This is a genomic window from Novosphingobium mathurense (assembly GCF_900168325.1).
GTDB classification, from domain to species: Bacteria; Pseudomonadota; Alphaproteobacteria; order Sphingomonadales; family Sphingomonadaceae; genus Novosphingobium; species Novosphingobium mathurense.
On record NZ_FVZE01000001.1, the window covers coordinates 1,359,134 to 1,416,353 of the forward strand.

General features: G+C 66.4%; 52 protein-coding genes (2 of these 52 cut by a window edge). 18 read left to right on the forward strand and 34 right to left on the reverse strand.

Annotation, left to right across the window (positions count from 1 at the left end):
- From B5483_RS06460 to B5483_RS06475, 4 genes are all read left to right on the forward strand, one after another.
- Positions 1–1,916: the 3' portion of a lytic transglycosylase domain-containing protein gene (locus B5483_RS06460; RefSeq protein WP_176167956.1), read on the forward strand. Its footprint begins 61 nt before the window's first position; 1,916 of the gene's 1,977 nt are visible here — the last part of the coding sequence; the start codon falls outside the window, past its left edge; its stop codon occupies positions 1,914–1,916.
- Positions 1,917–2,004: 88 nt separating this feature from the next.
- Positions 2,005–2,484: a transcription elongation factor GreB gene (gene greB, locus B5483_RS06465; RefSeq protein ID WP_079729766.1), complete on the forward strand. Its 480-nt coding sequence runs from the start codon at positions 2,005–2,007 to the stop codon at positions 2,482–2,484.
- A gap of 31 nt (positions 2,485–2,515) precedes the next feature.
- A complete protein-coding gene (locus B5483_RS06470; protein ID WP_079729767.1) occupies positions 2,516–2,977 on the forward strand; it encodes an NUDIX domain-containing protein in 462 nt (153 codons plus the stop codon).
- A 103-nt stretch (positions 2,978–3,080) separates the two neighbouring features.
- On the forward strand, positions 3,081–3,590 hold the full coding sequence (locus tag B5483_RS06475) for a hypothetical protein (protein ID WP_054947174.1): 510 nt from the start codon (positions 3,081–3,083) through the stop codon (positions 3,588–3,590).
- Between the two features lie 65 nt (positions 3,591–3,655).
- Here the strand turns inward: B5483_RS06475 and B5483_RS06480 are convergent, their stop codons facing one another.
- Positions 3,656–4,324: an outer membrane protein gene (locus tag B5483_RS06480; RefSeq protein WP_054947173.1), complete on the reverse strand. Its 669-nt coding sequence runs from the start codon at positions 4,322–4,324 to the stop codon at positions 3,656–3,658.
- Positions 4,325–4,596: 272 nt separating this feature from the next.
- Here B5483_RS06480 and rlmN point away from each other — a divergent pair, with 272 nt between their 5' ends.
- Positions 4,597–5,865: a dual-specificity RNA methyltransferase RlmN gene (gene rlmN / locus B5483_RS06485; RefSeq protein ID WP_054947172.1), complete on the forward strand. Its 1,269-nt coding sequence runs from the start codon at positions 4,597–4,599 to the stop codon at positions 5,863–5,865.
- 204 nt (positions 5,866–6,069) lie between these two features.
- On the opposite strand, the gene B5483_RS06490 is transcribed toward rlmN, so the two are convergent.
- The gene (locus tag B5483_RS06490) at positions 6,070–6,948 is read right to left on the reverse strand and encodes an OmpA family protein (RefSeq protein ID WP_054947171.1); all 879 of its coding nucleotides are present in this window, start codon (positions 6,946–6,948) and stop codon (positions 6,070–6,072) included.
- Positions 6,949–7,522: 574 nt separating this feature from the next.
- Between B5483_RS06490 and B5483_RS23125 the strand changes: the two genes are divergently transcribed.
- The 3 genes from B5483_RS23125 to B5483_RS06500 all read left to right on the forward strand — a co-directional run bounded on the left by B5483_RS23125 (position 7,523) and on the right by B5483_RS06500 (position 10,175).
- Entirely contained in the window at positions 7,523–7,738 is a 216-nt protein-coding gene (locus B5483_RS23125) for a hypothetical protein (protein ID WP_079729768.1), read from the forward strand.
- A 282-nt stretch (positions 7,739–8,020) separates the two neighbouring features.
- On the forward strand, positions 8,021–8,194 hold the full coding sequence (locus tag B5483_RS23130; protein ID WP_156367372.1) for a hypothetical protein: 174 nt from the start codon (positions 8,021–8,023) through the stop codon (positions 8,192–8,194).
- A 376-nt stretch (positions 8,195–8,570) separates the two neighbouring features.
- A complete protein-coding gene (locus tag B5483_RS06500) occupies positions 8,571–10,175 on the forward strand; it encodes a cation diffusion facilitator family transporter (RefSeq protein WP_079729769.1) in 1,605 nt (534 codons plus the stop codon).
- Positions 10,176–10,301: 126 nt separating this feature from the next.
- Here B5483_RS06500 and B5483_RS23735 read toward each other — a convergent pair whose 3' ends face one another.
- The 15 genes from B5483_RS23735 to B5483_RS06575 all read right to left on the reverse strand — a co-directional run bounded on the left by B5483_RS23735 (position 10,302) and on the right by B5483_RS06575 (position 23,383).
- Positions 10,302–10,634, reverse strand: a complete 333-nt coding sequence (locus tag B5483_RS23735) for a helix-turn-helix domain-containing protein (RefSeq protein WP_079729770.1) — start codon at positions 10,632–10,634, stop codon at positions 10,302–10,304.
- A complete protein-coding gene (locus B5483_RS06510) occupies positions 10,540–10,752 on the reverse strand; it encodes a DUF2274 domain-containing protein (RefSeq protein ID WP_079729906.1) in 213 nt (70 codons plus the stop codon). Before B5483_RS06510 ends, B5483_RS23735 begins: the two co-directional genes overlap by 95 nt.
- Before the next feature lie 2 nt (positions 10,753–10,754).
- On the reverse strand, positions 10,755–11,984 hold the full coding sequence (locus B5483_RS06515) for a TraB/TrbI/VirB10 family type IV secretion system protein (RefSeq protein ID WP_079729771.1): 1,230 nt from the start codon (positions 11,982–11,984) through the stop codon (positions 10,755–10,757).
- The gene (gene trbG / locus B5483_RS06520; RefSeq protein WP_079729772.1) at positions 11,981–12,943 is read right to left on the reverse strand and encodes a P-type conjugative transfer protein TrbG; all 963 of its coding nucleotides are present in this window, start codon (positions 12,941–12,943) and stop codon (positions 11,981–11,983) included. The genes B5483_RS06515 and trbG overlap by 4 nt, the downstream gene beginning before the upstream one ends.
- Entirely contained in the window at positions 12,940–13,779 is an 840-nt protein-coding gene (gene trbF, locus B5483_RS06525; RefSeq protein ID WP_079729773.1) for a conjugal transfer protein TrbF, read from the reverse strand. The genes trbG and trbF overlap by 4 nt, the downstream gene beginning before the upstream one ends.
- 3 nt (positions 13,780–13,782) lie before the next feature.
- The gene (gene trbL / locus B5483_RS06530) at positions 13,783–15,087 is read right to left on the reverse strand and encodes a P-type conjugative transfer protein TrbL (RefSeq protein ID WP_079729774.1); all 1,305 of its coding nucleotides are present in this window, start codon (positions 15,085–15,087) and stop codon (positions 13,783–13,785) included.
- A gap of 142 nt (positions 15,088–15,229) precedes the next feature.
- Positions 15,230–15,964, reverse strand: coding sequence for a P-type conjugative transfer protein TrbJ (gene trbJ, locus B5483_RS06535; protein ID WP_079729775.1), 735 nt, complete (start codon positions 15,962–15,964; stop codon positions 15,230–15,232).
- Positions 15,961–18,414: a conjugal transfer protein TrbE gene (gene trbE, locus B5483_RS06540; protein ID WP_079729776.1), complete on the reverse strand. Its 2,454-nt coding sequence runs from the start codon at positions 18,412–18,414 to the stop codon at positions 15,961–15,963. The genes trbJ and trbE overlap by 4 nt, the downstream gene beginning before the upstream one ends.
- Positions 18,408–18,692 (reverse strand): VirB3 family type IV secretion system protein, encoded by a 285-nt coding sequence (locus B5483_RS06545; RefSeq protein ID WP_079729777.1) that lies wholly within the window; start codon positions 18,690–18,692, stop codon positions 18,408–18,410. Before B5483_RS06545 ends, trbE begins: the two co-directional genes overlap by 7 nt.
- Entirely contained in the window at positions 18,689–19,024 is a 336-nt protein-coding gene (locus tag B5483_RS06550; RefSeq protein ID WP_079729778.1) for a TrbC/VirB2 family type IV secretion system protein, read from the reverse strand. The genes B5483_RS06545 and B5483_RS06550 overlap by 4 nt, the downstream gene beginning before the upstream one ends.
- Positions 19,021–20,031 (reverse strand): P-type conjugative transfer ATPase TrbB, encoded by a 1,011-nt coding sequence (trbB, locus tag B5483_RS06555; RefSeq protein ID WP_079729779.1) that lies wholly within the window; start codon positions 20,029–20,031, stop codon positions 19,021–19,023. The genes B5483_RS06550 and trbB overlap by 4 nt, the downstream gene beginning before the upstream one ends.
- Complete coding sequence (locus tag B5483_RS06560) at positions 20,028–20,444, reverse strand: CopG family transcriptional regulator (RefSeq protein ID WP_079729907.1); 417 nt, start codon at positions 20,442–20,444, stop codon at positions 20,028–20,030. Before B5483_RS06560 ends, trbB begins: the two co-directional genes overlap by 4 nt.
- Before the next feature lie 11 nt (positions 20,445–20,455).
- Positions 20,456–22,486 carry a conjugal transfer protein TraG gene (locus B5483_RS06565; protein ID WP_079729780.1) on the reverse strand — a complete coding sequence of 677 codons (2,031 nt, stop codon included), beginning with the start codon at positions 22,484–22,486 and terminating at the stop codon, positions 20,456–20,458.
- A gap of 66 nt (positions 22,487–22,552) precedes the next feature.
- On the reverse strand, positions 22,553–22,894 hold the full coding sequence (locus B5483_RS06570) for a hypothetical protein (RefSeq protein WP_079729781.1): 342 nt from the start codon (positions 22,892–22,894) through the stop codon (positions 22,553–22,555).
- A gap of 21 nt (positions 22,895–22,915) precedes the next feature.
- Positions 22,916–23,383, reverse strand: coding sequence for an antitoxin Xre/MbcA/ParS toxin-binding domain-containing protein (locus B5483_RS06575; protein WP_139383915.1), 468 nt, complete (start codon positions 23,381–23,383; stop codon positions 22,916–22,918).
- 194 nt (positions 23,384–23,577) lie between these two features.
- On the opposite strand from B5483_RS06575, the gene B5483_RS06580 reads away from it, so the two are divergent.
- From B5483_RS06580 to B5483_RS06600, 5 genes are all read left to right on the forward strand, one after another.
- Entirely contained in the window at positions 23,578–24,351 is a 774-nt protein-coding gene (locus B5483_RS06580; RefSeq protein WP_245828841.1) for a Hachiman antiphage defense system protein HamA, read from the forward strand.
- Complete coding sequence (locus tag B5483_RS06585; RefSeq protein ID WP_079729783.1) at positions 24,335–27,835, forward strand: DEAD/DEAH box helicase; 3,501 nt, start codon at positions 24,335–24,337, stop codon at positions 27,833–27,835. The genes B5483_RS06580 and B5483_RS06585 overlap by 17 nt, the downstream gene beginning before the upstream one ends.
- A 170-nt stretch (positions 27,836–28,005) precedes the next feature.
- Positions 28,006–29,547, forward strand: a complete 1,542-nt coding sequence (locus tag B5483_RS06590; RefSeq protein WP_079729784.1) for a Fic family protein — start codon at positions 28,006–28,008, stop codon at positions 29,545–29,547.
- Positions 29,544–30,473, forward strand: coding sequence for a restriction endonuclease (locus B5483_RS06595; RefSeq protein ID WP_079729785.1), 930 nt, complete (start codon positions 29,544–29,546; stop codon positions 30,471–30,473). Before B5483_RS06590 ends, B5483_RS06595 begins: the two co-directional genes overlap by 4 nt.
- A gap of 8 nt (positions 30,474–30,481) precedes the next feature.
- On the forward strand, positions 30,482–30,931 hold the full coding sequence (locus B5483_RS06600) for a hypothetical protein (protein ID WP_079729786.1): 450 nt from the start codon (positions 30,482–30,484) through the stop codon (positions 30,929–30,931).
- Between the two features lie 243 nt (positions 30,932–31,174).
- Here the strand turns inward: B5483_RS06600 and B5483_RS06605 are convergent, their stop codons facing one another.
- The 10 genes from B5483_RS06605 to B5483_RS06650 form a co-directional block, all read right to left on the reverse strand.
- Positions 31,175–31,378, reverse strand: a complete 204-nt coding sequence (locus B5483_RS06605) for a hypothetical protein (RefSeq protein WP_079729787.1) — start codon at positions 31,376–31,378, stop codon at positions 31,175–31,177.
- Between the two features lie 130 nt (positions 31,379–31,508).
- Positions 31,509–33,473 carry a relaxase/mobilization nuclease RlxS gene (gene rlxS, locus B5483_RS06610; protein ID WP_079729788.1) on the reverse strand — a complete coding sequence of 655 codons (1,965 nt, stop codon included), beginning with the start codon at positions 33,471–33,473 and terminating at the stop codon, positions 31,509–31,511.
- A 350-nt stretch (positions 33,474–33,823) separates the two neighbouring features.
- The gene (locus B5483_RS23135) at positions 33,824–33,970 is read right to left on the reverse strand and encodes a hypothetical protein (protein WP_176167957.1); all 147 of its coding nucleotides are present in this window, start codon (positions 33,968–33,970) and stop codon (positions 33,824–33,826) included.
- A 244-nt stretch (positions 33,971–34,214) separates the two neighbouring features.
- Positions 34,215–34,403, reverse strand: coding sequence for a hypothetical protein (locus B5483_RS06620; protein ID WP_079729790.1), 189 nt, complete (start codon positions 34,401–34,403; stop codon positions 34,215–34,217).
- A 60-nt stretch (positions 34,404–34,463) separates the two neighbouring features.
- Positions 34,464–34,784 (reverse strand): DUF736 domain-containing protein, encoded by a 321-nt coding sequence (locus B5483_RS06625; RefSeq protein ID WP_079729791.1) that lies wholly within the window; start codon positions 34,782–34,784, stop codon positions 34,464–34,466.
- A gap of 549 nt (positions 34,785–35,333) precedes the next feature.
- Positions 35,334–36,638, reverse strand: a complete 1,305-nt coding sequence (locus B5483_RS06630; RefSeq protein WP_139383916.1) for an MFS transporter — start codon at positions 36,636–36,638, stop codon at positions 35,334–35,336.
- A gap of 16 nt (positions 36,639–36,654) precedes the next feature.
- Positions 36,655–38,238, reverse strand: a complete 1,584-nt coding sequence (locus tag B5483_RS06635; RefSeq protein WP_079729793.1) for a tannase/feruloyl esterase family alpha/beta hydrolase — start codon at positions 38,236–38,238, stop codon at positions 36,655–36,657.
- Positions 38,239–38,262: 24 nt separating this feature from the next.
- Entirely contained in the window at positions 38,263–39,459 is a 1,197-nt protein-coding gene (locus tag B5483_RS06640) for a CaiB/BaiF CoA transferase family protein (protein ID WP_217698191.1), read from the reverse strand.
- Between the two features lie 35 nt (positions 39,460–39,494).
- Entirely contained in the window at positions 39,495–42,281 is a 2,787-nt protein-coding gene (locus tag B5483_RS06645) for a TonB-dependent receptor plug domain-containing protein (protein WP_079729795.1), read from the reverse strand.
- A 120-nt stretch (positions 42,282–42,401) separates the two neighbouring features.
- Entirely contained in the window at positions 42,402–43,145 is a 744-nt protein-coding gene (locus B5483_RS06650) for a GntR family transcriptional regulator (RefSeq protein WP_079729796.1), read from the reverse strand.
- 193 nt (positions 43,146–43,338) lie between these two features.
- Here B5483_RS06650 and B5483_RS06655 point away from each other — a divergent pair, with 193 nt between their 5' ends.
- The 4 genes from B5483_RS06655 (at position 43,339) to B5483_RS06670 (ending at position 47,466) form a co-directional block, all read left to right on the forward strand.
- Complete coding sequence (locus B5483_RS06655; RefSeq protein ID WP_079729797.1) at positions 43,339–44,172, forward strand: HpcH/HpaI aldolase/citrate lyase family protein; 834 nt, start codon at positions 43,339–43,341, stop codon at positions 44,170–44,172.
- Positions 44,169–45,842, forward strand: coding sequence for an alpha,alpha-trehalase TreF (gene treF, locus B5483_RS06660; protein ID WP_079729798.1), 1,674 nt, complete (start codon positions 44,169–44,171; stop codon positions 45,840–45,842). The genes B5483_RS06655 and treF overlap by 4 nt, the downstream gene beginning before the upstream one ends.
- Positions 45,833–47,155 (forward strand): sugar MFS transporter, encoded by a 1,323-nt coding sequence (locus B5483_RS06665; protein ID WP_079729799.1) that lies wholly within the window; start codon positions 45,833–45,835, stop codon positions 47,153–47,155. Before treF ends, B5483_RS06665 begins: the two co-directional genes overlap by 10 nt.
- Positions 47,156–47,250: 95 nt before the next feature.
- Positions 47,251–47,466, forward strand: a complete 216-nt coding sequence (locus tag B5483_RS06670; protein WP_079729909.1) for a hypothetical protein — start codon at positions 47,251–47,253, stop codon at positions 47,464–47,466.
- A gap of 473 nt (positions 47,467–47,939) precedes the next feature.
- Here the strand turns inward: B5483_RS06670 and B5483_RS06675 are convergent, their stop codons facing one another.
- The 3 genes from B5483_RS06675 to B5483_RS06685 are packed head-to-tail and all read right to left on the reverse strand — an operon-like array spanning position 47,940 to position 53,190.
- Positions 47,940–49,610: a YmdB family metallophosphoesterase gene (locus tag B5483_RS06675; protein ID WP_079729800.1), complete on the reverse strand. Its 1,671-nt coding sequence runs from the start codon at positions 49,608–49,610 to the stop codon at positions 47,940–47,942.
- Positions 49,607–50,833 (reverse strand): MFS transporter, encoded by a 1,227-nt coding sequence (locus tag B5483_RS06680; RefSeq protein WP_079729801.1) that lies wholly within the window; start codon positions 50,831–50,833, stop codon positions 49,607–49,609. The genes B5483_RS06675 and B5483_RS06680 overlap by 4 nt, the downstream gene beginning before the upstream one ends.
- A 35-nt stretch (positions 50,834–50,868) precedes the next feature.
- Positions 50,869–53,190 carry a TonB-dependent receptor gene (locus tag B5483_RS06685; protein WP_079729802.1) on the reverse strand — a complete coding sequence of 774 codons (2,322 nt, stop codon included), beginning with the start codon at positions 53,188–53,190 and terminating at the stop codon, positions 50,869–50,871.
- Positions 53,191–53,463: 273 nt separating this feature from the next.
- On the opposite strand from B5483_RS06685, the gene B5483_RS06690 reads away from it, so the two are divergent.
- The gene (locus tag B5483_RS06690) at positions 53,464–54,333 is read left to right on the forward strand and encodes an HAD-IIA family hydrolase (protein ID WP_079729803.1); all 870 of its coding nucleotides are present in this window, start codon (positions 53,464–53,466) and stop codon (positions 54,331–54,333) included.
- Here the strand turns inward: B5483_RS06690 and B5483_RS06695 are convergent.
- The 4 genes from B5483_RS06695 to B5483_RS06710 form a co-directional block, all read right to left on the reverse strand.
- The gene (locus tag B5483_RS06695; protein WP_079729804.1) at positions 54,245–55,123 is read right to left on the reverse strand and encodes a MurR/RpiR family transcriptional regulator; all 879 of its coding nucleotides are present in this window, start codon (positions 55,121–55,123) and stop codon (positions 54,245–54,247) included. The two genes, B5483_RS06690 and B5483_RS06695, sit on opposite strands and share 89 nt — an antisense overlap.
- Before the next feature lie 209 nt (positions 55,124–55,332).
- Positions 55,333–55,782 carry a hypothetical protein gene (locus B5483_RS06700; RefSeq protein ID WP_079729805.1) on the reverse strand — a complete coding sequence of 150 codons (450 nt, stop codon included), beginning with the start codon at positions 55,780–55,782 and terminating at the stop codon, positions 55,333–55,335.
- A gap of 295 nt (positions 55,783–56,077) precedes the next feature.
- A complete protein-coding gene (locus B5483_RS06705) occupies positions 56,078–56,545 on the reverse strand; it encodes a hypothetical protein (RefSeq protein ID WP_079729806.1) in 468 nt (155 codons plus the stop codon).
- Between the two features lie 69 nt (positions 56,546–56,614).
- Positions 56,615–57,220 carry the end of a ParB/RepB/Spo0J family partition protein gene (locus B5483_RS06710; protein ID WP_079729807.1) on the reverse strand. It continues 1,188 nt past the right edge of the window, so only the last 606 of its 1,794 coding nucleotides appear in the window; its start codon lies beyond the right edge, outside the window; the stop codon is at positions 56,615–56,617.

The window sequence follows — 57,220 nt, forward strand, 5'->3', positions numbered from 1 at the left end:
CTCCCGCGATGGCTCAGGAAAAGGGTGTCGATGGCCGCGAATGGGACCTGGCGCGGGCGCGATCGATGCAGAATCACGACATGCGCGTGCATCAGTCGATCGACAACTGGAAGGTCCTTGTCGCCAACGGCAACATGAGCTTCTCGGCTTATTCGAGCTTTCTCCTGACGTACCCCGGCTACCCTCAGGAAGAGAAGATTCGTCGCTTCGCCGAGCAGGCAGTGCTGCGCGATTCGCCCGAGCCACGCTCGGTCGCAGCCTATTTCGATCGCTTCCCCCCGCTCACCAGCAAGGGTGCGGGACGCTATGCCACCGCCCTTGCCGGGCTGCGCCGCGCGGACGCCAAGGAGAAGGCCGTCGCCGCGTGGCGCGCTGGCTCCCTCGATCCGATGGACGAGACCAGCCTGCTCACGCTCTACCGCAACGTCCTGACCCCCGCCGACCACGACGCACGGATGAACGAACTGCTCTGGCAGGGGGAAACGTCTCAGGCGGAGCGCCAGATCTCGTTTGTTTCCTCGGCCAACCGCAACGCCTTCATGGAACGGCTGGCCCTGCTCCAGGGTTCGGCCCCGGGCAGCATGGGCCTGACCCTGCCCGCAAACATCGGCCGCGACCCCGGCTATGTCTACAACCGCGCAGTCCAGGCGCGAAAATCGGGCAGCATGTCTTCGGAAATCAACCTGCTGGCCAACCGCCCGCCGTTGGCCGAACCCGTTCCCGAACCGGAAAAGTGGGTAAAGGAACTTCTGGTCGCTGCGCGCGGGGCCGGTACCGAAAGCGCGGTGAAAATCGCCGAATCGATCGACGACGCCTTTGCCCCGGGCACCGACATCAGCCAGCTGTCCTACCGCCTGCGCGACGATTACACCTCGCTCGTGTGGTTGGGCGGCACCAAGGCGCTGTGGGATCTGGGCGCTCCGCGCCGCGCGGCGCCGCTGTTCTATCGCTACGGCGCTGCGGCGCAGACCCCGGGAACCCGCTCCAAGGGCTTTTACTGGGCCGGGCGCGCGATGGCCAAGGCAGGCGATAGCGCCGGAGCCAACCGCTACTTCGAGATGGCCGCCGCCTATCCGCAGTATTTCTATGGCCAGCTCTCGCTCGAGCGGCTGGGCCGCCCCCTGCCCGACCTCGACACGATGCCGCATATCGTCCCGACCAAGGCGGAGCGCGAAGCCTTCATGGCCAAGCCGATCACTGATGCCGTGCGCGATGTCGCGCGCGACGGAGACTGGCGCACCACGGTCCAGTTCTTCCGCGAGATATCGGATGCCGCCAGGACTGCCTCAGACCACATTCTCGTGGCCGATCTCGCCAAGGAAATCGGGCGGCGCGACCTTGCCGTCATTCTGGGCCAGAGCGCCCATGCCGACGGCTTCGGCGAATTCGGCGAGATCGCCTTCCCGCTCATCCCCAATCCGCCGGGCACCGACTGGACCATGGTCCATGCGCTTTCCCGGCAGGAAAGCCAGTTCGCGCAGAATGCGGTAAGCCATGCCGGCGCGCGCGGGCTCATGCAGCTCATGCCCGGTACTGCGCGCGAACAGGCGGGCAAGATGGGCCTGAGCTACGATCCGACTTCGCTCACCAGCGATCCCGGCTACAACATCCGCTTGGGCGACGGCTATTTCGCGCGGATGATGGACTACTATGGCGGCTCGACCCCGCTGGCCGTGGGGGCCTACAACGCCGGGCCGGGCAACGTGAACAAGTGGCTGCGCGCCAATGGCGATCCGCGCACCGGCTCGATCGACTGGATCGACTGGATCGAGCAGATCCCGATCTACGAGACCAAGAACTACATCCAGCGCGTGCTGGAGAATGCGGTAGTCTACGAGACGATCTATCCGGAGAAATCGCCCTACAAGGGCCAGACCCCGCTCAGCCACCTGATGGGCAAGCGCAAACCGGGCTGACGCCAAGGCTCCGGCAGGCGCCCGGCGGTTCACAAGTGTGGCAGCAGGCTTGGCCTCGGCCCGGTACCTCGCCTAAGGATATCGGGCTATGCAACCTGCCGGACCACCGATCACCCCTGCCGGAATGGCCGCGCTGCGCGCGCGCTACGACCACCTGCTCGGCACCGAGCGACCCGAGATCGTCGAGATCGTCTCGTGGGCGGCAGGCAACGGGGATCGCTCGGAAAACGGCGACTACCTCTACGGTCGCAAGCGCATGCGCGAGATCGACCGCGAACTGGGCCACCTTGCCCGCCGCATGAAGAAGCTGCGCGTCGTCGACCCTTCGCGCCAGACGGAGCGTGACCGGGTCTTCTTCGGCGCCACCGTGACGATCGCGGACGAGGACGACAACCACAGGACCATCACCATCGTCGGTGACGACGAGCAGGATGCAGGTTCCGGCCATATCGGCTGGAGCGCCCCGCTCTCGCGCGCCCTGCGCGGTGCGGCGGTCGGCGACCTCAAGACCGTGCGCCTTCCGTCCGGGGAAAAGGAATGGGAAGTGATCTCCATCGCGTATCCGTAGTATCGCATTCTGCGACAGGCCGGAGGTCGGCATGGCATTGCGTCACAGGATTATCGGCAAGGCGGCGCGGGTGTACTGGCGCCTTTTCAGGCCGCGAACCCTGACCGTGCGGGCGATCGTGTGGAACGGGTCCGGCCAGGTCCTCCTCGTCCGCCACACCTACGGCAATCTCTGGCACTTACCGGGTGGCAGCGCGAAAAAAGGCGAGAGTTTCGAAGTCGCACTGCGCCGGGAACTCGAAGAGGAAATCGACCTTTGCGAACTCACGGTCGAACGCGTGGTCGGCATCTATCACAGCACCGGCGAGTACAAGGATGACCACATCGTCATCTTCGCCGTGCGCACCCGGCAGGCCGTTCGCATCGCCGATCCCAACGAAGTGCGGGAAATAGGATGGTTTTCGCCCGATGCCCTGCCACCGGACATTTCGCCAGCGACCAACCGACGTCTCGGGAATTACCGGCGCGGCGAATTCGCACTCGAGCCCTGGTAGTTTTTGCGGCCTGGAAACGCACCGACAGGTTCAGGGCCGCGATCGCGCGCCTGAACGTGCGAAGACTTTCCCTCGCCCCATCCGTCAGCCTATAGCGCCGCCAATGCATCGTTCGCTTCGCCCGGTCCTGTCGCTCTTGCTTGCCGCCACGTTCATCGTCTGCGGCGGGACAGCCCTGGCGCGCGAAAGTCTCGGACTTTACGGCACCTGGGGCGCCTTTCGCGATCCGGTGGTGCCGCGCTGCTATGCCATCGCCATGGCAGAGCCCAGCACCTTGCGCCGCGACTATCAGCCTTATGTCGCCGTCGGCACCTGGCCGCGTCGCGGTGCCCGCAATCAGCTGCACTTTCGGTTGTCGCGCAAGATGGCGGCAAATCCACGCATTTCGCTGAGCATCGGCGGCAAGCGCTACGCCCTGACCGGCGGCGGCGGCGACGCCTGGCCGATCGACGAAAAGGACAACGCCGCGATCATCGCCGCCATGCGATCCGCCACGAAGATGTCCGTCAGTGCCCAAGGCGCACAAGGCGGGCGCTTCGGCAATACCTGGCCGCTCGCCGGAGCCGCGTCCGCCATGGACGCGGCGCTGATCGGATGCGCCCAGCTACGCTGACCCGGGCATGAAAAAGGGCGGGAGCATGACGCCCCCGCCCTCCTCTCTCCAAACTGTTGTCGGGATCAGAAGCGGACGCCGACGCCTGCAACGACCTGGTGACGGTCAAGGTCGAGGTCGAAACGCTGACCGTCGGCAATGTCGCCGGTGTAGTCGAGTTCACCCTTCTCGTAGTTCGAGTAGCGGTACTCGAGTTTGGCGAAGACGTTGTTGCTCACCGCCTGCTCGATACCCGCACCGATGCGCCAGCCGTCCGCGTCGATGTCGCGGTTGGTCACGACCGAGCCGTCGCCGTTGCGCACGTCGAACTTGGCATTGGTGTAGCCGCCCTTGGCGTAGACCATGGTCGAGGGCGAAACCACGTAACCAAGGCGCGCACCGAGGTAGAGGTCGCGGTTGGTCTTCACATTGCCGATGCCGAAGCCTTCGAAATCGCCGTTGTCGAACTCGGTCTTGGCGGTCGACCAGGTCACTTCGGCTTCGGGACCGACGACCACGTTGCCCATCCTGAAGTCGTACCCGGCACCGACACCAAAAAGGGCTCCGTCGATCGACTGGTCGTTATCTATGGAGGAATCGTCATCGACGCTGCTGCCGGCCTTGGTCACGTCATAGCCAGCGAGCCCTTCGACGTGGAAACCCTCGAAGGGCTCGGCCGGACCGACATCCTGCGCCATGGCCGGAACCGATGCGATGGCACTGCCGGCAGCGAGACAAACAAGGATCTTCTTCATGTGTAACTCCAATTCTTTTCCATCGGCAGGTCGTGCCCGCCTGGACCGATGAAATGCTCAAGGGCGGAAGAGAGTTTCATGAACGTAAGACAACGAAATCATTGATGTTTTTTGGCAACACTGCATCGACGAGACGCCTTTTCGCAGCGTCGGACGGCGGGAACCGAACGCGAACTTTCGGCGTTCGCATGCGCCCGCTCGCGCTTCATGAATGTCTCGGAATCCCTGCACTCTTCCGAAATGGCGCGGCTTGCACTATATGGCCGCCAATCATGTCAGACACGAAACTCATGCCGATCCCGGGGCACATCGACCCCGTGCCCGTCCCGCGTGACGTCACCCCGCGCGAAGATGGTCGCGTCGATCTCATCGGCCTGCCCAAGAAGCGCATCGCCGAACTGTTCGAGCAGGCAGGTCTGGACGCCAAGGCCGCAAAGCTGCGCGCCAAGCAGGTGTTCCACTGGCTCTACCATCGCGGCGTGACCGAATTCGAGGCGATGACCGACATCGCCAAGACCATGCGCCCCTGGCTGGCCGAGCGTTTCGTCATCGGCCGCCCGGACATCGTCGAGGCCCAGCATTCCAGCGACGGAACGCGCAAGTGGCTGCTGCGTACCGCGGACGGGCACGACTTCGAAATGGTCTTCATCCCCGATGCGGACCGCGGCACGCTGTGCGTTTCCTCACAGGTCGGCTGCACGCTGAACTGCCGCTTCTGCCACACCGGCACGATGCGGCTCGTGCGCAACCTCACGGTCGGCGAGATCGTCGGCCAGGTGATGCTGGCGCGCGATTCACTGGGTGAATGGCCCAAGAACGCGAACGACACCCGCCTCGCCACGATGGCCGGCCTCGACGAGGAAGAGGACGAAGGCTCCTACTCCGCCGACGGGCGCCTGCTCACCAACATCGTGATGATGGGCATGGGCGAGCCGCTCTACAATTTCGACAACGTGCGCGACGCGCTCAAACTGGTCATGGACGGCGACGGCCTCGCACTCTCCAAGCGCCGCATCACACTGTCGACCTCGGGCGTGGTGCCGAAGATGGCACTGTGCGGTGAGGAAATTGGCGTGAATCTCGCGGTCTCGCTCCATGCCGTGACCAAGGAAGTGCGCGACGAGATTGTGCCGATCAACAAGAAGTTCGGCATCGAGGAACTGCTCCAGGCCTGCGCCGACTATCCCGGCGCGTCCAATGCGCGGCGCATCACCTTCGAGTATGTCATGCTCAAGGACAAGAACGACAGCGACGACGACGCGCGCGAGCTGGTCCGCCTGCTCAAGCACTACAAGCTGCCGGCCAAGGTCAACCTGATCCCGTTCAACCCCTGGCCAGGCGCTCCCTATGAGTGCTCTACGCCCGAACGGATCCGCTCGTTCTCGAACATCGTCTTCGAGGCAGGCATTTCCGCGCCCGTACGCACTCCACGCGGCCGGGACATCGATGCCGCCTGTGGCCAGTTGAAGACCGCAGCCGAAAAGAAGAGCCGCGCCGAACTGGAACGCCTCTACGCCGAAAAGGAACAGGCGCTCGGCTGACATGCCGACGCCGGATCCACCGGGACCGGCTCCATTGAACATCGCGCCTGCACCATCGTCCCGGACCTGATCCGGGGCGATGTTCGCGAACGTGCCTGAGGCACAAAAAAAGGACATCCCCGCTTACGCAGGGATGCCCATGAGGGGGAAGCAGTGCTTCCCCACTCGCAGATATCGGGGCGGTCCATGTCCGCCCCGCGTACCTTAAAGGCCGTCGAGACCCTTGCTGACCAGAATGTTCACCTCAACGCGGCGGTTCTGGGCCTTACCCTCTACGGTATCGTTGGTCGCCAGCGGGTCGGCTTCCGACATGCCGGTGGGGGTGAGCATGCGATAGGGCTTCCAGTGGCAAGCCTGCTGCAGGTAGTTCACGACGCGGCCGGCGCGCTTTTCGCTGAGAACCTGGTTGTAATCTTCGTTACCGGTCGAGTCCGTGTAACCGACGACCAGCAGCAACGCATTGTCCATGCCTTCGGCCTGGGCGGCCGTGGCGCACAGTGCGTCCTTGGCCTCCGGCGAAAGCGCCCACTTGCCGGTATCGAAGTTCACGTTGGTCGTGCCCTTGATGTTGTACTTGTCGATATCGCCCATGCGGCTGCGCAGAGCGTCGGTAGCGGCGGTCTGCTCGGCAAAGCGCTGATCGGTGCCGTTGTGGATCATCGCCGCGGTCTTGAGGTCCTTGCTCTTCAGGTCGATCTTGCTGGCCACGAGTCCGGAGCCCGACTGCAAGGTCGCGACGCTGACCGGCAGACCGTTGACGAGCGAGGTCGCTGCCAGCTTGTCCTTGTTCAGGCCCAGGAAACCGCCGGTGGCCTTGATCACGGTGGCGTCATTGATGACGATGACCGTCTTGGTGCCATCGGCAGAGGTCACCTGCATCTTGTCGCCGCTGCGCGCCGAGATAAAGCCTTCGACTTCGGGACCTGCAGTCATCTGCGAAGCGTCTGCGGCTCCGGTGTCATAGGTGGTCGTCAGGACATCACCCTGCGAGGGATCCTGCGACTGCGCAAAGCTGCCGGTTGCCGGCAGGCTCAGCATGGCCAGCATCAACAAGGCCTTCGGACTTTTTGAAACGACACTCATTACGTTACTCCTTCAATTGGCATCAGCCGGCCCTGCCTGTTCGCGGCATTCAATCATGCCGGGCCCCGTGATTGCATCTCCGGCTGTCGGAAATCTGTTCACCCCGGTTTAGTAAGGTGTGCCGCGGGAATGCAGCACATGAACGGTATTCGTGCGTGTTCAGGTCGTCCTTTCTGGCAGATGAACGTGTATGGCAAGACCGCCGGTTGTGCAGGTAATTCGACCGCAATGTGCGACGAGTCGAGCCAGACGGCACTAAAGGAACCCGCGTTCACACCATGGTTAATTTATCATGACGGAAACGGAGAGTCATCGCCTGAAGTCGCGGCTCGCCTAACGATTCGGGACTGATATCGTGGGACTTTTTTCGCAGCGCCGGATAACCGAAGTCTGACAACCAGGGGCCATCCCGGACAATTTGCTTTCAATTAAGCATCTATCTTCAATCGCTTTTCTTCAAGTCGGCAGGTGCTTCACGAACAATTGGGACCAACAGCACGCAAAGTGCACGCAGCAAATGCTTTGGCGATCTGCGAGTGAACAACGATCGGCCGACCGATTGCTTGCGCGCACGATGTTCACGGCCCTGCAAAACACGACAGACGGCCCCGTGCCGGTCGACATATATCCAGCGGATATCAGCGAGCGCGCTCAGCCAGTTCAAGGCGTACAAAAAAATGGCAGCCAATCGAAATCGGCTGCCATCAGTCTGACAGGGTTGAACCATTTCTGGCTAGCCCTTCGGGTCGCACAGGTCATGTACTTCAAGAAACGCGATGCCAAATTGTAAAATTACGACATCCCGGCACTGCAAACCCCCATTTACTCGTGACAGTACCCAACTGTCCCTTTCCTGGTCAGTTCTGTCGTCCTTGTTTACGTCCATCGAATTAGGGCTCTGCCAAGCCGGTGCCGAGGAACTCCATGGATTTGCGCAACAATATTTACTTCTTCATCGGGAACGCCGTCCGATAGCGGGACGAAACAACGATATATGACCTTTGATATGCTATGGATAATGCCGTATTAACCATGCGGTCGACAGGCCTGCCATATCGAAAAGGGAAACAGCATGAGGATTTTGAGAAGCTTCAAGGGGCTTTTTCGCAGCCATCGCAGCCATCGTTCATCGCTGGACATCGAAACGGCTGTGCGCTGGCGCAAGTGTCCGGAAAGCAATCAGGCCATCGGACAAGCCTTGTGCGCCGATCCCGTCCCGCAAATCCAACTCAACCAGATGCACTGACCCGCCACCCGCGAAACGTGTGACGCCGAAGGACCCAATAGCGCGCAAGAGCCGCGTACGAGGCCTAGCCAATAATGACAGTGCTGCCTTGTGAATGGATGGTAGCGGAGGAGGGATTCATACAATCCGCCCATGCTATTGATTTAACGTCATTTTCGTTGTCTCAAGAGCGAAAATCGCCCTAGCGATACCCCCGTTTTTACCCCCAGAGCGACGGACCGTGCCCGAACTTCGACAAGGCGTTTCACCGCCCCAATCGGCGCGGCCAATTCTTGGCGCCCAGGTCCGCTGGCACCCGATTTGCGCGTGCCGTCAGCTGGGCATCTTTGTTGCCGCGGTCATAGCGGCAGCGCAGCGATCCCGCTAAGCCGAAGGGATGACACTGGACGGTTTCCTGACCGCGCTGACGCTCCTCGTCGGCCTTTTTGCGCTTGTGCCCGCCGTCCAGCGGTTGCGCGCCACCTTGGCCGCTCCGGTGCAAGGCACCCTTGCCATGGTCGCGGTGCTGGCAATCCTTTGGCTTGAGCTGCGCGAGCCAGCACTCACCTGTCCATCGTGGCTCGGTGGCATGTGCGCCTGGCTCGAGCTGGACGGCGATAAGGCGAGCATTGCGCGCAAGGATGCCTTCCTGGTCGTTCTCGCCTGGGCGCTCGCCGCCTTCGCCATCCATCGCTTCAGCCGCGTGCGAGCGGGATCGGTGCCGGCGCTTGCGCGACTGGCGGCTCGCCTGATCGACGAAGGCCGCATGGGCGAGGCACTGGCGCTCCTGGAGCCGCACGTCGAGCTCTTCGTCTCGGTCAGCCGCAGACGGGGGCGATGGCAACGGCTTCATGATCAGGTGCAGTCTTTTGGCCAGCCCGATCCGTGGAACTTCGACGATCCTCCGCGGCGCGCGATGGGCCTGAACTGGCCCGGCTGGGCATCGGCCATGGTTCGTCGCTTTTCGGCCCTGATCCCGGCTCAAGCCGAGGCCGAGGCAGCGGCGATCGACACCTTTCGGCTGGTCCACCATTCGCCGCAGCTGCTCGCCTATATGGCGGACCAGCGCCCCTATCTCGCCTTGCCATTCCTGAGCGCGGAAACCTACAGCCGCGGCGAGTTTTCCGATGCGTTTCTCGAGCGCTTGATCGCCAGCCCCGGAAGCGCGCTCTATCAGGAACTCGAGCAGAACCAGAACCTGGAGCATCCGATCGGCTACGCTCTGCCGGAGCGAAACCGGCTGCTGCACTTCCTCTTCTCCGACAGCAGGTTCGCCGTTCGGCTCGGTGTTTGGCAGCCGGTGGGCAATTACCTCGAACGGCTGCTCGATGGGGCCGAAACGCCGGGCTACATCGACCGGCTGAACGGTAGCGCGAAATGGTATGAGCGCGAGTGGTGGCGCGATCCGGCCTATGTCGGCTTCTTCTTTTTCGACGTGATGGTCACGTCGGCGCTGCGCCAAGGCGTCGCCAATCACATGTGGCTGTTCTATTTTCCGCACTTCGCCGAACGGATCGCCCGCGTCTACGATTCCTCAGGTCCCGATATCGATCGACATGCGGAGTTTCCCACACGGGCAGCGCGGCTGCTCTATGAGCTGGTCAGCTACATGACCGGTTGGATCAAGGCGCTGCCGGATCTTCCGGACGGTTCGCCCCACAGGACCCTGCCGGCGAACCGCAATCAGACCGGCACGAACATCCCCTTCTCGGCAGCGACCGCTCTGGGGCGCACGCTCGCGGCCATCTTGAGGTCGCCTCGAGTGGATGAGGAGGTCACGCAAACGCTGCACGACGTGGTGATGCGCATGATCCAAGAATTGCCGCGCGAGGGCGACCTGGCCCGGCTGCGCCAGTGGGTGATCGAGGAGGTCGTCCATGGCGGTGGCGGGCGGATCCCGCAGGACTATAACGCGCACTTGACCGTGCTGTTCACCAATACGGATCATGTCGTTAGGGCGGACATCGAAGACTATGCTGCCGCGCTCAATGCGGCAGCATAGTCGGCCTTCTCGGACCTTCGACGAGGACATCACGAATCTTTCCCGCCTCCTCTTTCGAGAAATGGGCCAATGTGGTCGCCCATCGGACGCGCGATTGGAATGAAGCGGCTGATGGCTATCGGCGCATCAAGGACGTAAACGCGGTTGTTTGCAGCGAGATCGCAAGAAAGACTTCAAACTCGCCACGAATACGACGGTTGCGCGTCCAACCTTCGCCGCCTCAATGTCACCAGAGCCAATAAGCTGGTAAATCTTCGACTTGCTCAATCCGGTCATGCGAACGGCCTCGGGAATGCGCACGCTGATCGGTTCGATCGGAGGCGGATCGTCGCCATGATGCGGCGGTTGCGATAGAGGCACTGGACTACCTCTTGCGCATCTGTGCGAAGGCCCGGTCGCTTGCGAGAAAGCTCGCCAGCATGAAGGGGATGAGGTCGGCGACGCTCTCGGCCTGGCCATAGGCCGTCTCATAGAGAGCGGCATAGTCGTCGAGCGCCCGCTTCAGGTCAGGCAGGATGCTGATCGTGAGCTTGACCGGCGTCCGGTCGGGCAATTTGGAAAGCTTCAGATCTGCCACGCTCACCTCCCCGCCATCCGCCAGGGCCGCGGAAGCACGATGTCCTTGTGCACCACCACCCTAAGCGGCCAGCCTGGCCGCACGGTGATCGTCGGCTGGATGTTGAGATTCTTGGTGACGATCTGGTCGCCGGCGCGGGACGCACTCTGCTGCGTCGATTCCCGAAGGGCGCGGACAAGGTCGCTCTCGTCGCCGAAGCTGAGCTCGGTACCGACCCCGAGCAAGGTCGAGAGCGCAACGCCCTTGAGCAATTGCCAGGTATGGAGATCGACCTTGTCGGTGAGGCCCGCATAGCCGGCGGTGTCGGCCGCCGGCACGTTATCGATCCGGATCGACGACCCGTCGGGCAGGAGGATGCGCTGCCAGACGACAAGGGCCCGCTTCTGGCCGAACGCCACGACACTGTCGTAGCTGCCGATCAGCCGCGATCCTTGCGGGATCAGCAGGATGCGCCCCGTCACCGTGTCGTAGGCATTCTCGGTCACCTGCGCAGTGACGAGGCCTGGCAGATCCGAATTGAGGCCAGTGATCAGGCTCGCGGCGATGACGGTTCCGGCGCTCAGCGTGTACGGCGAAATGGGCTCCGCCAGCGCGTGCGGGTTGATGTCACCACTCTCGTCCTTGGCACCCAAGAAGTCCGCCTTGCGCTGCTGATTGCCCGGATCCCGTTCGGGATCGAGCGCCAATCGCGGCGATGCCTGGTCCGGCGAGGTCGCGGCCCCCTTCCCTCCGTTCCCCTTGGCAGCCGACTGGCCCGGTCGATCGGCTCCGGCGAGCTGCATCATCACGCCGGATTCCCGCGCCGCCTTGCGCTCGGCCGCGATCCGCTGACGCTCGGCTTCGGCCGCCTGCGCCGCCTGATCGACACCGGCCGGCGGCCCGGCGCCGATCGCGCGGCTGTGCTCGAGGATGGGCCGGCCGAGGTCGCCGGGGAGCGGCGGTCCGAGCTGCGGCACATCGCCGTAGGTTCGGGGTGCGCCCGCGAGCGCATCGGGCGGCGCGTTGGACGAGAGGTCGGTCCGGTCCTCATCGCCGGCGACGATCCGGAACGCCGCCGGCTTCAGCGCCACCCACGCAACGCCGACGATCGCGGTCGATCCAAGCGCGGCAAGGGCGACGATCGCGCCGCGCCGGAACCGGACCACGCGGCCCGGCCGCGCGCGCAGCACCAGCGTCTCCGGATCTTCCTTGCCGGCCGCCGGCGCCGGGGGAGGCAGCGTGTCGTCGTTCATGACGCGCTGCCCCGCCGGTGCCTGGGAGCGGAGCGCGTGATGCGGACGACCGACTGCTTGCGGCCGCCGAGGCGCAGCTCGGCCGCGCCGAAGAGGCGATCGACCACATAATAGCGTCCGGCCATGCGATAGTTGACGAGTTGGGCGTTGCCCTTGTCCCCGAGCACGAACAGCGGCGGCGCCTCGCCGACCGCAATGCTGGGCGGAAACTCGATGAAGGTTTGCCGCCCGTCGTCGAAGGCACGCAGCGGCCGCCACGCTGGATTGTCTCCGCTGATTTTGTAGCTGAAGTTGAGGTTCTCGACCGCGAGCCCGGACGCGACCGGCGCTGTGGCCTGCGCCTCGGCCTGGCGCCGCCGAATCGCGAGCAGCTCATCCTGCGGATAGCTCCACGACAAGCCGGCCATCGCCGTCGACCTGCTCTCCATCTGCAGATGATAGGCGCGCCGGTCGGTGGTGATGATGAGGTTGGTCGACAGACCCGCCGCGAAGGGCTTCACCAGGATGTGGACGCGCTTGCTCTCGCCCGTGCCGCTCGTCGTATCGCCGACCGTCCAGCGCACGGTATCGCCCGCCGCGACCGAAACGACCGTTTCGCCCGGCTGCAAGGCGATGTCGGTCACACGTTCGGGGGCTGCCAACAGGCGATAGAGCACGCCTTCGCTGAACGGATAGACCTGCACTGCATTGACGAAGGCTTGGGCATCCGGCTCGCGCGTGGCGGTGCGATTGGCGGCGCGGACGCGCAGCTCCGCCGGCGATAGCGGCAGCTTGCGATATCTGGCGCTCGCAATCGCGATGGGCGGAGCGGCCGGGAGCGGTGCCGGCGTTGCGACCGCGGGCGCCGCCGCAGGCGATGACGGCGAAGTCCCGCTCGTTGGCGGGGCCGGCGGCAGGGATTGGGCGAATGCGGATGCGGCGCCGGCGAGCGTGGTCGCCAAGCCTAGCAGATATTTCATGGGCGGGTCTCCGGTTGGGGCTGCGCGGGCGCGGCCAGATTGGGATCGAGCGGGGAGCCGAGCGGCAGGGTCGTCGGCGGGGATGATGGGACCGCCGGTTCCGCCGCAGGAGCAGGGCGGACAATCGGCTGCCCCGCCTGGTCGGGCCCGGGCGTCTCGAGCTCGCGGCTCCAGTCGATGCCGTCGACATAGAGGCCGAGCGGATTCTTCCGGAGCGTGTCGGCGTCGCGCGGCGGCTTGACGATCACCGTCAGGATCGCCGTCCAGCGCGAGGTGCCGGCAAGGCTGCCGCGCTCGTACCGGCTCTCGGTCCACTTAACCTGGAACGATCTGTCGGAGGCTCGCACGACGCTGGTCACCTGGACCGACACGGTTTTCTCGCCGATCTCGGCGAAGGGGTTCGCCGCGCGCGCATATTCGCCGAGGAAAAGGGCGCCGCGCTTCGTGGCGAAATCATAGGCCTCGAGCCAGTTCTCGCGCATCAGCACGGCATCGAGCGAGCGCGAGCGAATGTCGGTGATGAACCGCGCGAGGAACCAGGCGATCTGCGGGTCGGTCGGCCGATAGTCGCTGGCGGCCGGCGCCACCGCCTGTGCGGCGCCGAGCCGATCGACCTCTACCACATAGGGCACCACCCGGCTCTGCATCGACTGCCAGACGAGCGCACTCGACAGGCCGGTGGTGAGGAACAGCCCGCCGAAGGCCATCAGCCGCCAGTTGCGCGCCTGGACGCGGGCCGAGCCGATCCGCTCGTCCCAGAGCTGGCCGGCTCGGCTGTAGGGTGTTTCCGGTTCGGGCGTCCGCCCGTAGCGCTGGACAGCGCGTCTGAACTTCATCGGTCAGTCCCTTTCCTTGATGTCAGGGGTGGCGCCCGCACCGCCGCGATCGCCGCTCTGGAGCGCGTGGATCGCCATCTGGCGGTGGTGACGGCGGGTCTGGACGGCCTGGAGATTGCGCGCCCAGGCCGGCGCCGAATCCGGGGTCGCGCTTTCGCCCGCCGCCACGGCGCCAGCGGGAGTCGTGCTGCCCGCCCGCCAGGCCGCCTGCTGCCCACGCTCGGCGGCGGCGCGCAGGCCGAGGCCGCCACTTGCGCGTCCTGCCGCGGCGCCGCGCGCCGCAGTGGCGAGGCCACCGATCCCGGCGCCGATCGAGGCGGAGCCCGATGTCTCCTGGCCGAGCTTCCAGGCGGTCGAGGCGGCCGAGCCGATGGAGGTGCCGGCGCGGATGGCGCCGAGGCCGGCCCCGGCTACGCCGCGCGCCGCAGCAACACCGGCGCCGCCTGCTGCGGCAAAGCCGCCGGCGGCGAGCGCGGTGGTCGCGACCGCCGAACCGGCGCCGAGCTGGGGCGCGCCGGCGACCAGGCCGGAGGCGATCGAGGGGCCGAAAATGCCGAGCCCGAACAAGGCGAGGCTGGCGAGCACCAAGGTCATGGCCTGCGCGATATCGGGTTCCTGGCCCTGCAGCGCGGCGGTGAACTCGGCGAAGAAGTTGGAACCGATGCCGACGATGACGGCGAGCACCATCACCTTGATGCCCGAGGTGACCACCGACCCCAGCACCCGTTCGGCGAGGAAGCTGGTCCGCCCCCACAGCGCGAACGGCACGAGGATGAAGCCGGCGAGCGAGGTCAGCTTGAACTCGATGATGCAAACGAACATCTGCACGGCGAGGATGAAGAAGGCGATGATGATGATCAGCCAGGCGATCAGCAGCACCATGATCGTCAGGAAATTGTCGAAGAAGGTCGTGAAGCCGAGCATGTTCGACGCCTGGTCGAGCAGCGGCCAGGCCGCTTCGAAGCCGGTTCCGGCGAGCCGGCCCGGGCGCAGCAGGTCGGCGGCCGACAGCGAGCCGCCGCCGGCGGTGAGCCCCGCTTGCGCGAAGGATTTGAAGATGATGTCGGCGAGCGTCGAGAAGCTGTTCAGGATTAGCGCGAAGGCGCCGATGTAGAGGATCTTCTTGAGGAAGCGGCCGAGTATGTCGTCCTCGCCGCCCATCGCCCAGAACAGGCCGGCGAGCGTGATGTCGATGCCGATCAGCACCGTCGTCAGGAAATGGACATCGCCCCCGAGCAGGCCGAAACCCGCGTCGATATAGGTGATGAACGCCTGCAGAAAGCGATCGATGACGTTCAAATCGTTCAACTGCGCTGTCCTGTTGAATGAAGGGTGCCGCGGGGCTCCGGCGGGGGAGCAGGGGGCGACCGGAACCCCGCGGGCTGCGGCCGCGACGGCTGGGGGGATGAGGACGCGCGAGGCGCGTCTTCGTCCGTCGCGACCGGTCTCGTTACTGCTGCGGCGTATAAGCCTTGCCCGCGCCGAGGAACCGCCTGGTCGCGGCCTTGGCGTCGGTCTCCGCCTGGACGCGGCGGGCCGCGTCCATCGCCTCGGCGCGGTATTGCGCCGCCATCAGGTTCTGGATCTGGAACTGCTGCTTGGCGGTGAGCGCCAGCAGTTGGTTGGTGGTCTGCTGCGCGGCGAGCGCACCCTCGGCACCCTGGCTGCGGGCCACCAGGCTCTCGAGCGTGCGCGCATCGGCGGAGACGTTCTCGACCACCTGGGACTGCACGCCCATCGTCTGCTTGTAGGCGGCCATCGCGGTTTCGAGCCGTTCGCGCGCGGCGATCACCTGCGCATTGCTATTGAGCGCGCTCTTGAGGTCGTTCGGGAAAAGCCGGCGAAACTGCTGGTCGAGCCCGTCGACGCGGAAGTTGATGCCCTGCGCCTGGCCCATCAGCACGTCGATCTGCTGGATGGTCTGGCGCAGCGCGTCGAGCTCGGGAAAGCTGACCCGGGTCAGGTTCTTCGCCTGGTTGAGCAGCATGTTCGCTTCGTTCTGCAGCGACTGGATCTGGTTGTTGATCTGGGTGAGCGTGCGCGCGGCGGTGAGCAGGTTCTGGGCGTAGTTGCTCGCGTCGAACACGGGGATCGCCGCGGCGGGCGTCGCCGGCAGGCCGACGATGCTCACCATGCCGACGGTCAGCGCGGCGGACACGGCAGCGGACAGGAACTTGGTCTTCATGGGGCAACTCCTTGGTTGGGGGCTTGGGAAAGGGGAAATTGCGCGAGCAGATCGGCGGCCCAGGCGAGGCCGGTTTCGCGCAGGTACCGAGCGGCAAAGGTCTCGGCGCCGCCCTCGGCGATCAGTCGATCGATCAGGGCCTGGCTCGCGGGGTCGGAGGAACCGCACAGGGCGAGCGCGATCGGTCCGAGGCCGAGCTCGAACAGCCGGTTGCCGCGCGGCGACTGCAGATAATAATGCCGCTTCGGCGTCGCCTGGGCGATCAGCTCGATCTGGCGGGCGTTGAGGCCGAAGCGCTCATAGGCCGCCCTGCCCTGCGGCTCGATCGCGGCGGCGTTGGGCAGCAGGATACGCTGCGGGCAGCTCTCGATGATCGCGGGTGCAATGCTGCTCTCCGCGATGTCGGCGAGGCTCTGGCTCGCGAAGACGACCGCGACATTCTTCTTCCTGAGCGTCTTCAACCATTCGCGAATGCGCGCGGCGAACAGCGGATGGTCGAGGAACTTCCAAGCCTCGTCAAGGATCAGCAGCGTCGGCCGCCCGGTGAAGCGCGCCTCGAGCCGGTGGAACAGATAGGTGAGCACCGGCGCCACCACGCTGCCCGTGCCCATCAGCGCTTCGGTCTCGAAGCACTGGACATCCGCGATGCGAAGCTCGTCCTCGGCTGCATCGAGCAGCCGGCCGAATGGCCCCTCGAGCGTGTAGGGCGCGAGCGCCGAGCGCAGCGCGGTCGACTGCAAGAGCAGGCCAAGCCCGGTCAGCGTGCGCTCCTCGGCGGGCGCTGTCGCCAGGCTACTGAGCGCCGACCAGACCGCTTCCTTGACGGCCGGATCGACGGTGACCTTCTCGTGCGCCAATAGCGCGCCGATCCATTCGGCCGCCCAGGCGCGCTCGTCCGGCCGGTCGATCGCGGCCAGCGGCTGGAAGGCGATCGTCTCGCCGGCATCGCCGCCGAGGCCCAGCCCATGGTGCGCGCCGCCGCACGCCAGCGTCACCGCGCGCGCCGAGCGGCCCATGTCGAAGATGTAGACCTGGCTGCCCGGATAGCGGCGGAACTGCAGCGCGATGAGCGCAAGCAGCACCGATTTGCCCGCGCCGGTGGGCCCGACGATCATCATATGGCCGACGTCGCCGACATGGGTCGACAGGCGGAACGGCGTTGAACCGCCGGTCTCGGCGCAGAGCAACGGCGGCCCGCCCAGATGCGCATTGCGCGCCGGCCCGGCCCAGACGCTCGAGAGCGGCATCAAGTGCGCGAGATTGAGCGTATGGACGAGCGGCTGGCGGACGTTGGCGTAGACCTGTCCCGGCAGGCTCGACAGCCAGGCTTCCACCGCGTTCAGCCCCTCGCGGATGCAGGTGAAGCCGAGCCCGTTGACGATCCGCTCGACCGCGCGGACCTTGTCCTCGACGCGGGCGCGGTCCTCGTCGGCGACGGTGATGGTGGTGGTCAGATGGCCGAAGCTGACATGATCGCCGCCCAGCGCCTGGAGCGCGAGGTCGGCGTCGGCCATCTTGTTGTCGGCATCGCTGTCGAGCAGCTGGACGGGCTGGTTGTAGATGACCTCGCGCAGCAGCGCGGTGATCGACTTTCGCTTGTTGAACCATTGCCGGCGCAGTCTGGTCAGCGCCCTGGTCGCATCGGTGCGGTCGAGCGCGATGAACCGGGTGACCCAGCGGTAGCCGAAATCCTGATGGTTGAGCGCATCGAGGATGCCCGGACGGCTGAGATTGGGAAAGCCGAGGATGGTGAGCGTGCGCAGATGCTGACGCCCGAGCATCGGCTCGAGCCCGCCTGTCAGCGGCGTGTCGGCGAGCAGCCCGTCGAGATACATCGGGGTTTCGGGCACGGCTACGGACATGTGACGGATCGAGATGCAGCCGTGCAGGAAGGTCAGCGTCTCGGCATCGTCGAGCGCGTGGATCTCGGGCATGAAGCCGGCGAAGAGGTCGAGCGCGCGGGTCGTCTCGGCCACGAACGCGGCCAGGGCCTGCCGCCAGTCGCGCCCCTGGTGCCCTTCACTGCGCTCGACCAGCGCGCGGCCCGCCGTGTCGGCCTGATCGGGCGGCGGCAGAAAGGTCAGCGTCAGATAATAGCGGCTCTCGAAATGCTGGCCCGCGCCCTCGAACGCCGCTCGCCGTTCCTCGTCGACCAGCCACGATGCCGCATCGGGAAAGAGGCTGTCGGGATAGCCGATCGCCTCGCGCCGCTCGGCCTCGATATGGAGCGCCCAGCCCGAGCCGAAGCGCTTCAGCACATTGTTGGCCCGCGCGCAGGTCGCGACGAGCTCGGCCTCGGTCGCGCTTTCGAGGTCCGGCCCACGGAAACGCAGCGTGCGCTGGAAGCTCCCATCCTTGTTGAGGACGACGCCCGGCGCGACCAGCGCCGCCCAGGGCAGATGGTCGGCGAGCCGGTCGGCGCGATTGCGGTACTCGCGCAGCATCAGCATGCGAGATGCCCTTTCTGGCGGAGGTGGCGGGCGAGCACGGGCGCGAAGTCCGGATCGCGCTTGGCGGCGAAGACCGCCAGCGTGTGCCCGAGCGCCCAGACCACGAGGCCGGCGATCCATTGCTGCAAGCCCAGCCCCAGCGCGGCCGCGACCGTGCCGTTGACGATCGCGATCGCCCGCGGCGCCCCGCCCAGGAGGATCGGCTCGGCAAGCGACCGGTGGAGCGGTGCCTCGAAGCCCTCGATGTGCTGGGAGCTGAACGAGTTTGGACCGATCACGAGATCAGCGCTCCGCCGCCGAAGCTGAAGAAGCTCAGGAAGAAGCTCGATGCGGCAAATGCGATCGACAGGCCGAAGATGATCTGGATGAGCCGGCGGAACCCGCCCGCCGTCTCGCCGAAGGCCAGGGTCAGGCCGGTGACGATGATGATGATCACCGCGACGATCTTGGCAACCGGTCCCTGGACCGATTCCAGCACCTGCTGGAGCGGTTGCTCCCACGGCATGCCCGAGCCTGCCGCCTGGGCGCGCGTGGCGACCGTCAGAGCAAGGCCGAGCGCCGCCCCGACAAGAAAGGTGGTGCGACGATCCGGAAAACGGACAAGCATCATGGCAAATCTCCTTCTGAGCGGGTGGGATCGGGGGTGAGGTCGAGGACGCCGTAGCCGCCGTCCGGATCGAGGCCGGCGACGCGCGCGATCGTCTCCACGCGGCGACCGAGGCCGCGGCCGGCGATGAACACGATCATGTCGATGGCCTCGGCAATCAGCCGCCGTGGCACGGTGACGACGGCTTCCTGGATCAGCTGCTCGAGCCGGTAGAGCGCCGAGACGGCCGAGTTGGCGTGGACCGTGGCGATGCCGCCCGGATGGCCGGTGTTCCAGGCCTTGAGCATGTCGAGCGCCTCGCGCCCGCGAACCTCGCCGACGATGATGCGGTCGGGCCTCAACCGCAACGTCGAGCGGACGAGATCGGCCATGGTCACGCTGCCGGCCCCGCTCGCAGCACCGGAACGGGTCCGCAGCGCCACCACGTCGGGTGCAGCGCATTGCAGCTCGCGCGTGTCCTCGATCAGGATGACGCGCTCGTCGAGATGCGCCATCTCGGCGAGCAGCGCATTGGCGAGCGTGGTTTTGCCCGAGCTGGTGCCGCCGGCGATGAGGATGTTCCTGCGCTCGACCACGGCGAGGCTGAGCCGCCGCGCGGTGTCCGCCGGCATGATGCCGTCATTCACATAGTCGAGCAGCGTGTAGATCCTGGCGGCGGGCTTGCGGATCGAGAAGCACGGTGCCAGCGACACAGGTGGCAGCACGCCTTCGAACCGCTCCCCTGCCCCCTCCCCGTGCGGCGGCAGCTCGGCCGAGACGATCGGCGCGGCTGAATGGACCTCCGTGCGCGCGTGGCTGGCGACCAGGCGGATGATCCGCTCGACCTGTGCGGGATCGTAAATCGCACCGGTCTCGACCCGCCCTTCGCCCAATCGGTCGAGCCGCAGCGCGCCGTCGGGATTGACCATGATCTCGATCACCGCCGGATCCGCGAGCGCGGCGGCGATCGTCGGCCCCATCGCGGTGCGCAGCATGGCGCGGCGGCGTTCGGAGGACAGGCTATCGCTCATGTCCGAGCTCCCTCGCGCACCGAAGGGGCGGCAAGGGTTCGCTGCCCGCTCGCCAGCGCCTCGCCGACGCGGGTCACGAAGGCTTCGAAGCGATCGCGGCCGACCGCGCGCGCTGCCTCATCGGCTTCGGGCAGCGGCGCCTGGACCATCAGCTCGTAGCGGACGAACAGGGCCAGGCTTTCGAGGAGGACGTACCCGTCTCGCTCGATGCGCCCCAGCGCCATCGACATGCGGTCGAGCCGCTGGTTGAACCGGTTCTCCAGCTCGCTCGCGGCCTGCCGGTTGAGCCAGGCGGTGAGCGCGTCGGTGAGGATGGCCGATTTGGAGGCGCCGGGCTTGGCGGCCAGCGCCTCGAAGCGATGGCTCAGATCTTCCGGCAGGAAGAGCTGATAGCGGACGCGCTTCTGCTTCATCGCCGCCACCGTCAAAAGCCCGGCAGCATGTCGCGGTCGCGCGACTCGTTCATTGCGTGGGCGCGCACCACCGTGTTGGTGGGCCGGGCGCGATCCATGGCGCGCTTGTCCGCGGCGGGATCGACGTCGTCCTTGTCGAGCCCGAGAAGGTCGAGCTGCTTGGGCGGCTCGGGCTTCTGCGCCGGCTCCTCGCCAAGACCCGGATGGCGCTGCTGCTGGAGCCCGCCTTGGTCAGCGACGGTCGCGGTTTCGTCTTCGCTCCGGCCGAGTCGCGTGTCGGGCGCACGAACCAGGCCGCTCCAATCGTCGATCCGGGCCTGAGGCCGATCGGCGTACCCGCCGTCCGCGAGTGCGGGCGGAGCCGCGACGCGCGTGCGGAAATTGCGGTCCTCGTAGTAGCGCAGTTTCTTCGCCCGAATCGGCGGCATGCCCGAGACGAGCACCAGCTCGTCGGCGGGCGGAAGCTGCATCACCTCGCCCTGGGTCAGGAGCGGCCGCGCGGTCTCCTGGCGGCTGACCATGACATGGGCGAGCCAGGGCGCGAGCCGGTGGCCGGCATAGTTGCGCATCGCGCGCTGCTCGGTCGCCTGCCCGAGCGCCTCGGAGATCCGCCGCGCGGTCCGCTCGTCATTGGTCGCGAAGGCGACGCGGACATGGCAATTGTCGAGAATGGCGTTGTGTTCGCCATAGGCCTTCTCGATCTGGTTGAGGCTCTGGGCGATCAGGAAGGCCCGCACGCCGTAGCCGGCTAGGAAGGCGAGGCTGGTCTCGAAGAAATCGAGCCGCCCGAGCGCGGGAAATTCGTCCAGCATCATCAGCAGCTGATGCTTGCGGCCGAGGCTGCGATCAGCATCGAGCTTCTCGGTCAGACGGCGGCCGATCTGGTTCAGCACCAGGCGAATGAGCGGTTTGGTCCGCGAAATGTCCGACGGCGGGATGACGAGATAGAGCGAGACCGGTTGTGGCGCTTCGACCAGATCGGCGATGCGCCAGTCGCAGCGCGAGGTGACCGCGGCGACGGTCGGATCGCGGTAGAGACCGAGGAACGACATCGCGGTCGACAGCACGCCCGAGCGTTCATTGTCGGATTTGTTGAGCACTTCGCGGGCGGCCGAGGCCACGACCGGATGGACCAGCGGGGCGTCCTTGGTGCCGAGGTGATTGGTGGTCATCATCCGCTTGAGCGTCGCGGTGAACGGGCGCTGCGGATCGGAAAGGAAGGTTGCGACGCGCGCGAGGGTCTTTTCCTCCTCGGCGTAGAGGACATGCAGGATCGCGCCGACCAGTAGCGAATGGGAGGTTTTCTCCCAGTGGTTGCGACGCTCGAGCGCCCCTTCGGGGTCGACCAAAATATCGGCGATATTCTGAACGTCGCGGACTTCTTGCTCGCCGCGGCGGACTTCGAGCAGCGGGTTGTATCTGGCAGAGCGCGGATCGGTTGGATTGAACAGCAGCGTGTGGCTGAAGCGTGCGCGCCAGCCGGCGGTCAGCTGCCAGTTCTCGCCCTTGATGTCGTGGATGACCGCCGAACCCGTCCAGCTGAGCAGGGTCGGAACGACCAGGCCCACGCCCTTGCCCGAGCGGGTCGGCGCGAAGGCCATGACATGCTCGGGGCCGTCGTGGCGGAGATATCGGCCGTGAAGACGCCCGAGGAACACGCCCGCATCGCGATGGAGGCCGGCGCGTTCGATCTCGCGGGGCCTGGCCCAGCGCGCGGAACCGTAGGTCGTTACATTATGCGACTGGCGCGCGCGCCAGAGCGAACCGGCGATCGCCGCCGCGCAGCCGAGAAAGCCGCTGGCGCCGGCGAGCATGCCCGCCTTGTCGAACACATGCGGGGCATAGGCATCATAATGATACCACCAGGGGAAGATGGCCCATGGCCGATAGACCGGCGTGCCGAACACCATGAACCAAGCCGGCCCCAGCTGAGCCTGGTAGCCGAGCATGGCGGCGCACCACTGGGTGGCCGCCCACACGCCCGCGACCATGATCGCGAAGACGACGAGTATCTGGCCGATCAGCAGCTTGGTCGGGGTCACATTTCTGCTCCGGGAAGGACAGCTTGTCCTGACCCGGTCAGACTCGCACCGAAGAGGCGGATGGCGTTATGGCCTCGCCGCCGACGCTGACCATCTCTCTGCCGACATGGCCGGCGCAGCGGATCGCCATTGACTCAATGTTTCATATTTGTTCTCATTCTCGCCATGACCCGAGTCGACGACGAAAGCCTTGCGCTGCATCTCGAAGTGGCGCTGTCCACGGCCCCGCCCTCCATGCTTGGCGGCCTCCTGGATCCCGACCGGCGCCAGCGGCATGCCGCCATCGGCGAGATTACGAGAGAATTGGTGGAGCGGCTGCGCTGCTTCGATATTCGGTATGAAGACGGTCGTATCGCCTGCGGCCGACAGCCGGCGCTGTTCCCCGATGATCTGGGACCGATCAGCCATAATGTGATGGTCGCTCGAACCTCAGGCAAAGCCGCTGAGTGCCAGATGGTCCAAATAGTCTCTGACGGCGCTCGCCTTGCCCGACTTGACCAGCGCTTCGGGCGTACGACCGTCTAAGGCCGGAATGGGTTGCGAACGATACCAGGCCATCGCCTGTGCCTCGCCGCCTGCCCAGTCGCGGACTCGGCTGATGATCTCGAGCATTTCAGTCAGCCGCATTTGCGATCGAGGGGCTGTAGGGTGTCCTGCCTTCGATAGGGTGGAGACACCGAGGCCCGCGGTTTCCGCAAGCTGCGCCCTGGTCATGCGGAACGCATCCGCGACCCGTCCGGGATCGACCATCCCGCCCTGGTCCATGAAGCGAGTGACGAAGACGGAAGCAGCCAGGCACAAAGAATGGCCGTCGACCTCCCTTTTCTCGGCAAGGCGGCCATCGCGTGCACTGCGTGCCACCCGTCCAATCCTGGCCTTGGGCTGCGCCTTTGCCATGTCCCATGCTCCAAACTGGCACTCGTCCCCATCCGCTGGTGGAACCCGAATGAGAGCCCTCTTGTCAATCTGTGCGCCGCCAAGCAACTGATCGACCAACTTGATTCTGATCGGGGCGTGAATCTGGCGCGCGGCCCGCGATGCGGGCGAAGGGGGTGGCCTGGTGCGCCATGGATTGTGCAGGGAGGGGCATCTTGGCCAAGATAGCGGAGTGGTGCGGGCGCACCGACAGCAAGATCAAAACCCATAGTTTGGCCTATTTTGAAGCCGACGCGGCAAAGCTCACCTCCGCCGTCACCTACGTCGCGTCGGTCGTTCCCGGTCACTACACCGCCGCCAATCGCGTCGCCCATATTCTCGACAAGCTCGGCAAGGCCGAGGCTGCGGACTACATCATTACCAAGCTACCGACCGGACCGCGCAGCCGCTCCGGCGATATCGGTGAGATTCTAGCTTCCGGCTGGGTCAGCGAATTCACGGGCTACAAGATGGGCGTTCTGAAGCTCCGCTGGAAGGATCATCGTGAAATGGCGATGCGCGGCGACGACATCCTGGCCGTTCGCCCGGATGCCGAGGGTACGGTTCGGTTCCTCAAGGGGGAAGTGAAGAGTCGGGCCAGCCTGGGACAGAAGACCATCGAGGAGGCGCGAAAAGCACTGCTGGGAAACGATGGCCGACCGACGCCGCACGCGCTCGCCTTTGTCTCCGACCGGCTGTTCGAAAGCGGCGACACCGATCTTTCGGACCTGATCGACAAATACCAGCTGAAGGAGCGCATCAAGGTCGATCAGATGTCGCACCTGATGTTCATGTTCACGGGCAACAATCCCTGCAAGCTCCTGAGCGCCGATCTCGAGGCCTATAAGGGTCGCATTCCACAGTTCGGCGTGGGTTTGCGGGTCTCAAGCCACCAGGATTTCATCAAGAAGATCTTCGCAAAGGTGGTCGCCGATGGCCAGCAGCCCTGAAGCGATCGCCGCGCTGATCCGGGAGACGACAGCGCCCGGCTTCCGTGACGATCTTCTAGCCAAGGGCCAGGCCCGTTCAATGATCTGGCGTGGCGGGGCCTTGCCGGCAGACGCGCCGCCCTTCTCGCGGCTGCTGAGCTACGACCTTCTCGCCTATGCCTATACATTGATGACGCAGGGGCTCCGCCTGCTCGACGTGAACGCGGAGCGCGAAACCGCGCGCATGGCTTTCGAAAGCGCAGCGTCGGCGATCGAAGCCGTGATTGCGCGCGGACCTGCGAGCGACGAACGGGATTTCCATCGGCTGATTGCTGGCGCCTGCTATCACCTTGCCCGATATGCTGCGCGCGCCTTTTCCTTGCTTCACCAAGGGTTGAACGAAGCCAATCTCACGCTCCCCGAAAAATGCCTGGCGCTGCTCATGCTGCGCGACATCGAGGGACTCCATGCGCTGGTTGGGGACGCGCGCCTAGGAGCGCTTGGGAGCGAGGACAGCCTCATCGAGATACTGGCGACGATCGAGGCCCCCCTCGAGTTCGACGACGGGGAAGAGGAGCCTGAGGAGAAGATTCTCGATGTTGTCGACATGGCGCTGGCCGATCACTTCCTCGGGGCGATGGGCATAGCGCTGCTGGCATTCGAACGCGGCGAACGCGAATTGCTGGATGCCGCGCTCGCGCGGCTCAAGGTCGGTCTCGGCGCGGCCGGCGATCTCAATCTCGTTCCCCACTGGTGGTGCCATCGGCTGGCGATCCACCTGCTCGGCGATCTATGGTCATCGAGCTTCCACGAGCGGCTTCCTCTTGAGCCGCCTAACGGGGAAATCGCCGATTGGGCCGACTATCGCGAGCTGTTCATCGCCACGCTCCTGCGACGCGACCGAGCGGAAATCGATCTTTGGCCATCCCAGCTCGAGGCTGCAGATCGGGCGCTCGATCTCGCGCATAATATGGTGGTCTCGCTGCCGACGAGCGCCGGCAAGACGCGCATCGCCGAGCTCTGTATCCTCGCCTGTCTGGCCGCTGGTCGCCGCGTCGTCTTCGTGACGCCGCTCCGCGCCCTGTCCGCACAGACCGAGGTCACGCTCCAGCGGACCTTCCGTCCGCTCGGCAAGACGGTCTCGAGTCTCTATGGGGCGATCGGAGTCAGCGAGGTCGACGAAGACTTCCTGCGGGACAGCAGCATCATCGTCGCCACGCCCGAGAAGCTCGACTTCGCCTTGCGCAACGATCCCGATCTCCTGAACGACGTCGGTCTCGTCGTGCTCGACGAAGGCCATATGATCGGCCTTACCGAGCGCGAGGTTCGTTACGAGGTGCAGATTCAGCGCCTGCTGCGCAGGAGCGATGCCGCGGATCGACGGATCGTCTGCCTTTCCGCCATTCTGCCGGACGGCAAGCAGCTTGAGGATTTCACCGCCTGGTTGACGTGCGACCATCCTTCCGGGCTGGTCAAGAAGGACTGGCGGCCGACCCGGCTGCGCTTCGGCGAAGTCGTGTGGCGCGGAGATCATGCGCGGCTCGACATATCGGTCGGCGCCGAGCAGCCGTGGATCGAAACCTTCATCACCCCGACCCTGCCCAAGGGGCGCAAGACGCGACTCTTTCCTTGCGATCAGCGCGAGCTTTGTATCGCCACAGCCTGGACATTGGTCGCCGACGCGCATTCGGTCCTCATTTTCTGTCCGCTGCGCAAGTCGGTCGAGCCGTTCGCGCGCGTGATCGTCGATCTGGCCAAACGCGGCGCGCTGCCTTCCGTGCTCAATGCGGATCCCGCGGTACTCGACAATGCGCTCGCTATCGGCGCGGAGTGGCTGGGCACCGACAGCCCGATTCTCAAATGCCTCAAGCTTGGCGTCGCGATCCACCACGGCGCTTTGCCGACGGCGTTCCGAAAAGAAGTCGAACGGCTGCTACGGGAAGGCATTCTCAAGGTCACGATCTCGTCGCCGACCTTGGCGCAGGGTCTCAATTTGTCGGCTACGACATTGATCTTTCATGGACTGGAGCGGAACCGCCAGGACATCGATATCGCCGAATTCCGTAACGTCGTCGGACGCGCTGGCCGTGCCTATGTCGATGTCGAAGGGCTGGTGCTTATGCCCATGTTCGACAAGATCAAGAAGCGGCGCGCGGCTTGGAATGCGATGATCACCAATGCCAAGGGCAAGGAGATGGAAAGCGGGCTGCTGCGGCTCGTTCTCACGTTGATGCAACGCATGGTGAAGAAGCATCGCCCAAAGTCGGTGGACGCGATGATCGAATATCTTGCCGGAACGACAGTCTGGGACTTTCCGGCCCTCGCCGACGAAGGCGACGACGAGGCGGATGCCGAGCGAAGCCGGTGGGCGGGGTTTCTCACCACGCTCGATACAGCGATCCTCAGCCTGTTAGGCGAGCGTGAGGTCGAGGATGACGCGATCGAAACTGCCCTGGACGAGGTGCTGACCTCCTCACTGTGGTCACGGCGCTTGGCAACCCGCCGGGAGACCGGGCAGCAGTTGCTGAAGGCCGGGCTGACTGCGCGCGCCCGCTATATCTGGAGCCAAACGACCGCGACACACCGCCGCGGCTATTTCCTGGCCGGTGTGGGCCTTGCTACGGGCAAAGCGCTCGACGCCCATGCCGCTCATCTCAACCAGTGCCTCGTGAACGCGAACGGTGCGATCCTCCTCGACAATGCAGAACAGGCGATCGCCGCGATCACGGAATTTGCCGAAACCGCTTTCACGATAGCACCGTTCATTCCTGAGAACCTGCCCGACAATTGGCGCGACGTTCTTCGGGCTTGGCTCGAAGGCGACGCGATTGTGAGCCTCGCCTCCGACGACGAATCGGAGGTGCTACAATTCGTCGAGCAGGCCTTGGTCTATCGCCTTCCATGGGCCATGGAGGCAGTCCGCGTTCGCGCCATCGCAAGTGGCGATACGCTCGGCGACGGCTTCCTGATGGACGATGCCGAGCTCGGGCTCGCAGTCGCCGCGGTCGAGACGGGCACGCTCAATCGCTCGGCCGCCGTTCTTATCCACGCCGGCTTCAGTTCACGACTTGGCGCGCTCAGCGCGGCCACCGAGACGGGCGCCGATTTCACAGACATGGCGGGTCTTCGGATGTGGCTGCGGAGCGATGAGGTCGAGTCGGGATCGATCGACCCGGATTGGCCGACGCCCCAATCCCACAGCCTTTGGCTACAGTTCGTCGAAAGCCTCGCGCCCGAGCGGCAAAGAACCTGGAGCCGGCATGAGAGCCAGATGGAAGTGCGGTGGGACGACGTCTGCGCCGATGCCGGAGCGCCGGTTCGCTTATATGATGATGGATCCAGAACGCTCGTGCTCGACACCGATTTCACACGGCTCGGGCGGCTGAAAACCCCGATCAACCCCAAGCGGCTGGGCCTGGTGCAGGCAACGGTCGGCTTCGACGAGGATTTCCTGGACGTTCGTTACTTGGGTCCGGCCGACCTGACACGCCGATCAGGGGGATAATTGCAACGGCCATCGGCACTTGAACAACCAGGCTTGCAGAGCATGGCAGTTTCAGCCCTTGCTGGTGATTGATATTCACAAAATCATCCATTCGTGATAGGAATTCGCAGCCGGTGAACGGGATTCGCAGTTGGTCTCGACCCCGGTGACGATTTTTCGCAGGACCAGTCATGGGTGAATGGCCTTCGCAGGCGGTGAACGATTTTCGCGGAAGGCTGCTTCCGGAAACGGGAACCCCTGTGGGCTATGCGGCCCTCATTGCTGCCTATGGCCTCGCCATCCCGCTGCCGCCGCGCCTCACCGCGATCGCCGAGCGCCACCATCCCGTCGCCACCACCGCCTGGAACATGCTCACGCCGCGCCATCGCCCGGCCTCGACGCTGGCCGCCCAGCTCACCTTCGCCATCAAGTGGGAAGGGGTCGATCTCTCAGTGCTCGCGCAGCTCTTCCGTGTGCTCGCACCCGACACCATCGCCGACCTTGTCCGCGCGACGCCCACCGGAGCGTTCGCCCGGCGCATCTGGTTTCTCTATGAGTGGATGACCGGCGATCGGCTGGACCTGCCTGACGCCGGCAAGGTCCGGCTCGTCGACGTCGTCGATCCCAATCAGCAATTCGCCCTCGCCGACGGCGAGGTTTCCACGCGCCACCGCGTCGTCAACAATCTCCCGGGCACGCCGCGCTTCTGCCCTATGATCCGCCGCTCGCCTGTCCTGGTCGCGGCTGCGGCCAAGAAGCTGGATGAGCGCGCCCGCGGGCAGATCGGCCGCGTCCGTCCAGACCTGGTGGCGCGCGCCGCCGCCTTCCTGTTGCTCAATGACTCCAAGTCCTCCTTCGCGATCGAAGGCGAGCAGCCATCGAGCACGCGCGCCATTCGATGGGGCCAGGCCATCGCCGAAGCCGGCCAAACGCGCCTGAGCCTACCCGAGTTCGATCGGCTACAACGCATCGTCATTGGCGATGCGCGCTTCGTGCGGCTGGGCCTGCGCGATGAAGGCGGCTTCGTGGGCGTGCATGACCGCGAGACGGGCGACCCAATCCCAGATCATGTCAGTGCCCGCGCCCAGGACCTCGAGGACCTGCTCACCGGGCTCGTCGACTATGCCGCCCGTACGCTCCAGGGCGGCCATGATCCGGTGGCAGCGGCGGCTGCACTCGCATTCGGCTTCGTCTATATCCATCCCTATGTCGATGGGAATGGCCGCCTGCATCGCTGGCTGATCCATCACGTCCTCGCGGCGGCGGCCTACAATCCGCCCGGGCTTGTCTTTCCCGTCAGCGCCGCGATCCTGCGACACCTCGACACCTATCGCAGCGTGCTCGAAAGCTATTCCCGGCCGCTCCTGTCGGAGATTGAATGGCGCCGTACCTCGAGTGGAAACGTTGAAGTGCTAAACGATACCGCGGACTATTACCGCTTCTTCGATGCAACCGCGCATGCCGAGTTCCTCTACGCATGCGTGGAGCAGACGATCGAACAGGATCTGCCAGCGGAGGTCGCGTTTCTCGAGGCCTTCGATCGCTTCAGCCTTGGCGTCCAGGAGATCGTCGACATGCCGGCCGATCAGGTCGAATTGCTGCAGAAGTTTCTGCAGCAGAATGACGGACGCCTTTCCCAGCGCGCCCGCACACGCGAATTCGCCGCGCTGACGGCGGACGAGACGGCACAAGTCGAGCAGCTCTACCGCGACAGCTTCCGGGCCGAACAATGAGCGAAATCTCGGCCGACTCCCGCCGGCTGGCGCTGGAGATCATCGCGACGCTGGTCAACATCAAACGCTCGGCCGCCGATCAGCTGCTCCGTCGCGCCGAAGTGTCCGAGCCACTGATCCGCCGGTTCCTGACCGATCGCGATCCCTCGACCGGCGAGAAGCTCTCCAAACGCGTTGCCGGCACGATGGTCCTCGATGAGCTCGCTCGACAGGGCGAGGATTCGGACGTCATTTCGGCACTGATCGACATCGCCGCCAATTGGGATGCATTCCACCTCGCCGCCGATGAATATAAGGCGCGGGCCATCGTGCAGAAAGCGCGTGAACTCCAAGGGGTCTTGGGCGCGCACGCGCGAAAGGAGCATGAAGCCCAAGAAGCCCGGCGGGCGCAAGCGACCGCCCGACAGGCGGCAGAGCAAACAACCATGCTCACCAAGCAGAGCGAGTTGTTGCTCAGCCAGTTCGATTACGCCGCGACCGCCGGCGATCCGCACCAGCGTGGCTTCCTGCTGCAGGATCTCCTCAACCGGTTGTTCGACATCCATCGCTTTACAGTCGCGAAAGCGTTCCAGCGCAACGCCGGCGCGGAGCAGATCGACGGCGCGTTCGAGATGGACGGCTGGCACTATCTTGTCGAGTGCCGTTGGCGCGCGAAACCCGCAGACACGCGCGACATTGACGGATTGCTGGGACAGGTTCGCCGCTCAGGGCGTCAAACCATGGGCGTCTTCCTCTCGATCAATGGCTGGTCCGAGCATGTCATCCCGTTGCTGAAGCAGAACCCGGAGAAATCCGTGCTGCTGATGGATGGGTATGACCTGCGCGCCGCGCTTTCGCGGCAGATCGATCTTCGCAAGCTCCTCCAAGCCAAGGTGCGCGCCCTCAATCTCGACGCCGAGCCCTTCTTGTCGAGCATGGCGATCTAGGAAGCGCAATGAATGAGCAGGCGATAAAGGAAACACTGTCGGCGGCAGTGGCCACGCTTCAGAACGAGGAAGCGGCGATCCTTGCGTTCGATGTGGGCGAGCGAACGATCTGCGCATGTCTCGCGGGAATCCTCAAACGTGCGTTCGATCGTCACTCAGTCCACGTAGAGTACAACCGGCATGGGGTCTTCCCGAAGGAAATCGAGCTGCCGGACGGGGCTGGCGAACTCACCGACAGGCGCGTCTTTCCCGACATCATCGTCCATCAGCCTGGCCATGATGACGCGAACCTCCTTGTCGTTGAGGTGAAGAAGACCACCAATCCTGTCAGCGACGATCTCGACATCGCCAAACTTCGCCAGATCAAGCGGCAGATCGGCTATGAATTCGCCGTGTTTCTGCGATTGCCAACCGGTCCTGACGCCGATCCCGCCGACCTTCGCTTCATCTGGATCTAAGGCGGAGGATCGGCAGGTGACCGGCAGCGGGTCCCGCGAGCAAGGAGCGCATCACGGCTCGTACGGGTCAATCTCGGCATATCTGTAGAGCGAGCTCAAATCGCGCCTCGACCACGTCTTCCTCAGAGGCACGGTCGCGATGGGACGTGGCCCGATATAATTCCTCGGGGTTTATACATAATGACCGAGGAAATGTATCATATCGCAATCATCCGTTTTAACGACGCGGGCAGCCGAGCCGATTCAGACCGGCGGATTAATGTCCGCCCAGTGCGTAATCTCTTCCAGGAGATGCATATCCTCTGGGTCTTCCCAGCCCTGGCGCTCGGCGTCCCAACGGCCGATGACCGGCAGATCACCCTCCCAGAGCAGCATACGACGCCCGTCCTTCCGGTCAGGCGGCAATATGTCGATCGGCTCCCACGGAATATATTTGGCAGTGATCATGCTCGCTCCTTGCCTGGGTCAGGGAGGCGGTCACGGTTCGATCTCTTATGCGCCATTTCCAGCCTTCTTCTCTCGTCGCAGAATCCGGGGGAGTCGGCTAGGTTCCGAAGGCGAGAAGATGCCCTCGTGCTCATGAAATGCTGGGCCCGCTGCGCTGGCGGCCGAAGGTCCAGCTGATTCCGCCCTCGCGCATGATACCCGACACGGGCTTTCCGATATGCCGCTCGAGCACCAGCCGCCAGGGCACAAGCGTGAAGTCGCGTGATCGCTCGATCAGCGCATAGCGGCCGCTGGTCAGCTCGACCGCACGGGCCAAGCGACCGTCAACCCGATCATGCGGCTTTATTTCCGCGAACGGCACGCCGAGCTCGTCAGACAGCTGGCCGGCGATGCGCAGCAGCTCGCGCCGTTGGAGCGCCGCCAGCATGTCCGGCCGAAATCTGATTCTTCCGCCCTGCTCGTCGGCAAGCTGCTCGGCGATCAGCCATTGCCGTCGCATCGTCTGCGCGACGTTGACCTCGCGGCCGAAGCCCGCATCGCGCACCGGCGTTGGTGCATCGGCAACCAGCTCGCGGTCGAGCCAAGTCGCGGCCTCGACGGTCGGCAGCTTGTCGACCGGCGCGGCCGATAGGGTTTCGACGGTGACGGGCCGGTCGCGCAGCTGCCGCGCCTCGAACTTCTCGACCTTGTCGAGATGATCGGGCGTGATGATCCAGGCGCCGTCGGGCTCGCGCTCGACGCTGCGTATGACCTTCCGCATTGCTTCCAGCCTTCGAACGTGAGTTTCGGCAAAGGCTTCGCGCGCCGTTGGATCATGCCTCAGATGCGCGTCGATCGTGTAGCGTCCGCCGTTCGCCTCGGCGACCTCGACAATGGTGTGATCGACGCGATGCACGCCGCCGCTGCGCGGCGCGATCTGCACGATGGCGTCCTTGGGGATCGGATCGACCGCTTCGCCCTTGCCGATCTCGGCATAATGAGTGCGGCCGTCGATGCCGTCGACCAACAGATAATGGCGGTCGTTATATTCGTCGGCGAGGCCCCGCATGATGACGCGACCGACGATCGGCGCCGCGCCTTCGGCGGTAGGATCGTAGATGACGCGATCGGCCGGCGCGCGATCGAGGTTTTGCGCGGTCAACTCGCGCTGCATGGTGCGGATGATGTCGCCGCGCTCGCCTATCCGACGCAATGTGTTCGCAAGCTCGGGCTCGAGCCGCCAGGTGTCGCCGCCGAAATGCGTGGCAAGACCCATGCGCCCGAGCTTCTGCAGACGGCCGACGCGAAGCGACTGGTAGAAGGGATCGTTGTCGCTCGCGCTGACAAGCCGCACCTCGTTCATGTCGCGGATCAACCGCCGGTCGATCGCGGTCAGCCGCTCCTCGTTGGTGTCGCTGCGAAGCCGCTCCTCGATTTCGAGATCGGTACGCGGCCCAAGGTCGAGGTTCACCATGTCGATGGCGCGCTGCCGGGCGCCGTGCGAAATATACTCGCGCGCGATTAGCAGATTTTCGCCGCGATCGTTCACGCCGCGCACCACGATATGGGTGTGGGGATGGCCGGTGTTGAAATGGTCGACCGCGACCCAATCGAGCCTGGTCCCGAGATCCTGCTCCATCTGCATCATCAGCCGCCGCACGAACGGCTTCAAATCCTGATACTGACTTCCGTCCTCCGCCGACACGATCATTCGGAACTGGCGGCGATCACCGTCGCAGCGTTCGAGGAACGCCTTGCCGTCGGCCACATCCTTGTCGGCCGAATAGAGCTGGCCCGGCTCGCCCTCGCGGGTCACGCCGTCACGTTGGATATAGCGAAGGTGCGCCTTCGCCCCGCCCATGCCTTTGCCCCCAAGCCCGACCGGCCGTATCTTGACAATGCAGCGGCGCGACCGGAACGCGCCCAATCGGTCGCGTGATCGCAGCACGCGGGCAACGCTCGCGCCACGCCCGATCCGGCTGCCGTCGAAACGGCCGCGCCTGCCGGTTTTCATGCCGGCGCGCTTCGCCGCCTTTACGACGCGGTTGAGGTAGCGTTGCTCCTTGCCCCGGCCGCGCAACCGGCCCAGGTGGGGTTCGAACTCATCATCGCGCATAGCGGCGTCCTTCCATGCCGGAATGACGCTCCCCGCCGCTAAGAATGGCGCGTCCTCGTGAATGCGCAAGGAGTCTCGCAATCGAGACCAAGAATCCGCAGAAAACCGCCATTCGTGGCGGGCCTGTCTCGCACCCAAAGGGCGAGTCTCGTAAAACTTGCCAAAAAACGATGTGCAGACAACCACTTACAAAATCGCGAGATTTTGCCTCTATCTTGCCCTACGCGCCCTCCCCTCCCCAGCGCCTTCAAGCGTCCTCCCTTCCCCACCGCTTCCCCGACATCCGCGACGACAAAGAAGGACTTCCAGGCAGCACCCGCCAGCGCCGCCTGGAAGCCCGTCCGATCGCCTCAATGCCGCCGTTCGAAGGCCGCTTCATGCTCCGCCAATGCCGCGCGGGCTGCACGCAGCTCCGCCTCGATCAGGATCCGTTCGCGGGGATCCGGACACGCCGAAAGCTCGGCCCGAAGCTCTTCGATTTGCTGTTCTAGTCCCATGATGACCTCCTGTCTGTCGCAAGACAGGGCGCGCGCCCGGTGGCGCGCGGGCCGGGTCAAGGACCGCGAAGCGGCCGCGTCAGCGGCGACGGAGGTGCCGATTTTGCGAAGCAAAATTGGAGGGGCCGTCGTCCTTGAGGCGGCCCGTGCGCCGCCGGACACTGGGCGATGCTGAGCAGATTTTCTCCCTCGCCCCACACGCCGGCGCGAGTAAATGACGGGCTCGAAGCTGCAATCCTGCAGGCTAGACCGGACGATAGTCCTCATGTTCGAGCGTGCGAAATTCGATCCAGCGGGGATCGTCGAACGACGGTATGTCGATGGCTCCGCTCGCCAGCATCTCGCATCCGCAAGCGGCATTCGGGGCGTCGATCTCGACCGCGATCCGGCGCTCGACGCGATAGGTCTGGTGGATGACGATACGATGTTTCACGCTCCATCTCCCTGCGATGAAGGAGCCCCGCACCGTCGCCGGTGCGGGGCTCGGTTCGGCTCAGTCGGCCGGGTTCCAGATGATGGCGAAGGCGTCGTCATCGTCCTGGCCGGCGGCCCGGCCGAGATTGGCATAGAGGGCACGCGGGCCGAACTCGGGCGCCGCCAGGCTGAGCGACACATAGTCCTTGCCCGAGCGCTCGCCGGTCCTGATCCAGCCGCCGCCGACGTCCGATCCGCCGGCATAGACCCGGTAGTCGGGCTGGCTCTCGTGCGCCTTGGAGCGGTTGGGCACGATCTCGATATCGGCGCGGATCGACACGGTGCGAAGCTGGCCCTTGAAGCCGTCCTGGTGGCGGGTGACATATCCGATGGCAGGCATGTTCGGTCTCCTTGAATAATCGCCCGCGAACCGTTCGGGGCGATGGGCAGACCGTCGGAATGGCAAGAGCGGCCAAGCGAACCCGAAGGGCCGGAGCGTCAGCGGAGGACCGGAGCGCTGGGCTGATTTGCAGCGAAGCGGCCGCGAGGAGACCGCGTCAGCGGTCGGGGAAATCAGTTCGGCGCGATGGTTTCGCGCGGCGGCGGCCAGTCCAGGTCGACGCCCAGGAGCCCGATCGGCCGCGGGCGCCAAAGGGGACCGGCACGCTGATGCGGGAGAGGATCGCCGCCTCCGCCGGAGGCCAGGGGAAGCCGACCACCGCGGTTCGCTTTCGGCCGATCCGGTCGGGCCAGCTCCTCCGCCGCGAGCGCCGACCCGTCTTTAGTCCCTGCGCCCAGGATCCCGAAGGCAACCGGCGCCGGCCCGCTGGCGGGCGCCGGAGCGAAAGGACCTGTGCGCCGGACGGCAAGCCCGTAGGCTGGTGATGCCGCAGCCCTGAGGCCTGCTCCGCGGACAAGAAGACGGCACCACGCGGTCGGATACCCGCCGTCAGGCGACCGGCACCTCGGCCCGGAGCGCCGCGGCGCGGGTCTCCTTCATCGCCAGATAGACGAGAAGCGACACGGCGCAGCAGAAGCTGACATACCAGTAGAACCAGGATTCGTGGCCGGCGAGCTTCAGCTGGAGCGCGACGACCTCGGCGGTCCCGCCGAGCAGCGATGCGGTGATCGCCTGGCATATGGAGACGCCCATGGCGCGGATCTCGGTGGGGAAGAGCTCGGTCTTCACGACCGCGGTGGTCGCGGTGAAGCCCGACACGATGAGAAGTCCGGCGAGGATGAGCAGGAAGGCGATGATGGGGGAGCGCGTCTCGGCGAGCGCGGTCATGATCGGCACGGTGCCGAAGGTGCCCAATAGGCCGAACCAGAGCAGGACCGGGCGCCGCCCGATCCGGTCGGCGATGATGCCGAACAGGGGCTGCGCGAGCATGAACAGGAACAGCGCGGCCGTGCAGATCAGCGTCGATTGCTTGGCCGAGAAGCCCGCGCTGTTGACCAGGAACTTCTGCGAATAGGCGCTGAAGGTGTAGAAGGCGACGGTCCCGCCGACGTTGATGCCCATCGCCATCAAAAAGGTGAGCTTGTGGCGGCGCACCGCCGCCCAGGTGCCCCGCTCGCGCGCTTTTGCCTCCTTTTCCTCGAAGATCTCGGTCTCCGCCATGTTGCGGCGCACGAACAGCACCACCACCGCGCCGACGGCTCCCAAGAGGAAGGGAATGCGCCAGCCCCAGGCATTGAGCTGGTCGGGCGTCAGGATCACGAACTGGAGAAGGGCGAGCGAGCCCAGCGCCAAGAGCTGCCCCAGGATCGCCATCACATAGAGGAAGCTGCCGTAGAAGGCGCGGCGATCGGGGCGCGCGATCTCGGAGAGATAGGTGGCGCTGGTGCCATATTCTCCGCCGAGACTGAGGCCCTGGAGCAGCCGCGCGAAGATGAGCAATGCCGGCGCGGCATAGCCGATCGAGGCATATCCGGGCACCAGCGCGACGATGAGCGAGCCGAAGCACATGAGGCTCACCGACAGGAGCATCGCCCCCTTGCGGCCGCGCCGGTCGGCGTAGAGGCCGAGCAGCCAGGCCCCCAGGGGGCGCATGATGAAGCCGATCGCGAAGATGCCGGCGGTGTTGAGCAGCTGCGCCGTCGGCGCCTGATCGGGAAAGAAGATGTGCGCGAAATAGAGCGACAGCGTCACATAGCAGTACCAGTCGTACCACTCGACGAGATGGCCGATCGTCGCCGTGACGATCCCGCGCGGCAGGCGGTGAGCCCGCGCCTCCATGGGCGCAGCCGGCATTTGGGTCACCGCCGGCTCACCGGCGGGACGAGACGGGCGCGAAGCTGCGATAGTCATGGGGGTCACCTCGGCCGCGGTAGCGGGCTTCGAGAGGATAGGGATAGAGCGGCCGGGTGAAGGTCACCGCGCCCGCCGGCGCCGCCTGCGGCGCCACATAGTCGCGCAGATCCTGCGTCTCGACATGCGATGCGACGATCATCTCGGGGGCCTTGCCCTGCTCCACCCACGCTTCGAGATGCGCCAGATAGTCGGCGCCGTTGGCGCCCGGGCCGCCGCCGCAATGCGACTTGCCGGGCATCATGAACAGCCGCGCGAAGGCCTGGGTCGCTTCGGCGCCGCCCATGGTGCGCTCGACCATTTCGTAATAGTCGACCGTGTCGAGCGGGAGCGGCGTTCCGGAATCCTCCCACCCTTGGATGATCAGCAGCTTGCCGCCGGCATCGCGCAGGTGCCTCAGATCGGGATTGGTCGGCGAGTAGAGCGCGTCCATCAGGCCGAAGCGCTGATAGTCGCGGTCGAAGTCGAAATCGCGCGCGCTCCATCCGGCGCCGGGCTCGGGAAGGAAGCCCAGATGCCGGAAGAAATTCTCCGAATAGCTGCTGCCGAGAAAGGCGCTGCCCTTCTCGGAGCCTGGCATCGAGCCGTGGAAAAGCGGCTTGCCATCGCGGGTGACGGGCCCCGAGTAGATCCTGCGCGCGGCCTCGACCTGCGCGGCCGAAAGGCACGAACCGCGCTGCCCCGCCCGGCACAGGAGAACCTCCGGATCGAACCGGCACTGGCGGGGATCGCCGATGACGCCGTCGGCCAGACCGTCGAGGCTGTCGCAGGCCTGAAGCACCCGCGCATGGAGAAGATCGCGCGCCGCCGTATCGAGCAGCGGCTTGCCGTCGGGGCCGCTGTTGGCGAGCGCGCTCCACAGGAAGCTCATGTGGGTGGCGATGAGATTGGGGCCCGGGTCCATCGCCAGGATGCCGTCGAAATCCCAGGGGAAGCGCTGCGCCTCGGTCAGGCCCTGGCGCCCGCCGCCCGAGCAGCCCATGAAGTAGGATCGCTCGGGCCGCTGGCCGTAGAAGCGCTCGACGATCGCCTTGCCGGCGATCGCGGTCACGTGCGCGGCGCGAAGGCCGTAATCGAGCTTGGCCTGGAGGTCGCCCTGCCCCCACAGCGCGTCGCGGCCGACATTGCCGCCGGGACCGTCGCTCGAGCGGTGCCCGCGATCGGAGAGGATGCAGGCATAGCCGCGGCGCAGCGCATCCTCGCACCAGGCGGTGGCGGTCCGGTCGGCCTCGGGCGAGCCGCAGAGCGCGCCGCAGCCGACGGCGATGAACTTGCCGTTCCAGCCCGCGACCGGCAGACGCATGCGAAAGCCGACGCGCGGCTGGACATAGCCGTCGACCTGGCAATGCGCGGGCAGCCCGCCCGATGCCGCAATGAGGTTTGAAGCCATGATCTGCGCGGGCGCGTCGGGCAGCTTCGCAAGATCGGCAGCGATGAGCGCCGCACAGGCCTCGGGGCGAGCCTGGGCCGCGGGCCGCGCGGCCGCCACTTTCGGAATGAGGGCCAGGCCGAGCACGGTCAGGACCAGCAGAAACCTCGTCACTTATCCTCTCCTTGGCTCCCGCCTTTATATGATGCCCTGGATGCGAAGCGCTTCGACCTCCTCCTTCGCAAGGCCCAGCAGTTCCTCGAACAGCCAGCCATTGGAGCTGCCCAGCGCCGCCCCCGCAACCGGCAATCTCGGCGGGGTGCGCGACATCCGCGGCAGCGCCGCCGGCAAGGTCAGCCCGCCGGCGCGCGGGTCGGTGACGCGCAGCAGGTTGGCGCGGGCGTCATATTGCGGGTCGGCGAAGATGTCCTCGATGGTCAAGAGCTTCGCGCAGGGCACCTCCTCGCGCTCGCAGCGCGCGAGAATTTCGGACGTCGAGAGCCCTCCCATCCAGGCCGAGACCAGCGCGTTGACCTCCTCGCGGCGGGCCAGGCGTTCCGGGGTGGTGGCATAGCGCGGATCGTCCGCCAGCTCGGGACGCTCGATCGCCAGGGCAAGCCTTTGCCACATCCGGTCGTTCGAGCAGGCCAGCGCCAGCCAGTCGCCGTCGGCGCTCCGGTAATGGCTGTGCGGCACGACATTGACCGTGTCGGCTCCCATCCGCTCGCGGACGAAGCCGGTCGCCGCGTGGACCGGCGCGATTTCGTCGAGCAGGCGGAAGATGGGCTCGTAGAGGCCGATATCGATATGCTGGCCCTCGCCGGTCCGCTCGGCGTGGCGGAGCGCGATGAGCACGCCGACGGCGCCGTATATGCCCGAGATATAGTCGGCGAGCGAGGTCGAGCCGGGCACGACGGGCACACGGCCCGGCTCGCCCGCGAGATGCGCGAGGCCGCTGAAGGCGTGGGCGACGCGCGCGAAGCCGGGCCGGTCGCGATAGGGGCCGGTCTGGCCGTAGGCGCTGACGCTCAGCATCACGAGCCGGGGATTGATCCTGGCGAGATCGGCATAGCCCAGGCCCCAGCGCTCGAGCGTGCCGGGGCGGAAATTCTCGAGCACGACGTCCGATTGGGCGACGAGCCGGCGGAACAGCGCGGCGCCTTCTTGGCGGCGCAGATCGAGCGTCGCGGCGCGCTTGTGGCGCGCCTCGCTCAGCCAGACGTAGCTGTCGCCGCAGGGCGCCGGCGTGCCGAAGCATCGCAGCGAGTCGCCCGTGCCCGGCCGCTCGATCTTGATCACCTCGGCGCCGAAGTCGGCAAGGATGGTCCCGCAGAAGGGGGCGGCGAGAAAGGTCGCGATGTCGAGCACGCGGATGCCCTCGAGCGGCGCGGTCACAGTGGCAGGCTCCCGATCGTCGTCCCGCAGCTGCGTCACATCCGCACCCGGACGCCGACCTTGAAGAAGCGGCCATAGCGATCGTAATTGCCGCCGCCCCCGCCGAAGCCGAACGGCGGCTCGCGGTTCAAGAGATTGTCGATGCGGCCGTAGAGCGTGAATGTGCGGCCCTCGCCCCAGCCGATCTCCTGCTCGGCGCTCAGATTGAGGTACCACACGCCTTCGATGTGGTTGTTCTGGAGCTGGCCGATCAGCGAGTTCTGGTAATTGCCGCTGCCCAGATAGCTGGCGTCCATCCCCAGCGTCGTGCCGCCGCGCTCGTAGAGCGCGCTCAGGTCGAGCGTCCAGCGCGGCAGGGTGAAGACATTGATGTCGCCCAATGCGTTGGTGATCACCCCGGCATTGCCGATGTCATATTTGCCGAGCCGGTTGGCGAGGCCGCGCAGGGTCAGCGTGCCGCCCGAGGCGATGCCGAGACGGCGCAGGTCGGCGCGATAGGCCGCCTCGATGTCGATGCCGTTGGTCCGGATCTGCTGGAAGTTGAAGTAGCTGCTCGTCACGCTCACCGGCTTGCCGGTCGCGTCGCGGGTGATGAAGCCGCACAGATTCTGGTCGCCCGCCTGGCAGCCGTTGAGGATCGGCTGGAGCGCGAGCTGGGAGATGGCCCCGTCGATCTTGATGTCGAAATAGTCGACCGACAGGCTGAAGCCGGGCAGGAAGCGCGGCTGGACGACGACGCCGGCGGAGAAGGTGTCGGCCTTTTCGGGAACCAGGCCGGCATTGCCGCTGGTGAAGGTCGAGACGCTGATCGGCTGCAGGTTCCTCGGGTCGATCGCCGGGGAGTTCGAGGTTTGCATGACCCGCGGCGATTGCAGCTCGACGATGTTGGGGGCGCGGATGTCGCGCGAGCGCGTCACCCGGAAGCGCAGGCCCTCGACCGGCTCGTAATTCCCGCCGACCTTCCAGGTCGCGACGGTCCCGCTCGTGCTGTAATGGGTGACGCGCGCCGCCGCGTTGAGCTCGAGATTGTGCGCGAAGGGCAGGTCGCGGGCGAGCGGGACGACCGTCTCGGCATAGCCTTCGACGACGTCGATCGCGCCGCTCAGGGGCTGTGGATTGGTGTAGATGAAGGCGTTGGCGGCCGAGAGCGGATCGACCGTCTGGGCGAGGGACTCGTGGCGATATTGCCCCCCGACGGCGAGCGAGACCGGCCCCGCCCAGGTCGAGAAGGGCTCGCCCGAAAGACTGGCATCGAGCGTGGTGAGCCGCGTGCGCAGGTCGGCCTCGGCCGCGCCGAGGAAATAGCCGAGCGCGGCGGCCGAGGGCGATCCGACGCCGAACAGATTGACCGGCACGCAGCCGTTGCTGGGATCGGTGAGCGTCGAGCGGCAGACCGGCTGCCCCGTCGTCGGGCTGATCACCGCGTCGATCGCCTGCGCGTAGCGCGCGCGGATCGGGGTGTTGTAGGTCAAGGTCTCGAGCCTGGACTCGCCGTAGCTGGCGCTGGCCTTGAGCGTCCAGCCAGCGCCGAGGCCCATGCGCAGGCCCGCCGACAGGCGCCAGACTTCGGCGGTGCGCGTCGCCTTGGTCGGGCCGTTGTCGTGCGAGAAGCGTCCCAGCTGGAAGCTGGTGAGGCCGAGCGCGGCCATCTGCGAGCGGATCTGCGCGGGGAGGAAGGCATTGTCGTTCTTGATGGTGATCAGGCCGTTGAGCGCGGTCGCGGCGGGGACGGTCTGGAAGCGCGTGACGCTCTTGCCGTAGAGCCCGTCGACATAGGCTTCCGCATCGCCGCCGAGATCGACCGTGGCGCGGGCGAAGGCGGTGCCGCGCTCCTGCGGCGAGGCGAGCATCGCCTCGTAGGAGTTGAACGGCAGATCGTCGCGCCGGCCGGGGCAGAGCTGATAGGTCGAGGTCTGAGGCGAGCACGGCGTGATCACCCGCGTGGCGCCGCCGGACAGGAACTCGGTGTTGGCGAGCGGGCCGCCGACGATGAGGCCGCCGAAGGTCGAATTGGGCGTGTAGTTATAGCGCGTCAGGATCAGCGGCAGCTGGCCGTTGCCGGCGACATAGGCGGGGTTGCTGACCACGCCATAGGGCGCGGTGAAATAGTCGCGGCTGCGCGCGTCGAGACCGTCATTCTTGTAATATTCGCCGCCGGCGATCAGATGGACGCTGCCGAGCGTCCCGCCCCAGCGCAGCGCGGCCTTGCGGCTGGCGCCGTCGCCGTGGGTCGAGATCCCGGTCTCGAGCTGCGCGTCCAGGCCCTTGAAGCGGCTGTCGACGATGAAATTGACGACGCCCGCGACCGCGTCGGAGCCATAGGCGGCCGAGGCGCCGCCGGTGACGACGTCGACCCGGTTGACGAAGATCTGGGGAAGCAGCGCGAGGTCGACGGTCTCGGTGTTGGTGGTCGGCACCATGCGCTGGCCGTCGAACAGGACGAGCGTGCGCCGGGGATCGAGGCCGCGCAGATTGGCGAAGCTCTGCCCGCCGGTGCCGGAAACCGAAACGCCCGCCGTGGTCGGGGTCGAGGTCTTGCGGAAGGCGGGCAGGAATTTGAGCGCGTCGACCAGCACCGAAGGGGCGCGGGTCTCCAGGATGTCGCTGCCGATCACGGTGACGGGTGTCGGCGCGGAGAAGCCGGCGCGCTCGATATGGCTGCCGGTGACGATGATCTCCTCGATCGTGGCCTGGTCGGGACCGCTCGCCGCCGGATCGGGCTCCGGCTTTGGCTGCGGGCCTTGCTGCGCGAGCGCCGGCGTCGCGAGCAGGCAGGCGAAGGCGGCTCCGGCCAGCAGCCGGCGACGATAGCGAATCGACATCAATCCTCTCCCCGTTTTTCTGTCGGGGCGCGTCTTGCTGCAGCGGACCGTCCGAGTCAATAGATCCGATCTATTATTTTTTCTTCCGATCTTATGCCCCCATTCCTCCCTCCACCGGGCTCAGTCGTCGAAATCGATCCGCATGCTGTAGATGAAGTCGGTGCTGCGCTGGGTGTTGACCGAGATCTGGAAGATCCGCTGGTCGGCATCGAAATAGCGGCGCAGGATCCGCAAGGCCGGCGCGCCGGGCTCCTCGTCGAAGACCGCGGCGTCTTCGGCGGTGAGCGCCACCGCGTTGATCTCCTGCGTGGCCCCCGCCGCATGGATGCCGTAGGTCTCGGCGACCCATTCGTAGACGAGGCGGCTGCCGAAGTCGGAGATCGGCGCGACGGGCGCGCGATCGGCGTCGATATAGATGCGCACGATGCCGATCGGACGGCGGTCGCTGGGATCGACGCGGACGCCTTCGAGATACCACCAGCTGCGCAGGTCGTCGCAGCCGAGCTCGCGCGCGAGCTTGCCGTCGGTGAGGACCTTGCGCGGCGTGCTGAAGGCGACGGTGGTGCCGGCAGCGAGCTGGAGCAGGTCGCGCCGCGAGCCGGCGACATGGCGGAAGGCGCGGCTCGAGCGCCGCGACAGGACGCGGGTGCCGGCGCGGCGGCGGCGCTCGACGAAGCCCTGGCGCTCGAGCTGGGCGACGGCCTCGCGCAGGCTGTAGCGGGTCACGCCGTATGTGGCGCAGAGTTCGTCCTCGGTCGGCAGCAGCGCGCCCGGCTCGAACGCTTCCGATTCGATCGCGTCGCGCAGCTGCTGATAGACGATCTGCTGCCGCGCGGGCTTTCCGCCGGGCGTCTTCTCCTTCATCGACCGGATCCCTCAACCATGGCGCCGCCTTTGCCTGCCATCAGATTTCCCCTTTCCATATCGGCTGAAAGTGCCCTTGCCGAGCCTCCAACGCAATTTGGGCGGATTTTTACGTCTTACATCCGATCTATTGACAAGCGATGACCGCACGATATCCCGGACGGCAGAGAGGACGACGGACAAGGAGAATCGGATGGCGCCGGCAAGGCCATGGGCGGGACGCAGCCTGCTGTTCGTACCTGGAGACCGTCCCGACCGGTTCGACAAGGCGCTGAAGAGCACGGCCGCGGTCGTCTGCCTCGATCTCGAGGATGCGGTGGCGCCTGCCGACAAGCCGGACGCGCGGCAGGCGGTGATGGCGCGGCTGGCCGAGCGACCGGATCCCCGGCTTGCCGTGCGCATCAACACGCTCGCCTCCAGGGACGGCATGCTCGATCTGCTCGCGCTCGAGGCCTTGCCCTCCCTGCCCCTGATCCTCGTGCCGAAGGTCGAAAGCGCCGAGGAGCTGCGCATCGCGGCCGCGGTTCTTGGGCACCGGGGGCCGGCCCTGGTCCCGCTCGTCGAGACCTTGCCGGGCATTGCCCGCGCCGCCGAGATCGCCGGCGCGCCCTTTTGCGCGGCGCTGATGTTCGGCGGCGCCGACTATGCCGCCGAGCTCGGCGTGGCGCCGGCCTGGGAGCCGCTGCTCGCGGCCCGGCACGCGCTTGTCGCGGCGGGAGCGCTGGGCGGCGTTCCGGTCATCGACATGCCCTGGCTGGACATCGAGGACGAAGCCGGGCTCATGGACGAAGCGAACCGGGCCCGGGCGCTCGGCTTCTCCGCGAAGGCCGCCATCCATCCCGCACAGGTGGATCCCATCGAAGCGGCGTTCCGCCCGAGCGAAGCCGAGATCGCGCACGCGCACGCGGCGGTCGAACGCTTCGAGGAAGCGGGCGGCCGGGCGATCCGCTTCGAGGGCGAACTGCTCGATGCCCCCGTCATCAAGCGCTATCGGCGTCTCCTCGCACTGAGCGGAGCACTGGCGTGATCGCCGCCGGACGCAGCTGTGCGACCGCCCGCCGCCGGCACCCGCCGCGCGTCCTCGCCGCCGCGGCGTTGGCGCTATGCCTCGCCCCGCCCGCGCAGGCGCGGCCGCAGACGGTTCCGCAGCCGCCCTCGGTCGCGTTCGAACCCCTTTATGCGCAGGCCGCGCACGCCCAAATCACGCCCGACGCCAAGCAATTGGCGGACGCCGTTCCGCAAGCCCCGCCGGCCGAGATCATGGCGCGTTATCGCGAGGAACGGCCGGCCTCGCCCGAGGCGCTGCGCGCCTTTTACGCGCGCTATTTCGCGGTCGACACACGCGCGTCCGGCCACTCTCAGCCGACGGCCGGTCTCTCCCTGCGCGCGCATGTCGCCGAGCTCTGGCCACTCCTGATCCGGCGCACCCCGAGCGTCCCAGCCTATTCGTCGCTGCTGGCCTTGCCTCACCCCTATGTCGTGCCCGGCGGCCGCTTCACCGAGATCTATTATTGGGACAGCTATTTCACGATGCTGGGGTTCGCCCCCGAGCAGGCCGGGCTGCGGCGCGGCATGGTCGACAATTTCGCCGATCTCATCAGCACCTATGGGCACATCCCCAACGGCAACCGCAGCTATTATCTGAGCCGCTCGCAGCCGCCCTTCTTCTTCAAGATGGTCGCGCTCACCGATCGGGACCGTCCGGCCAAGGCCTTCGCCGCCTATCTGCCCGCGCTCAGGGCCGAATATCGCTTCTGGATGGACGGGGCGGCGGGGCTCAAGCCGGGCGAGGCCGCGCGGCGGGTCGTGCGGATGCCCGACGGCGCGCTGCTCAACCGCTATTGGGACGATCGCGACGTCCCGCGCGACGAGGCCTACCGGGTCGACACCGAGGCCGCGCGCACCGGCGGCCGCCCTGACCCTGTGGTCTATCGCCACCTGCGCGCGGGTGCCGAGAGCGGCTGGGACTATAGCTCGCGCTGGCTGGCCGACGGCAAGACGCTGGCGAGCGTGCGCACCGGCGACATCGTGCCGCCCGATCTGAACAGCCTGCTGTTCGGGCTCGAGCGGGCGATCGCGCAAGGCTGTGCCGAGGTGCGGGACACGGGCTGCGTGACCGCGTTCGAGGGCAAGGCCGCGGCGCGCGGCCAGGCCATGCGCACCTATCTGTGGAATCCCGCGACCGGTCTCTACGACGATTATCTGTGGACCGAAGGGCACCCGCTCGGCCATGTCACCGCCGCCAGCCTCTACCCGCTCTATGTGGGCGCCGCGAGCCCGACCGAGGCGGCCAGCACCGCGCGCGTGGTCGAACGGGACCTCCTCAAGCCCGGCGGGCTCGTCACCACCACCGTGACCAGCGGCCAGCAATGGGACGCGCCCAACGGCTGGGCGCCGCTGCAGTGGATCGCGGTCGAGGGGCTGCGAGCCTATGGCGAGACCGGGCTCGCCGAGACGATCGCGACGCGCTGGCTGACGACGGTCGCCACCGTCTATGCCGACACCGGCAAGCTCCTCGAGAAATATGACGTGGTGACGCTCCGGCCCGGCGGCGGCGGCGAATATCCGCTCCAGGACGGGTTCGGCTGGACCAACGGCACCGCCGTCGCCCTGATGAATCGCTACCCTTCCGCGTTGACGCCACGGCCGGTACCGTCGGGCGGCCCCCGCCAGCAGGAGCGCGCGCCGTGGCCCTAGCTTCGCAATCCGCCAGCGCCCCCGCGCCGGCCCCGATCGGATCGGTCGGCGGCCTGCGCGGCTTCGTGTTCGCGCTGTTCTTCATCTTCGGCGGCATCACCAGCCTCAACGACGTGCTGATCCCCAAGCTCAAGCACCTCTTCACCTTGAGCTACGCCGAGGTGATGCTGGTCCAGTCGGCCTTCTTCCTCGCCTATCTTTTAATCTCGATGCCGGCGGCGATGCTGGTGCAGAAGCTCGGCTACATGCGCACCGCGGTCGCGGGGCTGCTGACGATGACCGCGGGCTGCCTGCTGTTCCTGCCGGCCTCCGCCTCGGGCCTCTTCGTCACTTTCCTCGCCGCGCTGTTCGTGCTCGCCAGCGGCATCACCGTGGTCCAGGTCGTCGCCAACCCGCTGATCTCGATGCTGGGCCCGCCCGCCACCGCGCACAGCCGGCTGACCTTCGCCCAGGCGTTCAACTCACTGGGCACCACCCTCTTCCCCTATGTCGGCGCCATCCTCATCCTCGGCAGCCTCGCTGGCGTCGACGAGAGCACGCTTTCCGCCGAGGCGCTCACCGCCTTCCGCGCCGCGGAGACTCGCGTCATCGACCGCACCTATCTCGGCCTTGCCGCGGCGCTGATCCTCGTCGCCGCGATCGTCTGGCTCGGGCGCGACCGCCTGCGCGAGGAACGGCGCCCCGTCGCCAATCCCTTGCGCTCGCTCGACCTCCTCAAGCGGCCGCGCTTCGCCTTCGGCGCGGCGAGCATCTTCCTCTATGTCGGCGCCGAGGTCGCGGTGGGCTCGCTGCTCGCCAACTATCTGATGCAGGCCGACACGCTGGCGCTCGCGCCGCGGGCCGCCGGCGAGCGCGTCGCGCTCTATTGGGGCGGCGCCATGGTCGGCCGGTTCATCGGCGCCTGGCTGCTGCGACGCTTCGCGCCCGCCCATGTGCTCGCCGCGGTCGCCGTCGGCGCCGTCACGCTGCTCGCCCTTTCGGGGTTCAGCACCGGCCTCCTGTCCGGTGCCACGCTCATCCTGGTGGGGCTCACCAACGCGATCATGTTCCCGACCATCTTCAGCCTCGCCTGCGAAGGCCTCGGCCTCCGCGCGGCGGAAGGCTCGGGGCTCATCTGCATGGCGATCGTCGGGGGCGCCATCATACCGCCGCTCACCGGGCTCGCCGCCGACGCCTCGAGCTTGCGGGCCGCGCTCATCGTGCCGGCGCTGTGCTATGCCGGCATCGCCGGCTTCGCCCTCTACTGCCGAAGTCATCCGAGCCATGTCTTTGCCGTTGCGCCGCCCGTGCCTCGCCCTACGGCTCTTTCATGATGCGTTGTTTTGGAGACATATGCCTCGCGCTGGCTCGGCGACGCTTGCCCGATCGGCGTCGTTCGCCATAGATGCCGCCGAGCATGGGGGAATTCATGACGACGGTTTTGGCGCAGGTGCGGGGATTGATCGAGCGGCTCGCGCCCGAGCCGGTCTGCGACGACTGCATAACCGAGCGGCTTGGCCTTTCGGTGCGCCAGCACGCCAATCACAAGACGCGCGAGCTGGCGGGTGAGCGCGGCTTCGAGCGGCGCCTCGACCCATGCGTGCTCTGCGGCGCGACCAAGAAGGTCATCCGCAAGCTCAAATGACGGAAGGAGCACGGTTCCTAATTGCCACGGCCATGGCGTTGCTGCTGCCCACGGCCGCGGCATCCGGCGCGCCGGCGGATGCTCGGGTCGCCTATGTGATCGACGGCGACACCTTCAGGCTCGAAACGGGCGAGCGCATCCGCGTCGCAGGGATCGACGCCCCGGAAACCCAAATCGGCCAAGCCCGCTGCCGCGCGGAAATCGCGCGCGGCGAGGCGGCAAACAAGGCGCCCGGACCCTGCTCGACGGCCGCACGGTCAGGCTGCGCCGGGTCGGGCGCAGCTACAATCGGACGGTCGGACAAGTCTCGCTTGATGGCCGGGACGTGGCGGCGATGCTCGTGGAAGGCGGGCTTGCCGCCTGGTGGCCGCGCGGCGCGCCAAAGCCCGACTGGTGCCGACAGCCCTAGCTTGGGTGCGTCCCGCCCTGCACACGCCTGCGAACCAACTTCGAGTCACCTCTTCGGCTGCAGATCAAGCCGCTTGCCAGCCACGGGACGTGTAGACCCAGCTTCCCGCCGTGCCGCACAGGACCGGCAGGACCTCCTCGTCGAAGGCGCGGATGGAGATGCACCGGCGCGCGATCGTCCACAGGCCGTCGACCTTCGCAAGGTCAACGATTGCGATCTCGTGCGGCGCTTCGATCAAAGGGCCGCAGGCGATGGCGAGGACATTGTCCCTGACCCATTCGCCGCGCAGGTGAAGATGGCCCGAGAACACGATTTGCGGCATCGGGCAGCGCATCACCGCCGCATGCACTTCGGCGAAATCGCGTAGATCGCCCGCATGCTTGAAGCCGGCGCGGCGGACCTCCGCGGCGGTCGGCACCAGGGGATAGTGCGCGAACAGGCATCGCAGCTCGTCGCCGGCCAGCATCGGCGCCAGCGAGCCTCGGGATTGCGCGACCCATGGCTCATCGCTCGCCTCCAGATCGAGCGCGGCGAGTTGAATGCCGCCGGCGAGGCGCTGCCCGGAAAAGGGGCCTTGGCTGACGAGGCCGGAGCTGCGCCCTTGCGTCATTTCCCGCAGACGCTTCCCGCCGTCGCCGACATCATGATTGCCGGGCAGCAGCCAGGCCCAGCACCCCAAGGCCTCGGCCTCCTGCAGGACACGCTCGAAAGCCGCCGCGTCGCCGCGGTCGCTGAGATCGCCGAGCACGACGACGAGATCCGCGCCTTCCTGGCGGCAGCGCTCGAACGCCCGCGCGAAGAGTTCGGGTGATTCCTTCAGGCGATAGGGATTGTGCCAGCGCACCTCTTTCGGGGGATCGAGGTCGACATGCGGGTCCGCGATCAGGCCGATGCGCAGGTAGGTGCGGTCGTCGCCCCGCTGCTCGGGCTCGGCGACCATTGGCGCGGAACCGTTCGCCCCCAGGTCCTCAGGCACCCGCTCGAGTCGGTTCAGGGGTCCGGCCCCCAGCGTGGCGACGACGCCATCGCAGACCATGTCGCCGCCGAGCAGCGCATAAGGCTGCGGATCGGGCGCGGCGCCGGTGAAGGCCGATACCGCCCACTCGGGCGAAAATCCGCCGATCCCTGCGTTCGGTCCGACCATGCCGACGTCGGTGACAAGCATCGTTCCGCGGGGGAGCCGATGGTCGTGGCGCGACGCCTCGTGCCCCAAGGTTCCGAAGACGACGTCGACGCTGCCGTCGACGGCATGGCCAAAGACCCGCACGTCATGGGGATTGCCGACCGCATGGACGATCACGCGCTCGCGTGTCGGAAGGCTCTGCCAGGCCTCCCAGGGATCAGAAGGGGCGTTGCCGATGTCGGTGACGCACAGGTTGACGAAGAGCAGAGGCTCACGGTTCACAGCGAGCTCGACCCATCCGCGGCCGGGGCGATCGGCGCCGGCGTTCATCGCGCGCACGACCCATGGCAAGGCGTGGACGAGGTTCGCCTCGGGGCCGTCGAAGGCGTGCGACCCGAGCGTGACGATATCCGCGCCGGCGGCCTTCAGGCGGTTGACGTGGTGGAGCGTCGTTCCCGATCCGCCCATCGGATGGGGGCCGGTGATGGCGCTGTTGTCGGCATTGACGATCACGAGATCGATCGCTTCACGCCGTCTGAATTCGCCGAGGCGGCTGCACAGATGGTCGAGGCCGGCCGCGCCGGTGATGTCCCCGAAAAAGGCGACTCTCATGCCGCTGCTCCCGCGTCCGCCCCGGGGGCTTTTGCAATCATGCGCGAAACCGGCAGCATCAGAACCGCCGAAGCCAGGATCGACAGGACGAGAAAATATTCCAGGCCGACATAAGACTTCCAATCCATCGCGACGGCGCCGAGCGCCGCGCCGATCGAATAGCTCACCGTGTTGACCGCCGCTCCGAGCGAATTGAGCCGCCCGCTGGGATCGATCCTGCTCAGCAGCTTGACGACGAAGGGGCAGACGATGTTCCACGACATCGCGTAGACGGCGAGCCCGGCGATGAAGAGCGATGGCGGTCGCGGACCCAGAAGAATCGCAGGCGCCGCAATCGCCAGCAGCAGTCCGATCAGCAGGGCCAGGGTCGACGGCAGGCGCTGTCCGCCCAGGCTGACGGCCAGCGCTGTCACGACGCCGGCCAGCGAATAGACGCCGAGCCCCAAGGATATCGTGCCCGACATGTGGCCGTAGTGATGCGCGGCGAGCTTCATGAACGGCCAGAAGCCCAGCGACGCGATCAGGAAGAGGAACAGCGCGAACAGCACGCCCGCGCCCAACGCGGTTTCCCTGCCGCCCAAGCCTTCGCGCCAGGCAGCCGACGTTGCGGCGCGGGCGACGGGTGCAGGAACCATGCCTCCCGCGGCCCTGCAAAGCCGGTCGAGCGCCGCCGCTGCCACGATCGCCCAGGCCGCGAACAAGACAAAGATCGCATCGCCCCACCCGCTGTCGACGAGACTGTTGAGCACGGGATTGGCGCAAGCGGCATAGAGGCCGCCGGCGAGCAGCATCGCCGCATAGGTCCTCTCGGGGCGCTCGGTCCTTGCGATGAAGATGGCCCCCAGGCCGACGACGAACCCCTCGGACAGGCCCGATGCGGCGCGAAGCGCAAGGACGGCTGAGACCGAGAGGTCCAGCGTGCAGCCGAGATTGGCGATGGCGAACAGGCCAAGCGCAGCAAGGCCGACCGGCCGGACCCGAGCGCGTGCCCCGACCACGGCGGCAAGGAGATTCCCTACCGCCGTAAAGGCGAGCTCGAAGGCCGCCACATAACCGGCCGCGGCGGCGGTGCCTCCGATCCTGGCGGCGAGCTGGGCATAGACGATCGGTGAGACGAAGGAGACCGAATAGCCGGCGGTCATGAATAGGACGATCAACAGCGTTCGCCTTCCGCGGGCGTCCGTGAGCGGCTTCGCCAGGGTCGGCAGGGATGAAGTCGCCATCTTGATCCAACTCGTCTTGGCTCGGCCGCGCGCGGCTAGAACTTTCCGCTCAACTGGATGCCGTAGATCACCGGGTCGTTGATCATGCCTGTCAGGTTGTTGAAATCGATCGCCCCGATCACGCGGATCTGATCGAGGCAGTTGCGGCAGAAGGCGGCCACCTCATATTTGCCGTCGCCCCAGCGAAAACCGCCGCGCAGGCCGAGATCGGCAAGGGGACGTCCGGTGAACTCCTTCGACTCGTAGAGGAAGAAGTTGACACTGCTGCGATAGGCAAGGTCCGCGTTGAAAAAGAGCTCGCGGCCCGCGGCGACCGGTACCGTATAGGCGACGCCCGCGTCCAGCGTCCATTTCGCCGCTTGCGGCAGGGGATTGCCGTAGATCAGCGCATTGCCCTGGGCATTGCGCGGATCGGTCACGGTGCACGATGCGCACACGGCCACCGCCAGGTCGCGGTCCTCGATGCGCGTGCGGTTATACCCGGCCGAGGCGGACAGCTGGAGCCGATCGGAGACCTTGGCGTCCATTTCGACCTCGCCGCCGTAGCCGACCGATCGCCTGGCATTGAGGAGGCGGGTCGAATTGTCGGCGCCGCCGACCGCGGTGAGCTGCTGGTTGCGGACGCGGTAATAGTAAATGTCGGCATTGAGCTTGATCCGGCGATCGGCAAGGAACGACTTGAACCCGATTTCGGCGGACCGGTTGGTCTCGGCCTTGGCGATCTGGATGCCCACGGTGTTCGTCGGCGCGCCGAAGCTCGGCGCCCGAAAGCCGGTGGCGAGGCGTCCGTAGATCTTGAAATCGGGCGTGACGGCATAGGTCGCGCTCAGGTCGCCGCTGAGATTGTCGCCCTTCGCCCGCGCGCGGGTCTGGGCGAAGCTCTGGTTGAAGGCATCGACGATGGTGAAGGTCTTGGCGTCGTGGGTGAAGCGCAGGCCGGCGCGCAGATCGAAGCGCGCGCTGGGCTTGAAGACCAGCGAACCGAAGGCGGCGTAGGCGTCATTGTCCTGGCGGGAATGGTTGGAGCTGGTCAAGGTCGTGCCGGTCTGCTCGTAGATCAGGCTGCCGGCGGTGGTGGTGTCGTGAAAATAATAGAGGCCGGCCAGCCAGTTGAGCGGCCCGGCATAGTCGGACGCCGCGCGCAGCTCCTGCGTGATCTGGTGGTGGTCGTCGATCGCGCCGGCGCTGGAGACCGGAAAGGGAATGCCGATCACGCTGCCGTCAGGACGGGTGACGGTCGGTCCCATGGTCGGCTCGAAGGCGGCGCCATAGCCGCCGTCGGTATCGGAGAGGCCATAATAGGACAGGATCGTCTCATAGCCGGTGATCGAGACCAGGCTGACGCCCGGCAGCTCGAGCATGAGCCGCGCACTGGCGCCGATGCTGTCGAAATGGGCGGTGTTGCGGCTGTCGCCATAATAGGCCGCCGGATCGAAGCCGGGAACGATCCGGTTGGTGCCGGGCGTGATGATGTTGGCGCGGAACAGTCGCGCCGATCCGGTCTGGTGCCTTCCGTGGACATTGAACAGCGCGCTGAACCGGGCGTTGGGCTGGTAGAGCAGCTGCAGCCGCCCGGCGACATCGTCGAAACCCTCGAGCCTGGACGCGTTGATGGGATCGCTCACCCAGTCGTCGCGGTGCTGGACCTGCACCGAGGCGCGCGCCGCCATGACATCGCTGAGCGGCACGTTGAGCGCGCCGGTGAAGCTCGCGGAATTATATCTCCCCTCGGCGAGGCTGAAGCTGCCGCTCGTCTCGCCGAGCACGGGTTTGACCGACTGGATCTGGACGACACCGGCCGGAGCATTGCGGCCGAACAATGTGCCCTGGGGCCCGCGCAGCACTTCGACATCGGCGACATCGAAGATCGGAAAGGCCTTCAATGCGGCATTCTCCGCAACCACGTCGTCATAGACAAGCGAGACGGGCTGCGAGGCGAAGATGCTGAAGTCGGTGTTGCCGTAACCCCGAATATAGAAGCGCGGGAAGGTACGGCCGGCCGACGATTCGATGTTGAGGCCTGGGACGCTGTTGGCGAGCGCCCTGATGTCGCCGCCGGCAGCGAAGCTCGCGACCAGCTGGCGCGGCTCGATCACGCTCGTGGAAAAGGGAACATCCTGCTCCTTCTCGGTCCGCCGGGTCGCGGTGACGACGATGTCGTCGGCCTGATCGATCGCCGGACCGGCATCCGCCGAGCCTCCAACCGGGGCGCCATCGGCCAAGGCCTGCGCGCTTGCGGCCGCTGGCGATAGGACGAGCAGCGCCGCCCCGAAGCAACCAATAGCGGCGAAGCCACCGTGCGGCGATGTATCTTTTGCCCGCTGCGCGCCTGCGCTGGACCTTGCGAATCTGCCCATCAACCCGTGCCCTCGATCGAACCAAAACGGCTTGGCCAGCTCGAACGGGCCGCCTGCCGTCGGTGAAGAGCTAGCACTGCGTTGTGACAGTTTTATTATTATATATTCACTTGATTCCATATCGCACAGTGAGGATTATGCACTGACACGCTGGGCGAGCCCTTGCCCGCAAAGGAGAAAGCCGCGGTGGTCATCCTGCCTGTTTTCGATTCTTGCAGAGCGCGGTGCGCCGGGCCCGCCGCCGGGCTCCGTCGCGGGCTACGGGTCTGACACATGGATCTCGATGCGACGGCGTCCATCGTCGAAGAGGCCGATGCGCTGCTGGTCGACTGGGACGGCTGCGTGATGCAGGGCGGCCGCCTGATCGAGGGCGCCGACCGGTTCCTCAGGCGGTTTCGCGACAAGATCCAGATCGTCTCGAACAATTCGACCGACCTGCCCGACGCCTTTGCCGAAAGGCTCGCCCGCGAAGGCGTGCCGATCGACACGGCCCGCGTCCATCTCGCCGGTCATCTGGCGGTCTGGCATGTCGTGCTCCATCACCCGGGCGCCCGGATCTTCATGCTGGCGACGCCCGAGCTGCGCGGCCATGCACGGACCTGCGGGCTCACGCTGGCGAAGGGCCAAGAGGACGCCGACACCGTCCTGCTGCTGCGCGACGTCGGCCTGACCTATGACAAGCTCGGCCGGGCGATCAACCTGGTCCGGGCGGGCGCGCGCCTGATCGTCGCCAATCCCGATCTCACCCATCCCGGCGACGATGGCGCGGTGATCCCCGAGACCGGCGCGCTGCTCGCGGCGATCGCGGCCTGCGCGCCCGCCGCCGAGCCGCTGATCATCGGCAAGCCGTCGGCCGCCCTGTTCGAGCAGGCGCTGCGCCGCGCCGGAATCGAGCCGGCAAGCGCGGTCATGATCGGCGACAATCCCCTGACCGATATCGCCGGCGCCGAGGCGCTCGGCCTCAAGGCGGTGCTGATCGATCCCGCGCGCGGGGTCACGCTGGGCGCGCTCGCCGACCGGCTGGAACGCCGCGATGCGGGGGCCCCGCGCGGTGCTAGAAGCGTTTCTGTCCCAGAACGTCGAAGGTGTGCTGCAGCGCCTCGACCGAGCGGTCGTGCCGTGCCAGCGCCAGGTTCGCGATGAGCGCGTCGACGATGGAGAGCTGGGCGATACGGCTCGTCATCGCCTCGGTCCGGAACTTGGTTTCGCGGGCCATGGTGTGGAGCACGACGTCGCAATAGCGCTGGATCGGCGACTTGCGGAAGCCGGTGATCAGGATCGTGCGCGCGCCCGCCTCCTTGGCGAGGCGGGTCGCCGCGATCGTCTCCTGGGTCGAGCCCGAGTGCGAGATGGTGATCACCGTCACCCGCTCGTTGGCGAGCGAGGCGCTGACCGCCTGCAGATGCGAATCGTCCGCCATCCGGGTGAGCAGGCCGATGCGCATCATGCGGTAATGGGCGTCGGCCGCGACCGGCGCGGCGCTGCCGATGCCGTAGAGCTCGATCCTGTCGGCCTCGAGGATCAGCTCGACCGCCTTCTTCATGTCGCCGGCGCTGAGCACGTTGAGCGTGTCCTGGAGCGCGGCGATATTGGCGTGGAAGATCTTGCGGTTGGTCGTGGCGATGTCGTCGCCGGTCTCGAGGTCCTCGTGGATGAACTGGGTGGGCGCGACCAGGTCCTGGCCGACTGCGACCTTGAGCTGCTGCAGCCCGTTGAGGCCGAGCTGGCGGCAGATCTTGATGACGTAGCTTTCGCTGACGCCGGTCGCCTCGGCGAGGTCGGTGACCGACATGCCCATGAAGTCCTCGGGCCGGGCGAGGATGAAGTCGATGACGCCCGCGCCTTTCTCGCCCATGCCGGGCTTGGCCGTGCGCATGCGCGAGAGCACGCCGACCGGCGGCAGGTGCGTCTGGGAAGCGGCGTTTTGCGTCATAGGCAGTCCTCGAAATGCGGGCTCGACTCGATACAATCTGTACTTATCATTCACCGACGCGCGCGCATCCAGTGCAGATTCCTGCACGCCGCGCCAGTGGAGCCAGCACCACCCGGGTGGGCCGGCACCGAAGCGGGTAAAGAAAGAAGAATTATGTCGGGTCGATGACGCGCCGGCGGGACGGCGCGCGCGCAGCGTCGTGCGAAGGATCACCGCGCCGCGACATCGCGCCCGAGCGGCGGCCCCGCGATCGATTCCGATCGTACCGCCGCGAGGCTCGCGAGCGCGGCGACGCCGACCGCGAGCGCGCCCACCGCTCCGATCACGCTTGCCGCAGTCGCGCCGGCGCCGCCCAGCCGCATCAGTCCCGCGGCCACGCTGAAGCCGGCGATGCCGGCGGGAATGGCGAAGAGCGCGGCCACGCCGCCGCGCACCAACATGGGCAGGCGCGACGTGAGAAGGATCCGGCCGAGGAGGAAGGCGGCGACGGCGACGACGAGCGCCAGCAGCAGGCCGGCAAGCGGACCCGCCTCGCCCCGCGCGGCCCACACGAACACGCAGATGCCGAGCCAGACCGGCAGCGCGTGAGCGGCAAGCCGCAGCATCGTCCAGGCCAAGAGGACGATACCGGTGAGCGAGAGGATGAGGCCGAGGATCATGGGACGGGTTCCGCTGGGCGGCGGAACATAGCAGAAACGCGGATTCGACTGAAGGTCGGTCCGGCGCGCTCCGGACTCGTCCCACCGCGCCGATTCCCGAACCTGTCGCGCCGATCAAGGCCGCGCCGCGAAGCCGCCTCGGCGGCGAGCGGCGCGGCCGATTTTTTTGGGGTCAGTTTCGGCGCGCAACGCGCGGGCCGGCGGCGGGCCGGGTTCGTTATCCCACGCCAGCGCGCGAGCAGCGTCGCTGGCGAGCGCACATTCGGCGAACGCAAAGCTGTCCCGCATGTCGCTGTCAGCTATCGCGGCTCGCCTGCATGTCGGGCACGACGACGAAGGGCGGGATCGTGAAGTCCGCAACCTCGAAATGCGCGATGATGGCGGCATAGGAGCCGAGACGTTCGGCGGTGGACCGACCGATGACGACATCGTCATCCTCGTCGGCCGCATAGCATGTAGGCTCGCCGCTGCCCGTAAAGACGCAGCGCTCCGCGCCCCATTGGCCGGGATAGCCGCCCGACCACCGCGCGAATGCCAAGCCATTCTCGACACAGAAGGCTTCCAAATCCTCGAACCGGCCCCAGGCGACTTCGTGCGCCATAAGGCGCAGGGGTTCGTCCACGGGAAGCGTGGCGGGATCGAAGGCCGTTCCTTCCCAGTCGATGCCGACCCGCTCGGATTCGATGACGAGCGAGAGTTCATCGAGCAGGCTGGCGGGCAGCCGCCCGCCGATGGTGATAGATACCGATACGCGATCGGCCATGACACATCTCCTTGGAAAAACTGTCGGAAAAGGAACGGACGGCGGTGAAGCGCCGTCCGTCCATTCACCTCACGCGGCAAGCGGCTGTGTGACGGCTTCGCTTTCGTGCCGAGCGGGTGCGTCGGCGTCTTCCGCATCCGCCCCTTCGTCCACCGGACGGGCGGCGAGCGCCTTGGCGTGGGCGGCGACCGAGCCGACGCCGCCGCGTGCCGTATAGGCGGACGGCGGGAAGGCCATCCAACGGGGCACCCAGCCTTCGGTCTTGGCGCGTCCGTTGGCGCCGTCGAGGCAATCGCGGACGATCTGCTTCAAGGTCTTGCCCTTTTCCTTGGCGTTGGCAGCGGCGACCGGCTCGCCCGCGAGATCGGCGACGAGCCGGGTGAGCACCTCCTTGTCGCGCAGCAGGTCGAAGAAAGCGTCGTCGGCCTGCCAGTAACGCGCCATCTCGACCCCGATCGTGGTTCCCACCGCCTCGACGGCGGCGCTGCCCGCCGCAAGCGTCTCGCCGATGACGACGGCGATCACCGCCATGACGGCGCTGTCGGACAGGTCGAGCAGGCGCAGGAACACGCCCGCCAAGCCGAAGTCGTCGCCATTGCCGCCGGTGACGGTCGGCTCCTCGGGCGAGAAGCCGAGCGAGGCCAGCACCGCGCGGCGCTTCTCGTCGAAATCGGC

Excerpts from the sequence above, each read along its gene's own strand:
- B5483_RS06515 (WP_079729771.1), bottom strand. The coding sequence starts at position 11,984 with ATGAACGACGACACGCTGCCTCCCCCGGCGCCGGCGGCCGGCAAGGAA.
- trbG (WP_079729772.1), bottom strand. The coding sequence starts at position 12,943 with ATGAAATATCTGCTAGGCTTGGCGACCACGCTCGCCGGCGCCGCATCC.
- B5483_RS06575 (WP_139383915.1), bottom strand. The coding sequence starts at position 23,383 with ATGGCAAAGGCGCAGCCCAAGGCCAGGATTGGACGGGTGGCACGCAGT.
- rlxS (WP_079729788.1), bottom strand. The coding sequence starts at position 33,473 with ATGCGCGATGATGAGTTCGAACCCCACCTGGGCCGGTTGCGCGGCCGG.
- B5483_RS23125 (WP_079729768.1), top strand. The coding sequence starts at position 7,523 with ATGTTCACGGCCCTGCAAAACACGACAGACGGCCCCGTGCCGGTCGAC.
- B5483_RS23135 (WP_176167957.1), bottom strand. The coding sequence starts at position 33,970 with ATGGGACTAGAACAGCAAATCGAAGAGCTTCGGGCCGAGCTTTCGGCG.
- B5483_RS06480 (WP_054947173.1), bottom strand. The coding sequence starts at position 4,324 with ATGAAGAAGATCCTTGTTTGTCTCGCTGCCGGCAGTGCCATCGCATCG.
- trbE (WP_079729776.1), bottom strand. The coding sequence starts at position 18,414 with ATGCTGATGCTGCGCGAGTACCGCAATCGCGCCGACCGGCTCGCCGAC.
- B5483_RS06650 (WP_079729796.1), bottom strand. The coding sequence starts at position 43,145 with ATGAAGGAGAAGACGCCCGGCGGAAAGCCCGCGCGGCAGCAGATCGTC.
- B5483_RS06690 (WP_079729803.1), top strand. The coding sequence starts at position 53,464 with ATGGATCTCGATGCGACGGCGTCCATCGTCGAAGAGGCCGATGCGCTG.
- B5483_RS06490 (WP_054947171.1), bottom strand. The coding sequence starts at position 6,948 with ATGAGTGTCGTTTCAAAAAGTCCGAAGGCCTTGTTGATGCTGGCCATG.
- B5483_RS06670 (WP_079729909.1), top strand. The coding sequence starts at position 47,251 with ATGACGACGGTTTTGGCGCAGGTGCGGGGATTGATCGAGCGGCTCGCG.
- B5483_RS06550 (WP_079729778.1), bottom strand. The coding sequence starts at position 19,024 with ATGATGCTTGTCCGTTTTCCGGATCGTCGCACCACCTTTCTTGTCGGG.
- B5483_RS06680 (WP_079729801.1), bottom strand. The coding sequence starts at position 50,833 with ATGGCGACTTCATCCCTGCCGACCCTGGCGAAGCCGCTCACGGACGCC.
- greB (WP_079729766.1), top strand. The coding sequence starts at position 2,005 with ATGCAACCTGCCGGACCACCGATCACCCCTGCCGGAATGGCCGCGCTG.
- B5483_RS23130 (WP_156367372.1), top strand. The coding sequence starts at position 8,021 with ATGAGGATTTTGAGAAGCTTCAAGGGGCTTTTTCGCAGCCATCGCAGC.
- B5483_RS06560 (WP_079729907.1), bottom strand. The coding sequence starts at position 20,444 with ATGAAGCAGAAGCGCGTCCGCTATCAGCTCTTCCTGCCGGAAGATCTG.
- B5483_RS06595 (WP_079729785.1), top strand. The coding sequence starts at position 29,544 with ATGAGCGAAATCTCGGCCGACTCCCGCCGGCTGGCGCTGGAGATCATC.
- trbF (WP_079729773.1), bottom strand. The coding sequence starts at position 13,779 with ATGAAGTTCAGACGCGCTGTCCAGCGCTACGGGCGGACGCCCGAACCG.
- B5483_RS06685 (WP_079729802.1), bottom strand. The coding sequence starts at position 53,190 with ATGGGCAGATTCGCAAGGTCCAGCGCAGGCGCGCAGCGGGCAAAAGAT.
- B5483_RS06705 (WP_079729806.1), bottom strand. The coding sequence starts at position 56,545 with ATGGCCGATCGCGTATCGGTATCTATCACCATCGGCGGGCGGCTGCCC.
- B5483_RS06645 (WP_079729795.1), bottom strand. The coding sequence starts at position 42,281 with ATGTCGATTCGCTATCGTCGCCGGCTGCTGGCCGGAGCCGCCTTCGCC.
- B5483_RS06570 (WP_079729781.1), bottom strand. The coding sequence starts at position 22,894 with ATGGCTGATCGGTCCCAGATCATCGGGGAACAGCGCCGGCTGTCGGCC.
- rlmN (WP_054947172.1), top strand. The coding sequence starts at position 4,597 with ATGTCAGACACGAAACTCATGCCGATCCCGGGGCACATCGACCCCGTG.
- B5483_RS06700 (WP_079729805.1), bottom strand. The coding sequence starts at position 55,782 with ATGATCCTCGGCCTCATCCTCTCGCTCACCGGTATCGTCCTCTTGGCC.
- B5483_RS06695 (WP_079729804.1), bottom strand. The coding sequence starts at position 55,123 with ATGACGCAAAACGCCGCTTCCCAGACGCACCTGCCGCCGGTCGGCGTG.
- trbJ (WP_079729775.1), bottom strand. The coding sequence starts at position 15,964 with ATGAAGACCAAGTTCCTGTCCGCTGCCGTGTCCGCCGCGCTGACCGTC.
- B5483_RS06500 (WP_079729769.1), top strand. The coding sequence starts at position 8,571 with ATGACACTGGACGGTTTCCTGACCGCGCTGACGCTCCTCGTCGGCCTT.
- B5483_RS06625 (WP_079729791.1), bottom strand. The coding sequence starts at position 34,784 with ATGCCTGCCATCGGATATGTCACCCGCCACCAGGACGGCTTCAAGGGC.
- B5483_RS06655 (WP_079729797.1), top strand. The coding sequence starts at position 43,339 with ATGGCGCCGGCAAGGCCATGGGCGGGACGCAGCCTGCTGTTCGTACCT.
- B5483_RS06590 (WP_079729784.1), top strand. The coding sequence starts at position 28,006 with ATGGGTGAATGGCCTTCGCAGGCGGTGAACGATTTTCGCGGAAGGCTG.
- B5483_RS06675 (WP_079729800.1), bottom strand. The coding sequence starts at position 49,610 with ATGAGAGTCGCCTTTTTCGGGGACATCACCGGCGCGGCCGGCCTCGAC.
- B5483_RS06630 (WP_139383916.1), bottom strand. The coding sequence starts at position 36,638 with ATGCCGGCTGCGCCCATGGAGGCGCGGGCTCACCGCCTGCCGCGCGGG.
- B5483_RS06470 (WP_079729767.1), top strand. The coding sequence starts at position 2,516 with ATGGCATTGCGTCACAGGATTATCGGCAAGGCGGCGCGGGTGTACTGG.
- B5483_RS06585 (WP_079729783.1), top strand. The coding sequence starts at position 24,335 with ATGGCCAGCAGCCCTGAAGCGATCGCCGCGCTGATCCGGGAGACGACA.
- trbB (WP_079729779.1), bottom strand. The coding sequence starts at position 20,031 with ATGAGCGATAGCCTGTCCTCCGAACGCCGCCGCGCCATGCTGCGCACC.
- B5483_RS06600 (WP_079729786.1), top strand. The coding sequence starts at position 30,482 with ATGAATGAGCAGGCGATAAAGGAAACACTGTCGGCGGCAGTGGCCACG.
- B5483_RS06475 (WP_054947174.1), top strand. The coding sequence starts at position 3,081 with ATGCATCGTTCGCTTCGCCCGGTCCTGTCGCTCTTGCTTGCCGCCACG.
- B5483_RS06605 (WP_079729787.1), bottom strand. The coding sequence starts at position 31,378 with ATGATCACTGCCAAATATATTCCGTGGGAGCCGATCGACATATTGCCG.
- B5483_RS23735 (WP_079729770.1), bottom strand. The coding sequence starts at position 10,634 with ATGGCCAGGCCGAGAGCGTCGCCGACCTCATCCCCTTCATGCTGGCGA.